The organism is Kocuria sp. CPCC 205260 (assembly GCF_040981045.1).
Taxonomy (GTDB): Bacteria; Actinomycetota; Actinomycetes; order Actinomycetales; family Micrococcaceae; genus Kocuria; species Kocuria palustris.
Window position 1 is genome coordinate 1 of the sequence record NZ_JAVKPT010000006.1, and the last position, 57,346, is coordinate 57,346.

47 protein-coding genes, 1 tRNA gene, 2 pseudogenes and 1 riboswitch (1 of these 51 cut by a window edge) are annotated in these 57,346 nt (G+C 70.7%); of the genes and pseudogenes, 18 read left to right on the top strand and 32 right to left on the bottom strand.

The window, feature by feature from the left end; translation table 11 throughout:
* Together RF645_RS09975 and RF645_RS09980 are read right to left on the bottom strand one after the other, a co-directional pair.
* Positions 1-652 (bottom strand): transposase (locus tag RF645_RS09975; RefSeq protein ID WP_368819022.1); only part of this gene is annotated, 652 nt, incomplete at its 3' end.
* Positions 653-735: 83 nt separating this feature from the next.
* Positions 736-990, bottom strand: a pseudogene (locus RF645_RS09980) (transposase); the annotation flags it as partial.
* A 56-nt stretch (positions 991-1,046) separates the two neighbouring features.
* Between RF645_RS09980 and RF645_RS09985 the strand changes: the two are divergent.
* Together RF645_RS09985 and RF645_RS09990 are read left to right on the top strand one after the other, a co-directional pair.
* Entirely contained in the window at positions 1,047-1,514 is a 468-nt protein-coding gene (locus tag RF645_RS09985; protein ID WP_040561087.1) for a hypothetical protein, read from the top strand.
* A complete protein-coding gene (locus RF645_RS09990; RefSeq protein WP_006214980.1) occupies positions 1,507-2,688 on the top strand; it encodes a tyrosine-type recombinase/integrase in 1,182 nt (393 codons plus the stop codon). Before RF645_RS09985 ends, RF645_RS09990 begins: the two co-directional genes overlap by 8 nt.
* Before the next feature lie 428 nt (positions 2,689-3,116).
* On the opposite strand, the gene RF645_RS09995 is transcribed toward RF645_RS09990, so the two are convergent.
* The 7 genes from RF645_RS09995 to dusB form a co-directional block, all read right to left on the bottom strand.
* Positions 3,117-3,189 (bottom strand) — tRNA-Asn (locus tag RF645_RS09995).
* A 78-nt stretch (positions 3,190-3,267) separates the two neighbouring features.
* Positions 3,268-5,223: a DNA primase gene (dnaG, locus tag RF645_RS10000; RefSeq protein ID WP_006214982.1), complete on the bottom strand. Its 1,956-nt coding sequence runs from the start codon at positions 5,221-5,223 to the stop codon at positions 3,268-3,270.
* Positions 5,224-5,257: 34 nt separating this feature from the next.
* Positions 5,258-6,601, bottom strand: coding sequence for an aromatic acid/H+ symport family MFS transporter (locus RF645_RS10005; protein WP_006214983.1), 1,344 nt, complete (start codon positions 6,599-6,601; stop codon positions 5,258-5,260).
* Between the two features lie 151 nt (positions 6,602-6,752).
* Complete coding sequence (locus RF645_RS10010; RefSeq protein ID WP_006214984.1) at positions 6,753-7,016, bottom strand: hypothetical protein; 264 nt, start codon at positions 7,014-7,016, stop codon at positions 6,753-6,755.
* Positions 7,017-7,165: 149 nt separating this feature from the next.
* Positions 7,166-8,509, bottom strand: coding sequence for a NupC/NupG family nucleoside CNT transporter (locus RF645_RS10015; protein ID WP_006214985.1), 1,344 nt, complete (start codon positions 8,507-8,509; stop codon positions 7,166-7,168).
* 197 nt (positions 8,510-8,706) lie between these two features.
* Positions 8,707-10,029: a deoxyguanosinetriphosphate triphosphohydrolase gene (locus RF645_RS10020; RefSeq protein ID WP_040561107.1), complete on the bottom strand. Its 1,323-nt coding sequence runs from the start codon at positions 10,027-10,029 to the stop codon at positions 8,707-8,709.
* Between the two features lie 88 nt (positions 10,030-10,117).
* Positions 10,118-11,383: a tRNA dihydrouridine synthase DusB gene (dusB, locus tag RF645_RS10025; protein WP_006214987.1), complete on the bottom strand. Its 1,266-nt coding sequence runs from the start codon at positions 11,381-11,383 to the stop codon at positions 10,118-10,120.
* Between the two features lie 181 nt (positions 11,384-11,564).
* Here dusB and RF645_RS10030 point away from each other — a divergent pair, with 181 nt between their 5' ends.
* Together RF645_RS10030 and RF645_RS10035 are read left to right on the top strand one after the other, a co-directional pair.
* The gene (locus tag RF645_RS10030; RefSeq protein ID WP_157796646.1) at positions 11,565-12,107 is read left to right on the top strand and encodes a TM2 domain-containing protein; all 543 of its coding nucleotides are present in this window, start codon (positions 11,565-11,567) and stop codon (positions 12,105-12,107) included.
* 7 nt (positions 12,108-12,114) lie between these two features.
* Entirely contained in the window at positions 12,115-12,624 is a 510-nt protein-coding gene (locus RF645_RS10035; RefSeq protein WP_040561091.1) for a TM2 domain-containing protein, read from the top strand.
* 115 nt (positions 12,625-12,739) lie between these two features.
* Here RF645_RS10035 and RF645_RS10040 read toward each other — a convergent pair whose 3' ends face one another.
* From RF645_RS10040 to RF645_RS10055, 4 genes and pseudogenes are all read right to left on the bottom strand, one after another.
* On the bottom strand, positions 12,740-13,720 hold the full coding sequence (locus RF645_RS10040; RefSeq protein WP_368819023.1) for an N-acetyltransferase: 981 nt from the start codon (positions 13,718-13,720) through the stop codon (positions 12,740-12,742).
* Between the two features lie 13 nt (positions 13,721-13,733).
* Positions 13,734-15,113 (bottom strand): glycine--tRNA ligase, encoded by a 1,380-nt coding sequence (locus tag RF645_RS10045; RefSeq protein WP_368819024.1) that lies wholly within the window; start codon positions 15,111-15,113, stop codon positions 13,734-13,736.
* 202 nt (positions 15,114-15,315) lie between these two features.
* A pseudogene (locus RF645_RS10050) lies at positions 15,316-15,684 on the bottom strand (hypothetical protein); the annotation flags it as partial.
* Between the two features lie 24 nt (positions 15,685-15,708).
* Entirely contained in the window at positions 15,709-16,770 is a 1,062-nt protein-coding gene (locus tag RF645_RS10055) for a DMT family transporter (RefSeq protein ID WP_368819025.1), read from the bottom strand.
* A gap of 75 nt (positions 16,771-16,845) precedes the next feature.
* On the opposite strand from RF645_RS10055, the gene RF645_RS10060 reads away from it, so the two are divergent.
* A complete protein-coding gene (locus tag RF645_RS10060; RefSeq protein WP_053447689.1) occupies positions 16,846-17,082 on the top strand; it encodes an RNA-binding S4 domain-containing protein in 237 nt (78 codons plus the stop codon).
* A 17-nt stretch (positions 17,083-17,099) separates the two neighbouring features.
* Here the strand turns inward: RF645_RS10060 and RF645_RS10065 are convergent, their stop codons facing one another.
* From RF645_RS10065 to RF645_RS10085, 5 genes are all read right to left on the bottom strand, one after another.
* On the bottom strand, positions 17,100-17,735 hold the full coding sequence (locus RF645_RS10065; RefSeq protein WP_061711423.1) for an alpha/beta hydrolase: 636 nt from the start codon (positions 17,733-17,735) through the stop codon (positions 17,100-17,102).
* Positions 17,736-17,897: 162 nt separating this feature from the next.
* The gene (locus RF645_RS10070; RefSeq protein WP_368819026.1) at positions 17,898-18,437 is read right to left on the bottom strand and encodes an endonuclease domain-containing protein; all 540 of its coding nucleotides are present in this window, start codon (positions 18,435-18,437) and stop codon (positions 17,898-17,900) included.
* A 757-nt stretch (positions 18,438-19,194) separates the two neighbouring features.
* A complete protein-coding gene (locus tag RF645_RS10075) occupies positions 19,195-20,367 on the bottom strand; it encodes a homoserine O-acetyltransferase (protein WP_368819074.1) in 1,173 nt (390 codons plus the stop codon).
* A gap of 10 nt (positions 20,368-20,377) precedes the next feature.
* Complete coding sequence (locus RF645_RS10080) at positions 20,378-21,739, bottom strand: bifunctional o-acetylhomoserine/o-acetylserine sulfhydrylase (RefSeq protein ID WP_368819027.1); 1,362 nt, start codon at positions 21,737-21,739, stop codon at positions 20,378-20,380.
* A gap of 67 nt (positions 21,740-21,806) precedes the next feature.
* Positions 21,807-21,923: riboswitch (SAM riboswitch) on the bottom strand.
* A gap of 68 nt (positions 21,924-21,991) precedes the next feature.
* On the bottom strand, positions 21,992-22,768 hold the full coding sequence (locus RF645_RS10085) for a CPBP family intramembrane glutamic endopeptidase (RefSeq protein ID WP_368819028.1): 777 nt from the start codon (positions 22,766-22,768) through the stop codon (positions 21,992-21,994).
* 72 nt (positions 22,769-22,840) lie between these two features.
* Between RF645_RS10085 and RF645_RS10090 the strand changes: the two genes are divergently transcribed.
* Positions 22,841-25,018, top strand: coding sequence for a S9 family peptidase (locus tag RF645_RS10090; RefSeq protein WP_368819029.1), 2,178 nt, complete (start codon positions 22,841-22,843; stop codon positions 25,016-25,018).
* Positions 25,019-25,037: 19 nt separating this feature from the next.
* Here RF645_RS10090 and RF645_RS10095 read toward each other — a convergent pair whose 3' ends face one another.
* The 4 genes from RF645_RS10095 to gatC all read right to left on the bottom strand — a co-directional run bounded on the left by RF645_RS10095 (position 25,038) and on the right by gatC (position 29,354).
* Complete coding sequence (locus tag RF645_RS10095; RefSeq protein WP_368819030.1) at positions 25,038-25,850, bottom strand: CPBP family glutamic-type intramembrane protease; 813 nt, start codon at positions 25,848-25,850, stop codon at positions 25,038-25,040.
* A 106-nt stretch (positions 25,851-25,956) separates the two neighbouring features.
* Positions 25,957-27,456 carry an Asp-tRNA(Asn)/Glu-tRNA(Gln) amidotransferase subunit GatB gene (gatB, locus tag RF645_RS10100; RefSeq protein WP_024290098.1) on the bottom strand — a complete coding sequence of 500 codons (1,500 nt, stop codon included), beginning with the start codon at positions 27,454-27,456 and terminating at the stop codon, positions 25,957-25,959.
* Positions 27,453-29,051, bottom strand: a complete 1,599-nt coding sequence (gene gatA / locus RF645_RS10105) for an Asp-tRNA(Asn)/Glu-tRNA(Gln) amidotransferase subunit GatA (RefSeq protein ID WP_368819031.1) — start codon at positions 29,049-29,051, stop codon at positions 27,453-27,455. The genes gatB and gatA overlap by 4 nt, the downstream gene beginning before the upstream one ends.
* A gap of 6 nt (positions 29,052-29,057) precedes the next feature.
* Complete coding sequence (gene gatC, locus RF645_RS10110) at positions 29,058-29,354, bottom strand: Asp-tRNA(Asn)/Glu-tRNA(Gln) amidotransferase subunit GatC (protein WP_006215007.1); 297 nt, start codon at positions 29,352-29,354, stop codon at positions 29,058-29,060.
* Positions 29,355-29,658: 304 nt separating this feature from the next.
* On the opposite strand from gatC, the gene RF645_RS10115 reads away from it, so the two are divergent.
* On the top strand, positions 29,659-30,432 hold the full coding sequence (locus RF645_RS10115) for a hypothetical protein (protein WP_368819032.1): 774 nt from the start codon (positions 29,659-29,661) through the stop codon (positions 30,430-30,432).
* A 502-nt stretch (positions 30,433-30,934) separates the two neighbouring features.
* Here the strand turns inward: RF645_RS10115 and RF645_RS10120 are convergent.
* The 5 genes from RF645_RS10120 to RF645_RS10140 all read right to left on the bottom strand — a co-directional run bounded on the left by RF645_RS10120 (position 30,935) and on the right by RF645_RS10140 (position 38,527).
* Positions 30,935-31,660, bottom strand: coding sequence for a transglycosylase family protein (locus RF645_RS10120; protein ID WP_368819033.1), 726 nt, complete (start codon positions 31,658-31,660; stop codon positions 30,935-30,937).
* 528 nt (positions 31,661-32,188) lie between these two features.
* Positions 32,189-34,393 (bottom strand): NAD-dependent DNA ligase LigA, encoded by a 2,205-nt coding sequence (ligA, locus tag RF645_RS10125; protein WP_368819075.1) that lies wholly within the window; start codon positions 34,391-34,393, stop codon positions 32,189-32,191.
* 175 nt (positions 34,394-34,568) lie between these two features.
* Entirely contained in the window at positions 34,569-35,621 is a 1,053-nt protein-coding gene (locus RF645_RS10130) for a MaoC family dehydratase (protein ID WP_368819034.1), read from the bottom strand.
* Positions 35,618-37,087, bottom strand: coding sequence for a 3-oxoacyl-ACP reductase (locus RF645_RS10135; RefSeq protein ID WP_368819035.1), 1,470 nt, complete (start codon positions 37,085-37,087; stop codon positions 35,618-35,620). The genes RF645_RS10130 and RF645_RS10135 overlap by 4 nt, the downstream gene beginning before the upstream one ends.
* 57 nt (positions 37,088-37,144) lie before the next feature.
* A complete protein-coding gene (locus RF645_RS10140; RefSeq protein WP_251714656.1) occupies positions 37,145-38,527 on the bottom strand; it encodes an acetyl-CoA C-acetyltransferase in 1,383 nt (460 codons plus the stop codon).
* 93 nt (positions 38,528-38,620) lie between these two features.
* Between RF645_RS10140 and RF645_RS10145 the strand changes: the two genes are divergently transcribed.
* Positions 38,621-39,343, top strand: a complete 723-nt coding sequence (locus RF645_RS10145; RefSeq protein ID WP_153005712.1) for a TetR/AcrR family transcriptional regulator — start codon at positions 38,621-38,623, stop codon at positions 39,341-39,343.
* 93 nt (positions 39,344-39,436) lie between these two features.
* Positions 39,437-41,602 carry an acyl-CoA dehydrogenase gene (locus RF645_RS10150; protein WP_368819036.1) on the top strand — a complete coding sequence of 722 codons (2,166 nt, stop codon included), beginning with the start codon at positions 39,437-39,439 and terminating at the stop codon, positions 41,600-41,602.
* Positions 41,603-42,272: 670 nt separating this feature from the next.
* Here the strand turns inward: RF645_RS10150 and RF645_RS10155 are convergent.
* The 4 genes from RF645_RS10155 to RF645_RS10170 form a co-directional block, all read right to left on the bottom strand.
* Positions 42,273-43,394 carry a PP2C family serine/threonine-protein phosphatase gene (locus tag RF645_RS10155; RefSeq protein ID WP_053447703.1) on the bottom strand — a complete coding sequence of 374 codons (1,122 nt, stop codon included), beginning with the start codon at positions 43,392-43,394 and terminating at the stop codon, positions 42,273-42,275.
* Entirely contained in the window at positions 43,391-44,803 is a 1,413-nt protein-coding gene (locus RF645_RS10160; protein ID WP_259871044.1) for an adenylate/guanylate cyclase domain-containing protein, read from the bottom strand. The genes RF645_RS10155 and RF645_RS10160 overlap by 4 nt, the downstream gene beginning before the upstream one ends.
* Positions 44,804-44,894: 91 nt before the next feature.
* The gene (locus tag RF645_RS10165) at positions 44,895-45,506 is read right to left on the bottom strand and encodes a hypothetical protein (RefSeq protein ID WP_006215018.1); all 612 of its coding nucleotides are present in this window, start codon (positions 45,504-45,506) and stop codon (positions 44,895-44,897) included.
* A complete protein-coding gene (locus RF645_RS10170) occupies positions 45,503-46,387 on the bottom strand; it encodes a biotin--[acetyl-CoA-carboxylase] ligase (protein WP_058871709.1) in 885 nt (294 codons plus the stop codon). Before RF645_RS10170 ends, RF645_RS10165 begins: the two co-directional genes overlap by 4 nt.
* Positions 46,388-46,645: 258 nt before the next feature.
* Here RF645_RS10170 and RF645_RS10175 point away from each other — a divergent pair, with 258 nt between their 5' ends.
* The 9 genes from RF645_RS10175 (at position 46,646) to RF645_RS10215 (ending at position 56,763) form a co-directional block, all read left to right on the top strand.
* Positions 46,646-46,930 (top strand): YciI family protein, encoded by a 285-nt coding sequence (locus RF645_RS10175; protein ID WP_058871710.1) that lies wholly within the window; start codon positions 46,646-46,648, stop codon positions 46,928-46,930.
* A 187-nt stretch (positions 46,931-47,117) separates the two neighbouring features.
* Positions 47,118-48,701 (top strand): acyl-CoA carboxylase subunit beta, encoded by a 1,584-nt coding sequence (locus tag RF645_RS10180; RefSeq protein WP_058871711.1) that lies wholly within the window; start codon positions 47,118-47,120, stop codon positions 48,699-48,701.
* The gene (locus tag RF645_RS10185) at positions 48,698-48,952 is read left to right on the top strand and encodes an acyl-CoA carboxylase subunit epsilon (protein WP_053447707.1); all 255 of its coding nucleotides are present in this window, start codon (positions 48,698-48,700) and stop codon (positions 48,950-48,952) included. The genes RF645_RS10180 and RF645_RS10185 overlap by 4 nt, the downstream gene beginning before the upstream one ends.
* A gap of 38 nt (positions 48,953-48,990) precedes the next feature.
* The gene (locus RF645_RS10190) at positions 48,991-50,748 is read left to right on the top strand and encodes a DUF885 domain-containing protein (protein ID WP_058871712.1); all 1,758 of its coding nucleotides are present in this window, start codon (positions 48,991-48,993) and stop codon (positions 50,746-50,748) included.
* A gap of 204 nt (positions 50,749-50,952) precedes the next feature.
* Positions 50,953-52,488, top strand: coding sequence for a dicarboxylate/amino acid:cation symporter (locus tag RF645_RS10195; protein WP_366240025.1), 1,536 nt, complete (start codon positions 50,953-50,955; stop codon positions 52,486-52,488).
* Between the two features lie 464 nt (positions 52,489-52,952).
* The gene (locus tag RF645_RS10200) at positions 52,953-54,476 is read left to right on the top strand and encodes an aldehyde dehydrogenase family protein (RefSeq protein ID WP_368819037.1); all 1,524 of its coding nucleotides are present in this window, start codon (positions 52,953-52,955) and stop codon (positions 54,474-54,476) included.
* A complete protein-coding gene (locus tag RF645_RS10205) occupies positions 54,476-54,895 on the top strand; it encodes a DUF779 domain-containing protein (RefSeq protein WP_053447711.1) in 420 nt (139 codons plus the stop codon). The genes RF645_RS10200 and RF645_RS10205 overlap by 1 nt, the downstream gene beginning before the upstream one ends.
* Positions 54,896-55,137: 242 nt before the next feature.
* Positions 55,138-56,172: an alcohol dehydrogenase AdhP gene (gene adhP, locus RF645_RS10210; protein ID WP_082676980.1), complete on the top strand. Its 1,035-nt coding sequence runs from the start codon at positions 55,138-55,140 to the stop codon at positions 56,170-56,172.
* 165 nt (positions 56,173-56,337) lie between these two features.
* The gene (locus tag RF645_RS10215) at positions 56,338-56,763 is read left to right on the top strand and encodes a ChaB family protein (RefSeq protein ID WP_024290076.1); all 426 of its coding nucleotides are present in this window, start codon (positions 56,338-56,340) and stop codon (positions 56,761-56,763) included.
* Between the two features lie 23 nt (positions 56,764-56,786).
* Here the strand turns inward: RF645_RS10215 and RF645_RS10220 are convergent, their stop codons facing one another.
* Positions 56,787-57,346 carry the 3' portion of a biotin/lipoate A/B protein ligase family protein gene (locus tag RF645_RS10220; RefSeq protein ID WP_368819038.1) on the bottom strand. It continues 511 nt past the right edge of the window, so 560 of the gene's 1,071 nt are visible here — the last part of the coding sequence; its start codon lies off the right edge, out of view; the stop codon is at positions 56,787-56,789.

Below are 57,346 nucleotides of genomic sequence, written 5' to 3' on the forward strand. Positions count from 1 at the left end.
GCATCACCATGCCGGGGATGCGGCCACGACCCTCGATGGCCCCGCGAGGCTTGCGAGCCGTCCTTCCGGACCGCAGGCACCGGGCCAGTTCACGGCGCAACTCGCCTCTGCCCTGCACGAACAGCGACTGGTAGATCGTCTCGTGGCTCACACGCATCTGCGGATCATCGGCATGATCCAACCGTAGGCGCACCGCGATCTCGTCGGGCGACCACAACTGCTCCAGCCGACTGGCGACCTCCTCGAGCAGTCGGCCGGGCCTAAGCTTGAACGGCTTCGGCCGACGAGTCTGCTGGCGGGCACGTTCATGTGCGCGCCAAGCCGAGTATTCGCAGCGGCCTCCGCCGCGCTTGACCTCACGGCTGATGGTGGACACCGTTCGCCCCAGCTGCCCGGCGATCGCGGTGAATGTGTCGCCACGATTGATCCCCAGAAGGATCTGCTCGCGCTCATCGATCGTCAGGCAGCCCTGGCGTGGTTTCCAGCCGAGCGGTTTGGCATCGAGGTGCCTGCCGCTCCGGGCCATGACCCCGACCATCGGCGCGCTGCAGCCGATCTCCTTGGCGATATCGACCAGCCGCCAGCCCCTCGCGTGCAACCTGAGCGCCAGCTGCTTCTGCTCCCGGCTGAGATGACCGTGCTTGCCCTGCATCCGGATCCTCCTGTGGTCAGTGACTGTCCCATCTCACAGGAGATGTTGCGCTGACCGCTTGAATCCGCCATCGCATTCGCTCGGCGCAGCTCACGGACTTCGGACTCCAGCTCGCGGAGTCGTTGCGCATCACTGGTGGTGGTTCCAGGGCGCTGGCCCTCATCGATCTGGGCTTGGCGGACCCAGCCGCGCAGGGTCTCGGGATTGATCCCGAGCTGCTCACCGACTCGGCGGAACACCGCACGACCGTTGCCTTCTTCTGCTTGGTCCATCGCCAGCCGGACCGCGCGTTCGCGAAGCTCGTCAGGGTACTTCCTCGGTGCTGCCATGCTCTGCATCCTTCCGTGGGATCAGAGCCTCCACCAGGCCCAGGGCGATACAGTCGGGGTGGCCTGTGTTCCACCAGACGACGCTTGCCCGCATCGAAGCTGGCAGCCGGCCGGTCAAGCTGGACGCGGCCATTGCGATCGCTGGGAGCCTCGATGTAGACCTCACCAGGCTGGTCAACGACCAGGACGCAATGATGGTCCAACGGCCCTACCAAGCCGCGATGCGGACCCGTGATAAACTGGTAGCCCTGGCCGCCACCTATATCCGACGCCAGATCTCGCTGACCGTGGTGCTGGAGGCATCGCCGGACGCGCTGCAGGGCATGGACGCCGCAGAAGCCTCCACCATCACCAGGGAGAGCCCCGGCGATGTGGCCATGGAAGGTGTCATCGACCTTGCAGCGGCCGCCGAGATGTACAGCTACGAGGAATACCGAGAGCTCGCCCTCCAGTCAGCACGAGGGATCCATCAGAGGCACAGCCGAAAGGGCACCACCGAGGCCCTGGGCGAGGAAGGCGAGACCGATGCCTAGGCCGCAGCTGCCCATCGGCACGTTGGGTGAGATCAGCACCACCGAGTTCGGGAAGCGCCGCGTGCGCGCCCGTGCCCGCTACCGGGATCTGACCGGCAAGACGCGGCAGCTCGAGGCCACGAGCGCGACCGCGGCGCGGCGCGCTCTCGAGCGCACCTTCTCGCAGCGTATGGCCGCAGCCGGCGACCTCATCACCCCGTCCATGCGGGTGGCCGCACTGGCCGAGGTGTGGGTGGCGGAGATCGCGCAGTCCTCGCGGCCGCCGCAGACGGTGGCGCAGTACCGGCGCACGGTGGAGACGGTGATCGTTCCGGGCGTCGGCGGGCTGACGCTGTGGGAGGCCAACACCGGACAGCTGGATCGCTTCTTGAAGGGCGTCGCGGCCGAGACACCCGGGCGGGCCAAGACGGCCAAGACGGTGCTGGCGCAGATGTTCGGGCTGGCCGCTCGCCATGATGCTGTGCGGGCCAACCCGGTGCCGGACACGCGGCTGCCGGGGCGCCAGCCCAAGGCGGTGCGGGCGCTGAGCGTGGAGGAGGTGCGGGCTCTGCGGCGCGGGCTGCGCGCCTACCTGGCACAGCCGGCCGCCCACGGGCCTGCCCGTGCGCAGGACCTCGCGGAGGTCGTGGACGTGGCCTTGGGGACGGGCGCCCGTGTGGGTGAGCTGCTGGCCCTGCGGTGGGCGGACGTAGACCTCGGGGCCTCCCCCGTGACGGTGACGATCAGCGGGACGGTGGTCCGCACGGAGGCCGGTCTGGTCCGACAGGGGCACGCCAAGACGGCGGCCGTGTTCCGCACGGTGTCCGTGCCGCGGTTCGCCGCTGATGTTCTGCTGCGTCGATCGGTGGAGGAGCTGCCGAACACCCGCGATCTGGTGTTCCCGTCGTCCACGGGGACGCTGCGGGAGGTGAACAACCTCGAGCGGCAGTGGCGTGACGCCAGGATCGGAGCACCTGCGCGGCTTCGACTGGGTCACCTGGCACACGTTCCGCAAGACGGTGGCCACGCTCGTGGATCGGTCCTCGGGCACGGAGGACGCGGCTGCGGTGCTGGGACACTCGGGCACGGCGGTGACCTCGAAGCACTACGTTCAGCGGGCGTCCGTGGCCCCGGATGTGTCGGCGGCGCTCGAAAGCCTCGGCGACTGATTCATCAACGGCCGGTGATTTTGTAGCCGCGCCCGTCAGGCATGGGTTCCACTCGTTGTGACGGGCTCTTCCAGTAGGCACCGAACCTCGCAAGGATCTCCTCGTCCGAGACCTGGCCGTCAGCGGGAGCCCAATCGTCAGGGACGGAGTGACCGTTGAAGGCCCCGCACCTGGCGCAGAAGAAAGATGCTTCCGCGGCCTTGGACGCGGGCTTGCGGATCGTGCCTCCGTTGACGGGGATGGTCCTCTCCCAGGTCTCCCTCTCCGAGTAGTCGAGGATGCGGAGGTCGTCGGCGGTCTGGCAGCTGCGGCATGTTGGCTCATCCATACAGTCAGCCTAGGACCAGACAGCCGAATCGAAAACGCGGGGTAAGCGTGGGATCCTGCTAGTTTCTGGTTCGAGATGAGAAGGGCCCCACCAGACATCGTGCCTGGTGGGGCCCTCTTTTCACTGCTCCCCCGACTGGACTCGAACCAGTAACCCTTCGATTAACAGTCGAATGCTCTGCCAATTGAGCTACGGGGGAAAGTGCACGTCGCCGTGCAACAGACAGACACCCTACCCCGTGCGGTGCGCCCGCGCAAAAACCCGTCACAGGCTCGGCTCAGGCCGGACGCAGCTGGCGACGGCGGGCCTCCAGATCGAGCAGGCTGCGGCTGATCTCGCGGAAGCGCTCCGGCTCCTGGACCGACGACGTCCGCTGCAGCTCGGCTCGCAGATCCGCCTGGCGCCGGTTGATCTGGCGGTCGAAGAGGTGGTTGATCACCCCGGTGGCGTAGCGCTCGAGCTGCTGCTCGGAGGACGCCGGCAGGGCCCGCATGGACAGTCCCGCCAGATAGCCGTGCAGCTCCTGCGGAAGGGCCGCGCGAAGGGCCTCGATCCAGCCTCGCCCCGGGGTGATCTGCTGATCCGCGCCGATACCGGCGAGCACCTGGACCACCCCGCGATGCACCGCGGTGTGCACGGGATGCGCGCACTCGGCCTCGGTGAACTGCTGCCACTCGGCCGGGCCCAGCAGGTGCGGGACCTGCACGACGACCTCCAGCGCCTCCTTCTCCGTGCGCAGCAGCGGATCGCGGGGATCCGGCCACTCGATGCGCGGAGGCTGTGCGGCGCCGTCGTCGGGCGGGCCGTCGGAGTCCTGAGGGCCGCGCGGACGCTGGTCCGAGCCATCGACCGGGCGGTCGAACGTGCGCTGCTGCCCGGGGCCGGCCCCGCCGCCGTCACCGCGGGCCTCCGTCCGCGCGGAGGTCTCCACGGCCTGGACGACGTCCGGGACCTCCAGCCCCAGCCACCCGGCCAGCTGGCGGGCGTAGGCCGGGCGCAGCGTGGTGTCGCGGATGCGGGCCACGATGGGGGCGGTCGCGCGCATGGCCTGGACGCGCCCCTCGAGGGATTCGAGGTCGTAGCGCTTCATGGCCGCGCGGATCGCGAACTCGAACAGCGGTCGCTTGGCACTGAGCAGCGAGCGCACAGCGGCGTCCCCGCGGGCCAGGCGCAGCTCGCACGGATCCATGCCGTTGGGCTCCACAGCCACGAAGGTCTGGGCCATGAAGCGCTGGTCCTCCTGGAAGGCACGCAGGGCGGCCTTCTGCCCGGCCTCGTCGCCGTCGAAGGTGAACACGACCTCGCCGCCGGAGCCGTCGTCCGAGAGGAAGCGGCGCACGACCTTGATGTGCTCGGCGCCGAATGCGGTGCCGCAGGTGGCCACGGCCGTGGGCACCCCGGCCAGGTGCATGGCCATCACATCCGTGTAGCCCTCGACCACGACCACCTGACGCTGCTTGGCGATCTGGCGCTTGGCCTTGTCGATCCCGTAGAGCACCGTCGACTTCTTGTAGAGCTGGGTCTCGGGGGTGTTGAGGTACTTGGGGCCCTGGTCGTCGTCGTAGAGCTTGCGGGCGCCGAAGCCGATGATCTCCCCGCCGATCCCCCGGATGGGGAAGATCAGCCGGCCGCGGAAGCGGTCGATCAGCCCGCTGCGCCCGGAGGAGAACATGCCGGTGCCCTCGAGCTCATCGTCCGTGTAGCCGCGCTTGCGCAGGTGATCCAGGAGCTTGGTCCAGCCCTGCGGGGCGTAGCCGACGCCGTAGTCGGCGGCGTCCTGCGGGGAGAAGCCGCGATCGCCCAGGTAGGTGTGCGCGGCGCGGGCCCCGGCGGTGCGCAGCTGTGCCTGGAAGTACTCGGCGGCGACCTTGTGGGCGTCCAGCAGCCGCTGACGGCGGCCCACCATGGCCTTGTCCGGGCCGCTGCCCTGCTCGTAGTGCAGCTCGTAGCCGATCCTGGCGGCCAGCCGCTCGACGGTCTCGGCGAATGTGGTGTGCTCCATGGCCTGGACGAAGGCGATGACATCGCCGGACTCGTCGCAGCCGAAGCAGTGGTACGTGCCGTACTGCGGGCGGACGTGGAACGACGGCGTGCGCTCGTCATGGAAGGGGCACAGCCCCTTGTAGGAGCCGATGCCGGCGGACTTGAGCGTGACGTAGCCCTCGACGATCTCGCGGATATCCGTCCGCGAGCGCACTTCGTCGATGTCCTCGCGCTTGATCAGTCCTGCCACCGCACCAGTCTACGACCCGCCGCCAAGCCCCCGATCAGTCGATCGGCTGCCTGTGGACGGGACTGTCCTGGGCCTCGGGGTCCAGGGTCCGGGTGGCCGACAGCGCCCCGCCGCCCAGCAGCGCGGCCAGTGCGAAGGCGAAGAAGCCCCACGGGTAGGCCAGCCCAGCGGAGAGCAGGGTGCCGCCCACCAGGGGCCCGGAGATCGCGCCCAGGCGCCCGGTGCCGGCCGACATGCCGAGTGCGGTGGCGCGGACCTGTGCCGGGTAGTTGGAGGCGGTGAACGCGTAGACCAGCACCTGCGCGGAGAACACGAAGCAGCCGGTGATGAAGACCATGACGTAGATCCCGCCCAGCGGCAGTCGGATCACCAGCGCTGCGAGCATCACGGCAGCGCCCAGGAACCAGACGATGCCCGCGACCCGCGGGGTGAACCGGTCGGCGGCCCGTCCTGCGATGAACAGCCCGACGATCGCGCCCACGTTGAGGATCAGCAGGAAGCCCAAGGCGTTGCCGAGGTCGTAGTCGGCGGCGCGCATGATCTGCGGCAGCCAGGTGTTCAGGCCGTAGACCAGCAGCAGGCCCATGAAGGAGGCGATCCACAGGATCACGGTGTTGCGACGGTACGGACCGGACAGCAGCAGGCCGGCCCCGACCTTCTCCTGCTGGGCATCCGATCCGGCCCGGGTGAGGGCCTCCTGGCGCTCCAGCCGCGCGGCGAAGTCGATCCCGTAGTGCTCGGCGACCGCCCGGGCCTCGTCGCGGCGGCCCTGGGAGAGCAGGAACTCCGGGGACTCCGGCAGGTAGCGCAGCATCAGCGGCACCAGGATCACGGCCGGAAGGGCGCCGGCGATGAACATGGCGTGCCAGGACAGCTGCGTCACGATCCAGATCGCCAGGGCGGCGGTGAGCACCGCCCCCACGTGGTAGCCGGTCATGACCGTGGTGGTCGCGTTGCCTGTGCGACGGGCGGAGGAGAACTCGGTGACCATGGAGATCGCGGTGGGCAGGCAGCCGCCCAGGCCCACGCCGGCCAGGAAGCGCAGGATCCCGAACACGGCGATCGAGTCGGTGAAGGCCATGGCCAGGGTCAGCAGGGAGAAGATCGTCACCGCGCCGATCAGCATCCGACGGCGGCCGAAGCGGTCCGTGGCCCACCCCATCCCCAGAGCGCCGACCATCATGCCGAACAGCCCGGCGGTCGCCACGGCCGTGCCGGAGGCGGGCGTGAGGCCGAAGCCCGGGTCCTCGATCATGGACGGCATGACCGCACCCAGCACGACGGCGTCGAACCCGTCGAGCAGCACGGCGATCCAGCACAGCGGCGCCACCCAGGCGCGGCCACGCAGGACCTGGTTCACGGGGGTCTCAGCGGGCACGGTCGTGTCTCCTTCGCGCAGGGCGATTCGGGGTTCGGACCCACGGGACGCGGGCCGGTTCACTGTAATCCGCGTCACTCGCCGCCCGAAGGCCGGTTCCGTTCAACGGGATGACGGCATGCCGACAGTCGCTGCCGCCGGAGGGCCGTCTTCAGCGCCGGATGATCGACTGCCGACGCAGCTCCTGGACGAAGACCACGGTGCCCACGCCGACGAGGATCAGCCCGACGACCAGCCCGAGCAAGCGCACCCACGCAGCCACCTCGATCAGGTGCGGCACCACGATCGACAGCGCGGCGATCAGCAGGACGATGGCGGAGACGATCATCCCGGGGGCGCGCGAGGCCTCCTGGAGCTCTGACGAGTCGATCCCGGCGGGGACGCGGCCGTTCGGGGACTGCTGTGCCGATGCCATGATCTGGCGCTCCTTGGAGGGTGGGTGCGGGCGGGGCCCGGTGCTGGGGGCTGGTCCGGTCTCGGGCCGGCGGCAGACAATGACGCGGCCCCTCGGCGCCCCATCCTACTGAGGTGTCCGACGGGCCGCGTCGCGTGCGCCTGAACCGCTCAGGCGAGCATGATGCCGGCGATGGCAGCGGACATCAGGTTGGCCAGCGTGGCCGCCAGGATGGCGCGGATGCCGAGCTCGGCGATCTCCGGACGGCGCTCCGGGGCCAGCCCGCCCAGGCCGCCGAGCAGGATGCCCAGCGAGCTGAGGTTGGCGAAGCCGGTGAGGGCGAACGTGGTGATGGCCGCTGTCTTGGGGCTGAAGCTCTCGATCTGCGGGCCGAAGTCGGCGAAGGCCACGAACTCGTTGACCACGACCTTCTGCCCCACGAAGCTGCCGGAGGCCACGGCCTCGTTCCACGGCACGCCGATCATGGTCATGATCGGGGCGAAGACCCAGCCCAGGATCTGCTCGAACGTCAGATCGGGAGCGCCGAACCAGCCGCCGATGGTCCCGATGATCAGGTTGACCAGGGCGATCAGCGCGATGAACGCCAGCAGCATGGCGCCCACGGTCAACGCCAGGCGCAGGCCGTCGCTGGCGCCGGCCGCGGCGGCGTCGATCACGTTGCGGTGCTTGAGGGCGTCTCCCGGATCCTCCACGACGACGGCCTCCTCAGGCCGCTCGCCATCGGCCCAGGGGGCATCGGCTGCGGCGTCGTCGGTCGCTGCGACGACGGGGACGTCGCTGTTCTCGGCGGCCAGCTTGGCGGCACCGGCCTTCTCCAGGCGGTCGGCCTCCTCGTCCGAGACGGTCTCCGGCTCGAGGATCTTGGCCATCAGCAGCGCGCCCGGCGCGGCCATGAAGGAGGCGGCGATCAGGTACTCGAGCGGGGCGCCCAGCAGGGAGTAGCCGACCAGCACGGAGCCGGCGACGGTCGTCAGCCCGCCCACCATGACGGCGAACAGACCGGAGCGGGTGAGCCCGGGGATATAGGGGCGGATGACCAGGGGCGCCTCGGTCTGCCCCACGAAGATGTTGGCCGCCGTGTTGACGGACTCGGCGCGGCGGGTGCCCAGCAGCCAGCCGATGCCGCGGCCCAGCCAGTTCACGACGAACTGCAAGATGCCCCAGTGGTAGAGCACCGCGGTCAGCGAGGCAAAGAAGATGATGACCGGCAGGACCTGCAGCGCGAAGACCACGCCGTCCTCCGGCACGAGTCCGCCGAAGACGAAGCTGATGCCGGCGTTGGCCGAGCCGATGACCTCCTGGACGCCGTTCGAGACGACCTCGAGGACCCGCTGACCGAACGGCCAGTAGAGCACGGCGATGCCGAACACGACCTGCAGGCCGAGCGCGGCCACGACGGTGCGGAGCTTGATGGCCCGCCGGTTCGAGGAGAGGAGGAAGGCGATGAGCAGGATCCCTGCCATGCCGCCGATGCCCCAGAGGATTCCGATCACGGTGTGCTGCCTGTTCCCGCGTCCTGCGCGTGTCGTCGGTGCCTGTCGGCGAAACGGTGGTGCGGGAACTCACCTGCAGAGTCCCGCTGTGCCTCCGCCGTCATGCGGACGCGGGGGCAGTCTAAGGGAGCTGAGCGCGGGCTGAGGAGAACCTGGCAGTTCGGCCCGTCGCGCTGGTCCGGACGCCCTCGAAGGAATCACCAGAGAGGGGTATCCCCCAGCCGCCGGTCGGTGCCCAGGATGCGGTGATGCAGCCGCACCGCCGAGGTGTCGGTCAGCGAGGCCACCTGGTCGATCACGATGCGCAGGCGCAGGGCCTCGGCACCGGGGCCTCCGCCGACGTCGTGCCAGTCGCCGCGGAACTCCGGGGCCAGGTAGCGGCCATCCGAGTCCATCATGGCCTCCACCAGCAGACGCAGGGTCTCGCGCTGGCGGTCGTAGACCACCTGCGAGTCGCGCTCGGTCATCACGTAGGTCACGGCGATGCCCTTGAGCACGGCGATCTCCACGTCGGTCTCGTGCGGGACCACCAGGGAGGCGTCGTAGCGGGTCAGCGGATCCGAGCCCGTGACTCGATGCGTGGCGGCCACGGCCGACGTGGCGAAGCGCCCGATCAGCTGGGAGGTCATGTCCTTGAGCCGAGCCAGGTCCTGGCGCGATCCCCGCATCTCGGAGGCCCATTCCGGGGCGTTCTCCAGGCGGGTCAGCGCCTCGTCCATCTCGGCGTCCTCCGCACCCGGGAGGTACCACTCGCGGGTCTTGTCGAACACGCGCTCGCGCTGGGCGGGGTCCTTCAGCCGGGACAGCCGCACGGCTCCTGCGGCGACGGCGTCCTCGACGTCGTGCACCGAGTAGGAGATGTCATCGGCCAGGTCCATGACCTGTGCCTCGAGGCACTTGGTGCGCGCCGGGGCACCCTCGCGCATCCATTCGAAGACCGGCAGGTCGTCCTCATAGACGCCGAACTTCCGCGAGCGCGTCCCGTCCGCCTGCTGAGGCGCCTCCGAGGCCCGCCACGGATACTTGCACGTGGCATCCAGCGCGGCGCGGGTGAGGTTCAGCCCGGCGGGGCTGCCGTCCCGGGCGATGACCTTGGGCTCCAAGCGCACGAGCAGCCGCAGGGTCTGCGCGTTGCCCTCGAAGCCGCCGATGTCCCCGGCGAGCGCGTTGAGCTCGGTCTCCCCGTTGTGCCCGAACGGCGGGTGGCCGAGGTCGTGGGACAAACAGGCGGCGTCGACGACGTCCGGGTTGCAGCCCATGAGCCGGCCGATCTCCCGGCCGATCTGGGCGACCTCGAGCGAATGCGTGAGGCGGTTGCGCGCGAAGTCATCGGCGCCCGGGTCGACCACCTGGGTCTTGGCGGCCAGTCGGCGCAGAGCCGAGGAGTGCAGCACGCGGGCGCGGTCGCGCTCGAAGTGCGAGCGGTACTTGTTGTGGTGGTCCTCGCGCACCCACCGCTCGATGTCGCGGGCGCTGTAGCCGGGCTCGGCCTCGCGAGTGCGGTCGACGGCAGCGAGCATCTCCGCCACGCCCTCGAGGGGAAGCTCCTGCTGGTTCTCGTGGCTCAGCTCATCCATCACCAGGCCATTGTGCCCGCTCGGGGGCACCTCAGCCGCCGGAGACGTCGAGCTCTGCGTCGACCAGACCCAGGCGCTGGTCGTCGTGGATCTGCCGGTCCTCGAGCCACCGGTCCGGCAGAGCGGCCTTCTTGGGGTTGCCGGCGCGACCGCGCGGCCCCTCCACATCAGCACCGGGGTACGGCTGATCCAGGTCCATGGAGGAGAGCAGCTCCTCAAGCTGATCCAGCGTCTCGACCAGGGACAGCTTCGCGCGCAGGTCGCCACCGACCGGGTAGCCCTTGAAGTACCAGGCCACGTGCTTGCGGATCTCCCGCAGGCCCTGCAGCTCGTCGCCGTCCTGCTCGGCCAGCAGCTGGGCGTGGCGGTAGATGGTGGCGGCCACGGCGCGCAGTCCGGGGCGGGCTCGCTCCCGACTGCCGTCGAACGCGGCCTGCAGATCGCCGAACAGCCAGGGCCGCCCCTGGCAGCCGCGGCCGATGACCACGCCGTCCACACCCGTCTCGTTCACCATGCGCACGGCGTCCTCGGCGGACCAGATGTCGCCGTTGCCCAGGATCGGCATGTCCGGGATCGCCTCGCGCAGTCGCGCGATCGACGACCAGTCGGCCTGGCCGGAGTAGTGCTGCTCCAGGGTGCGCCCGTGCAGGGTCATCCCGGCGATGCCGAGGTCGCGGGCCATCCGACCCGCCTCGAGGTAGGTGAGGTGGTCGTCGTCGATACCCTTGCGGGTCTTGATCGTGACGGGCAGCCCCTGGGCCTCGCGGACGGCGGCGGAGAGGATCGCCTCGAAGAGATCCGTCTTCCACGGCAGCGCCGATCCCCCGCCGCGCTTGGTGACCTTGGGCACGGGGCAGCCGAAGTTCAGGTCGATGTGATCGGCGATGTCCTCCTCGACCACCATCCGCACGGCCTTGCCCACGTTGACCGCGTCCACGCCGTAGATCTGCACCGAGCGCGGGGTCTCGTGCGGGTCGTGGTGGACGATCTGCAGGGACTTCTCCCGCCGCTCCACCAGGGCGCGGGCCGTGACCATCTCGGTCACGTACAGCCCGCCGCCGTGGGCGCGGCACAGCGCGCGGAAGGCCTTGTTCGTCACCCCGGCCATGGGTGCGAGCACCACGGGAACGTCGATCGTCAGCCCGCCCAGCCGCAGCGGCGGCAGGTCCAGGGTCACGGCCTCGTCGGCAAGCGTGGTCTCGATCGTCCCGGGGCCGAACGGCTGACGGTACGACGACGGCCCCGGCGCTTGCTGCGCGAGAGCGGTCTCCTGGCGGGGCTCGGCGGTGGTGGTCATCCGGGCATCTTCCCACAGGACCGTCGCCCTGTTCGGGCGATCTCCGGCACATTCCAGGGTCGCCGATGCCTGGTCCGGAATCCGGCGATGGAGTTCACATGCGCAAATCAGTCGCCTAGGATGGGAGCAGGCCCGGTGGTGCACCTCGATGCCGCTCCTCCCCGACCGACAGGAGATCGCCGTGACGCACATTCCGACCGGCTCGCAGCCGACCCCCGATGCGGCGCAGGGCCCCTGGGGTCACCAGCCTGCGCCCGGGACGCCCGGACAGGCAGCGGCTCCTCAGCCGGGACCGCGTCAGGGCTGGGGCACCCCCATGGATCCGGCGGCCACGCAGGCCGCCTGGCGCTACTCGGCGCGCTCCAAGAACAACACCGTGGCATGGCTGCTGTGGCTGGGCGGGCCGTTCCTGATCGGCCTGCCCATCCACGACTTCTACTTCGGCGCCGTGGGACGCGGTCTGCTGAAGCTGGGGCTGATCGTCTTCGCGTTCATCGCCCTGTTCGGCGGGATGATCGGCGGGGTCGCCGCTTCCGGCAGCAGCGAGAGCACCGCTGGCGTGCTGATCATTCTCGGGGTCGTGCTGTGCATCGGCTCGTTCGTCGCCATCCTGATCTGGTGGATCGTGGACGGCGTGACCATGACCTCGCGCCTGGAGCGCACCAACGACCGCATCCGCCGCGAGATCGCCGCCCAGCAGGGCGTCGATCCCTGGTCGTTCTGAGCCGGCCATGACCTACCCGCACCCCGCCGGCCCCTGGCCCGCACGCCCCGGCCCCTGGGCCCCTGCGCCCATGGATCCCGCGCACCGCCAGGCCGCGGTGCGCTATGAGGCCCGCGCCAAGAAGCCCATCGCGGCCTGGATCCTGTGGATCCTCGGCCCGTTCCTCCTCCACGTCCCCGTGCACGACTTCTACCTCGGCGCCGTCGGCCGCGGGCTGGTCAAGCTGATCCTGGCGGGCACCGCCTGGGCGGGGGCCATCACGGCCTACGCCATGCTCATGGTCACCTACGAAGAGGGCTTCGACACCGGCGAGCCCGGAAGCGTCGGGGACGCGGCCATCACCGGGCCGGGCCCCGTCTTCTGGGCCGCGCTGATCGTCATGGCTCTGACTGGGCTGGTGACCGTCATCTGGTGGATCGTCGACGGCGTGGGCATGAGCCGGCGGCTCGAGCGCCTGGACGCGCAGCTGCGCCAGGAGCTCTCCCGCGACCACGGGGTGGATCCCTGGGCGTTCTGAGCGGCGCGGCCGTCGCGCGCTTCCCACGCCACGACAGCGGCCGGTGCCTCCCCAGAGAAGAGGAGGCACCGGCCGCTGTCATCAGCCCAGAAGGTGCGGGCTCAGACGGTGAGGCTCACTCGGCCGGATCGGCGTAGGTCACGGACTCGTCCACGACCTTGGCCACCCCGTCCGCGACGAGCTGGGCGCACACGATCGCAAGCGGGCGCATGGCGTCTGTGACCTCCACGCGCACCGGGTAGCGGGCCACGAGCAGACCCAGCAGCTTGGCGACCGCGATCGCCGCGTCCTCGTCGGACAGCGACGGGTCCCAGCCGACCAGGACGTCGGTGGGCAGGTCGTCGAGCTCCTCGAGCCGCTCGGCGTCGGCCTGCGAGCGCTCCTGATCCAGCTCGAGCGAGCGGTAGCTGATCGCGAAGGCGCCGATGCTCCCGCTGCGCCCCGCCCCGCGGTCGATCCCGCGGCGCAGCACGATCGCACCGTAGGCCTGGGAGGTCTCGGAGAGGAACTGCTGGTTCACCTTCCCCAGCGACAGCTCGGCCGGGGCGTCCCAGGCGTTGACGGCGCGGTAGAACTCCCCCACCGCCTTGGTGAGCTCGACGGAGCCGGTGGCCAGGTCCTCGATCGCCTCGGTGGCCGAGTCGCCCTCGCCGATCGGCTGCGGCGGCAGGGCGCCGGGCGCGATGACGACATGGCGGTGCGTCATGACCGGCACCATGCCGGAGTGCTCGGCGAAGCCCGCCCCCGAGGTCTGGGGTGCGGCCTTGGTGCGCAGCGGCTTGTCCGGGAAGGCCTCGGCTGCGATCTGCCGCAGGCGGTCCGCGATCAGCCGGCCCGTGCCCTCGCCGCGGTTGGCCGTGGCGACCTCCGCGAAGGCCCACACCCGCTCCGGGTGCAGCGGGTGCAGCTGCACGGCTCCGCCGCCGATCACCACGTCGTCGTCGACGGCCACGACCGTGCGCGACCACGCGGGCTCGTCGGTGTCCGGACCCATCAGTGCCCGCAAGGCGACGACGGGGTCGGCCTCCGGGGCGGGCAGGACCTCGAGCAGGGCGAGGTCATCGCCCTGCTCCCAGGCGCGCAGTTCCACACTCATGCGATCCCCCCGCTCAGCAGCCCAGCTTGTCGGCCAGGTACGAGCTGACCTTGTCCAGGGAGACGCGCTCCTGGGTCATCTCGTCGCGCTCGCGGATGGTCACGGCCTGGTCCTCGAGGGTGTCGAAGTCCACCGTGACGCAGTACGGCGTGCCGATCTCGTCCTGGCGGCGGTAGCGGCGGCCGATGGCCCCGGCGTCGTCGTAGTCGATGTTCCAGCGGCGCCGCAGCTCGGCGGCCAGGTCTCCGGCCACGCCCTTGAGGTCGTCCTTCTTGGACAGCGGCAGGACCGCGGCCTTGACCGGGGCCAGGCGCGGGTCCAGGCCCAGCACGGTGCGCACATCCGTGCCGCCCTTGGTGTTGGGAGCCTCCTCCTCGCGGTAGGAGTCCACCAGGAACGCCATCATGGAGCGCGTGAGGCCGAAGGACGGCTCGATCACGTACGGGGTGTAGCGCTCGCCGGAGGCCTGGTCGAAGTACTGCATCTTGGTGCCCGAGGCCTCGGTGTGGTTGCTCAGGTCGAAGTCCGTGCGGTTGGCCACGCCCATCAGCTCGCCCCACTCCGAGCCCTGGAAGCCGAAGCGGTACTCCAGGTCGATCGTGGCGTCCGAGTAGTGGGCGCGCTCGCCGTCCGGCACATCGAAGCGGCGCAGGTTCTCGGGGTTCACGCCCAGATCGGTGAACCAGCGCTCGCAGTCATCCACCCAGGTGTCGAACGAGGGCTTGGCCTCCTCCGGGTGCACGAAGTACTCGATCTCCATCTGCTCGAACTCGCGGGTGCGGAAGATGAAGTTGCCCGGGGTGATCTCGTTGCGGAAGGCCTTGCCGATCTGGCCGATGCCGAACGGCGGACGCTGACGGGCAGCCGTCACCACGTTGAGGAAGTTCACGAAGATGCCCTGGGCGGTCTCCGGGCGCAGGTAGTGCTTGCCCTTCTCGTCGTCGACGGGGCCCAGGTAGGTCTTCATCAGGCCCGAGAACTGCTGCGGGTCCGTCCACTGGCCCTTGGCGCCGCAGTTGGGGCAGTTGATCTCGGCCATGGACTCGGGCGCGCGGCCCTTCTTGTCCTCGAAGGCCTCCTCCAGGTGGTCCTGGCGGTGGCGGGTGTGGCACGAGGTGCACTCGACCAGCGGGTCCGTGAACGTGGCGACGTGGCCCGAGGCCTCCCACACGGCCGAGGGCAGGATGATCGAGGAGTCCAGGCCCACCATGTCCTGGCGTCCGCGCACGAAGGTCTGCCACCACTCGCGCTTGATGTTCTCCTTGAGCTCCGCGCCCAGGGGGCCGTAGTCCCAGGCCGAGCGCGAGCCGCCGTAGATCTCACCCGCCTGGAACACGAAGCCGCGTCGCTTGCACAGCGAGATGACGTTGTCCAGCGTGGACTTGGGGGCCATGAGATGCACACTCCGGTATCTGCCGCGACCGCTGGCTGCGGCCTGGCGTGGGGTTTCCGTACGGGGTCCTCGGGTGCACGAAGGCACCGACCGCCAGGGTAGTCAACGACGACGACGGCCCGCGACTCCCGGTGCGCTCAGCGGTGCTCAGCTCTCCAGACGGCGAATGCGGTCATGTCTGCTCCCTGTACGGCGACCCTGATCAGCCGCTCCGACCGAGCAGCTCGACCAGCTGCGCCTCACTCAGCGGCGGATGCTCGGAGGTCGCCTCGGGAAGGGAGATCGCATCCAGCAGCAGATCCGCGTAGCGGTGCACGAGCTTCGGATCCACAGACCCGGCGCGCTCCTGCACCGCCCCGAGCATCGTGAAGAACATCGGCAGGTCGGCAGAGCTGAAGTCGGCGCGGATCTGGCCGTCGCTCTGAGCGCGCGCGATCAGCTGCTCGATCAGCGGGATGAACTGCGCGCGGACCCTGAGCAGACGCGCCTGGTGCTCCGAGCGCCCGTCGAGCAGCTGCCCGATGGCCACGGAGTCGCTGATCCAGCCCACCACGGTGCGCAGGAAGCGGAAGAGGCCCTCGCGGGCGTCGTCGTCTCAGGCGGCGCTCGCCCGCCGCTTCCAGGGCAGGGACACGACGACGAGGCCCACGAAGGTCAGCGCCGTCCCCAGCACCGTCAGCGGGGCGACCACCGCGCCGCTGGTCGGCACGAGAAGATCCAGCAGCAGCGCGCCGGTGAGCATCCCGGCGGTCAGGGACAGGCTCGTGCGCAGGATCCCGATGATCCGCGAGAGCACCGCTCCTGCCGCCACGAACAGCACGCCGCACACGCCGCCCAGGTAGAGCCACCATTCGGAGGGGAAGTGCCACGGCGGCAGGTCAGCGGTGAGCCGGTGGATCACCGTGGCGACGATCAGCGCCAGCACGCCCTCGGCGAAGTTCAGCACGGTCGGGGTGATCGGCGTCCCGGCCTCCGCCCCGATCCGCCCGTTGAAGGCCGTCTGCAGGGCGGAGCCGAGGCCGGCCAGCACGGGCAGGAGCAGCAGCGCCAGGATGAGGGCCGGGCTGCGGGCCTCGGCGCCGTCGTCGCCGAAGTGCGGCAGCTGCGCGATCAGCACGGAGATCACAATGATCCCCGTGCCCAGCAGCCGCCAGCCGGTCAGCGGCTTCATCCCGCCGGGGCCGATGCCCGCACGGTCCACCCCGAGCCCGCCGACCGACTGGCCGACGACCATGCCCAGGATGAACACCGAGACGCCCACCATCGGCGTGGTCACGGTCTGCACCACCACCAGGAACGCGCCGAAGACGCCGGAGAGAAGGAAGATCGCGGGCAGGCGTCGGGCCCGGAAGGCGCCCAGCGCCGTGATGAGGCCGCGCCGCCCGGCAGGGATCAGCACGGTGCCCAGCAGCACGATCGCGAAGCCCACGGAGAAGCCGGTGAGGCCTGCGGCCACGGAGTCCCCGGTGCGCGCGCCCAGCTCGCCGTTGACGCGCGACTGGACGGCCATGGCGCCGCCTGCGAGCACGGCTGCGATCTGGGCGATCAGCACCGTGACGGGACTGTGGGTCTGCGCCGGGGCCCTCACGACATCCTGGGGCGGCTGCGGGTTCTCGGGCTGGTCGGCATTCTCGGGGAGGGGTTCTGAGGTGGGCACCGGATCAGGCTACTCCCGGGGCCTTCCGGTCCTCCCCGAGCTGGGCTCATGGCCTCGGTGGGCCACAATGGAGCCATGACCACCACCGGAAGCACCCCCGAAGAGCTGCCCATCCGCGACGAGATGATCCGACTGGGCCAGGCCCTCAAGCTCGGCAGCCTGGTCGAGGACGGCGCCATGGCGCGCACCGCCGTCGAGGAGGGCATGGTCCAGGTCAACCACGACATCGAGACCCGCCGCGGCCGACAGCTGCACGACGGCGACGTCATCACTTACAACGGGACCTCGCTGGTCATCCGCGCCGAGGGCTGAACGGGCCCCGGCCTGGCTCAGCGTCCCAGGACCATGCGGGTCAGGTACTCATTGACGTGCCCGATCTCCTGCGGCGAGACGCTGTGGCCGATGCCCTGGTAGTGGACCTTCATGGTGTCCGCATGCTCCACGAGCCACTCGGCGGTCATGTCCACCAGCTGGTCGTTGACGATGGGGTCCTGCGGGTCGCGGCCCCAGAAGAGCTTGAAGGGCTTCTCCTTCAGCTCGTCGTCGCGGAAGATCTCCAGCGGCTCCGGCACCACGAAGCCCGACAGCCCGATGACCGCAGTGATCTCGCTCGGCATGGCCCGCACCAGCGACGTGGCGATCGACATGCCCTGGGAGAACCCCAGCAGCGTGGTCGACGGACGCCCCTCGGCCTGCTCCCGCAGCCACCCCACGAGCGGCTCGACCGCGGCGCGGATGGCCTCGGGTCCGAAGGCCTCCTCGTCGTAGAGCGGGAACCAGCTGTAGCCGGGAGGCTGGGCCAGCGGGGCGCGCACCGAGGCCACTACGAAATCCTGCGGCAGCTGCGGCACCAGGCCCATGAGGTCCTGCTCGTTCGAGCCGAAGCCGTGGAAGAGCACCAGCAGGGGCGCCTCCGGGGACTCGGCGGGGTCACGGTTCCACATCACGACGGGGTTTTCGCTCATGCCGACCATCATGGCATCCGCGCGCAGCACGCCCCGCTTCCGTCGCTCCTCTCGCTCCCGCGCGGAGGAACTGCCGCTGAGGGGACGCAACGAACGTCTTCCCGCGCCTGAATCGTGTCGCACGCGTCCCTTCACGAGATCTCGCACTCGGGCGGCGGCTCGTCAGGGCCCTGCGAGCTCCCACGCCCGGACCGCTTGCCGATGTGCCCGCACCAGGGCGACGATCCTCGGCTCGCATCCAGGATCCGTCGGATCCACGACGTCGAGATCCGTGTGCACCACACGCAGCTCCGTCCACCCGGCCGCTTCCGTAGCCCGCTGCCGCTCCACATCCCGAAGTCGCTGCCGCGGGTCCTCGTGGACCGCACCGTCGACCTGCACGGCCAGCCGGTGCCTGCGATCCGCGAGGTCAGGGTGGACCCGACGGCCACCCGGGGATCGGATCTCGACATCAGCCTCCCACCCGGTGAAGCGATGGTCCTCCAGCACGAGCCGCGTATAGGTCTCCAGCGGCGAGTCCACTCCGGCGACCGCGCGCAGCAGGGCCTGGCGCACCCTGCGGACGCCGCGATGGCTCTCGAACCGCTCGAGATCGGTGCTGAGGTCTCTCTGGCTGCGAAGCGCCGGCACGCCCCGGCTGATGCCCGTGCGGTGCTCGCAGATCACACCGTCGATGACGGCCACGAGCTGCTGGTGAGTCATGACGTGCCGACCGCGAGCGTCAGTCGATGCGGCCAGGTCCAGCAGTGTTCGGGCCGGGGACGTGAGGCGGACCGAGCCGTCGGTCCAGAGATCCTCGGCATGGAACTGACTCCGGTGCCCGACGACGCCGTGTCCTCGAGGCCTTGATCATGTCGAGGAGCACAGATGGATGCCGCCGACATGCCCGAGCCTGCCGGGGAGCCGGAAGTCGTGGAGGATGGCGGCCGTCGTGTGGCTGGCTGCCCAGCCTTCCTGCTGCAGAGCCGGGAGGATCCTCAGCAGACCGGATCTGGTGCGGGGGTCAGGGCGCGAATCGGCGCAGGACCACAGGCCCTTGCCCCAGGAGCAGTACTGCCTCCCCGACAGATGACGCTTGGCGACGCCTGCCGCTTCAGCCTCGGCGGTCGTGAAGACGCGGCCCTGCAGGCAGGCAGGTGGACTGTGACGTGGTCTCGGCATGGCAGACAGTGCAGCGGATCACGGCGCCGACCGATGCGAACGGATCCGCTCCCCGCCGTCGTCGCCCCGGTCCAGTGCCCGAAAGGGCGTCTGTGGAGGCATGAACGCCGTACTTCGGATCTGCGTTGCCCGGGATTCCGTGTGGACCGGGGATCTCGTGCGCGCAGTACGCCGAGGGGACGCACAGGGCGCACGGGATCGCCGACGGGACGCATCGGACGTCTAATCCGGCGTGAATCGTGACGAATGGGTCCCCTCGGCGGCGAGGAGGGTCGATGCGTCGCTTCGGTAGGGCCCCTCAGGAGAGGAAGGCGGCTCGGACCAGCTCGCCGATCTGCTCGTGCTCGATCAGGAAGCCGTCGTGCCCGGCGCCGGAGCGTATGGTGCGGTGGGGGACGTCGCCGGGCAGAAGCCGGGCGAGGTCCTCGGATTCCGAGGGCAGGTAGAGCCGATCCGAGTCGACCGAGGCCACGAGCCAGTCGCAGGTGGTGGCCGCGAGCGCCTGCCTGACGCCGCCGCGGCCGCGGCCGACGTCGTGGCCCATGAGGGCGTCGTTGAGCACCAGGTAGGAGTTGGCGTCGAAGCGGCCCACGAGCTTGGCGGCCTGATGATCCAGGTAGCTCTCGATCGCATACCGGCCCCGACGGCGCCCCGGCAGCGGCGCCCCCGGATCTTCGCCGGCCTGCGCCGCATTGCCGAAGCGCGCATTGAGGTCCGGTGCCGCGCGGTAGGTGGTGTGCGCGATCCGCCGTGCGATTCCGAGGCCCACGGAGGGGATGACGCCGTCGTAGTAGTCGCCGCCGCGGAAGTCGGGGTCGTTGCGGATCGCCAGGCGCTGCGCCTGGCCCCATGCGATCTGCTCGGCGCTCGAGGCGGCGGTCGAGGCGATCACCGCACAGGCGCGCACCTGCTCGGGGAACGTGGCGGCCCACTCGAGGGCCCGCGCACCGCCCATGGAACCGCCGACGACCAACCGCCAGGACGCGATGCCCAGCTGCTCGGCCAGGCGCTGCTCGGCGCGCACCGAGTCGCGGATCGTCACCGCGGGGAAGTCCGATCCCCACGGAAGACCGGCCCGCGGGCTGCCCTCCGGGATCAGGGTCGACGGACCCGTGGAGCCGTAGCAGCCCCCGAGCATGTTGATGGCGACCACGAAGAAGCGGTCGGTGTCGATCGCCCGCCCGGGCCCGATCAGTCCGTCCCACCAGCCCGGTGCCTCGGCGGAGACACGGTCAAAGGAGGTGGCGTCCTCGGCGACCCGTCCGCGCGTGACATGGGTGTCTCCAGTCAGCGCATGCGCGACGAGCACCGCGTTGGAGGCGCGGTCGTCGAGCTCGCCCCAGGTCTCGTAGGCCAGCTCGACATCGGGCAGCACGGCCCCGGATTCCAGCCCGAGGTCGCCGATGCGGGCGCGGCGCAGCAGCCCCTCGGTGCGGAAGGGCTGCTGCGAGCGCGCGGTCGTGCTCTGGATGGCGGTCACCTCAGACCGCTCCCCCTGCGCCGCGCGCCTTGACCGCGGCGAAGCCGAGCTCCAGGTCCGCGAGGATGTCGTCGATGTGCTCCAGTCCCACGGACAGGCGCACGAACCCCGGGGCGACGCCGGCGGCCAGCTGCTCCTCCGGGGAGAGCTGAGCGTGCGTGGTGGAGGCCGGGTGGATGACCAGCGAGCGGACGTCACCGATGTTCGCGACGTTCGAGTGCAGGCTCAGCGCGTCCACGAAGGCCTGGCCGGCCTCCGAGCCGCCGTCGAGCTCGAAGCCGAGGATCGAACCTGCGCCGCCGGGGACGTACTTCTGCGCACGCTCGTGCCACGGAGAGGACTCGAGCCCGGCGTAGGACACGGATTCGACGCCCTCGTGGGCCTCCAGCCAGGTGGCGACCGTCTGAGCGTTGGCGACGTGGCGCTCCATGCGCAGCGACAGCGTCTCGATGCCCTGCTCGATCAGGAAGGCGTTGAACGGGGAGATGGCAGCGCCCATGTCGCGCAGCAGCTGGGTGCGGATCTTGAACGCGAAGGACACGTTGGCCCCGAACGGCCCGTTCTCCCCGAAGACCTCGCCGAACACGAGGCCGTGATAGGACTCGTCCGGCTCCGTGAAGCCCGGGAAGCGATCCGGATAGCGGGTGTAGTCGAAGCGCCCGGAGTCCACGATGAACCCGCCGACCGAGGTTCCGTGCCCGCCGAGGAACTTGGTGGCGGAGTGGATCACCACGTCCGCGCCGTGCTCGAACGGCCGCAGCAGGTAGGGGGTCGCGATGGTGTTGTCGACCATCAGCGGGACCTCGGACTCGTGGGCGATCGCGGAGACCGTCTCCAGGTCCAGGACGTCGTTGCGGGGGTTCGGGATGGACTCCGCGTAGAAGGCCTTCGTATTGAGCTGGACGGCGTCGCGCCAGGCCTGGGGATCGTCCGGATCGGAGACGAACGTGGTCTCGATCCCGAGCCGGGACAGCGTGTGCTTGAACAGGTTGAACGACCCTCCGTACAGCGACGGGCTGGCCACGATGTGATCGCCGGCCCCGGCCACGTTGAGGATCGCGTAGGTGGTGGCGGCCTGCCCGGAGGAGACCATGACGGCCGCGGTCCCGCCCTCCAGGGAGGCGATGCGGTTCTCGACGACCTCGGTGGTGGGGTTGGTCAGTCGGGTGTAGATGGGCCCGACCTGGCTGAGCCCGAAGCGACCGGCTGCGGTCTCGGCGTCCGGGAAGACGTACGAGGTGGTCTGCTGGATCGGCAACGCACGGGCGCCGGTGACGGGATCGGGCTCCTGACCGGCGTGGATCTGACGGGTCTCGAAGCTCCAGCCCTGCGGGGCGGAGGGGGTGGGCTGCTGTGCGGACATGTCGGCGACTCCTTGTCTTCCGGGGCCGCGGACCGAGGTCCGACGCACCCGTCGGACCGGGTGCCGTGACCCGCGCTTGCCGTGTGCGCGTCTGCGCACCGGCCCGGTCCTCACCCAGGGCACCCCACCGCGGAAGGAGGGTTGCCGGCCAGCTAGCTGGGGCTTGTCGCTGGCTCTCGTGACCTGCCTTCCATTCTCGGACGAGCACGGCTCCGGCGCAAACCCGCGTGCGGCGTCCTGTGGCGGCCGCTGTCAGAACAGCAGGGGCCCGGCCAGGAAGCCCACGGCGTCCAGCAGGAAGTGCGCGATGATCAGCGGCATCACGCGTCCGGTGCGGCGGTAGAGCCACAGGAACACCAGTCCCATCACCACGTTGCCCAGCGCCGGACCGACGCCCTGGTACAGGTGGTAGCTGCCGCGCAGAAGGGCCGAGCCGATCAGCACGGCCGGCCACGTCCATCCCACGCGCAGCAGGCGATCGGCCAGGAACACGACGACGATGATCTCCTCCACGAGCGAGTGCCGCAGCGCCGAGGCCAGCAGGAGGATGACCTCCCACCAGGATGTCCCGCCCGCATTCGTGACGATCTCGGCGGTGATCCCGAGCTGGCGGCCCGCCTGGTACAGCGCCAGGGTGCCCAGGCCCATGACGGCGAAGAGCAGCGTCCCCAGGCCCAGATCCGCCAGCGGGGCTCGGCGGTCCAGGCCGATCCGGTGTAGCAGCCCGCGCAGCTGACCGGCCGAGCCCGCCAGCAGATAGAGCGCCAGCAGCGGCGGGACCAGAGCCAAGAGGATCCCGAGGCTGCGGCGCAGGACGTCGAACAGGGGGAAGCCGCTCTGCGCCGCGTTCATGGAGGCCGTCGACTCGGCGATCGAGCTGGTGGACAGCGTCTCGGCGAGGTCGAGGAGCGACCAGAGGGCGCTGGCCCCCAGCGAGACGCCCAGCACGAGCAGGATCTGCAGCCACAGATCGGCGCGCTGGGAGCCGAATGACGGCTGGGCTGGGGCCTGAGAGCGCTGTTCGGTCATGGGCTCCATTGTGGGCCAGGGGCACGACGGCAGCGGCCTGTGCTGTCGGCGCCGGTTCCTACGATGAGCGCCATGACCTCCCAGAACTCGGATCTTCCGCTCGCTCCCCCGTCGGCCGTGCGTCGCGACCACGTCCGCGAGTTCCACGGCGATGCCTTCCTGGACCCGTACGAGTGGCTGCGGGACAAGGAGTCCCCGGAGGTCATCGCGCATCTGGAGGCCGAGACCGCCTACGCCGAGTCCGCCACCGCCCAGCTGGCCCCGCTGCGCGAGCAGCTCTTCCAGGAGGTCCGGAACCGCGTGCAGGAGACGGACCTGTCGGTGCCGTGGCGGCGCGGCGACTGGTGGTACTTCACGCGCACCGTGGAGGGCGGGGAGCACTCGGTGCAGTGCCGCGTCCCGGCTGCTGAGGAGGGGTGGGAGCCGCCGCAGATCGTGGCAGGCCAGTCCCTGCCCGGCGAGCAGACCCTCCTGGACGGCAACGCCCGGGCGCAGCCGCACGAGTTCTGGTCGCTGGGCGCCTTCGACATCACCCACGACGGCACCCGGATGGCCTGGGCCGAGGACACCACCGGGGATGAGCGCTTCACGGTGCGCGTCCACGACTTCGCAGCCGACCGGACGCTCGACGACGAGATCCCCAAGACCTCCTACGGCGCCTTCCTCTCGCCCGCCGGAGACGCCGTCTTCTACACCGAGGTCGACGACACCTGGCGGCCCTGGCGCCTGCGCCGGCACGTGCTCGGGACCCCGCTCGAGCAGGACATCACCATCGCCCAGGAGGACGACCCCGGCCTGTGGCTGGGGGCCGAGCTCTCCTCGGACCGGCGCTGGCTCGTGCTCGAGGCCGGGTGCTCCGAGTACTCCGAGGTCTCGATCCTGCGCATCGAGGAGGCCGGCGAGCAGGCCCCACAGGTGGTCGTGCCGCGCGGGGCCGGCGTTCTCGCCTCGGCGGAGCCCGTGCGGATCGACGGCCGGGACGTCGTCCTGCTCCAGCACGATCGCCAGGCTCCGGATGGGCGCCTGAGCCTGATCGAGCTGTCGGACCTGCCCGGCGAGTCGGCGGAACTGCCCGGCGACGGATTCCCGCCCGGCATCTACATCGTGGCACCCAGGGAGGGGCTGCGCGTGCTGGGCTTCGCCGCCACACAGCATCACCTGGTTCTCGAGGTCCGTGAGGACATCCTGCCGGGGCTGCGCATCCTGCCGCTGAAGGGACTCGGCACGGAGAGCCAGGCCGAGCCCCATGTCCTCGAGGTGCCCGGCGAGCTCACGGCTGTCTCCCTCACCGCCGCTGAGCCGGACTCCCCCGTCCTGCGCTTCACCGCCGAGTCCTTCGTGATCCCGCGGCGCGTCTTCGACCTCATCCTGGATGCGCCGGGGACCGAGCTGCCCGATCCGGTCCTGCGCCGCGAGCAGCCGGTGCTGGGCGACTACTCGGCTGCCGACTACAGCGTGGAGCGCGACTGGGCCCAGGCCGAGGACGGCACGCGGATCCCGATCACCCTCATCCGCCGCCGGGACGCCGCGCAGCCGGCACCCGCGGTGGTCTACGCCTACGGCTCGTACGAGATCAGCATGGATCCGTCGTTCTCGTACTCGCGGATCTCGCTGCTGGACCGCGGTGCGGTCTGGGCCATCGCCCACGTGCGCGGCGGCGGCGAGCTCGGGCGGCAGTGGTACGAGTCCGGCAAAAAGGAGCACAAGCGGCGCACCTTCACAGACGTCGTCGCGGCGACCCGGCACCTGGGCGCGCGCTCGGACATCGACGCCGACCGGGTCGTGCTGATGGGCGGCTCGGCTGGCGGACTCCTGGTCGGCGCTGTGCTGAACCTGGCCCCCGAGCTGTACTGCGGTGCGGTGGCCGCGGTGCCGTTCGTGGACCCGCTGACCTCCATGCTCATGCCCGAACTGCCGCTGACCGCGCTCGAATGGGAGGAATGGGGCAATCCCCTCGACTCCGCGGAGGTCTACCGGACCATGAAGGCCTATTCCCCGTACGAGAACGTCTCCGCCAGGGACTACCCGCCGATCCTGGCCGTGACCTCGCTGCACGACACCCGCGTCCTCTACGTGGAGCCCGCCAAGTGGGTGGCGGCCCTGCGTTACGAGAACCCGGACAAGGGCGAGCAGATCCTCATGCGCATCGAGATGGCCGGCGGCCATGGCGGAGCCTCGGGGCGCTATCAGCAGTGGCGCGACAACGCGTGGGAGGACGCCTGGGCCCTGGAGCGCCTGGGGCTGGCCTGAGCCGAAGGAATCCGCCCGTTCACGCCGCCCGGCGTTCTGAGCCGGAGGGCCGCACCCGCTCGAGCACCAGGACCGCGGGGATCAGCAGGAGACCGGCAGCGGCAGCGGCGCTGGCGGCGGCCCATGCCCCGAGGGCCTGAGCAGGCCAGCCCTGCAGCACGGCGGCGCCCGTTCCTGCGAGTCCCGCCGCCCAGCCCAGGGGCATCCACAGCGACCTGGTGCGCACGGCAGCCCAGGCCAGCATCAGGCTCAGCACCGCCACCGCGCACGCCGAGGCCGCCAGCCAGGACCAGGTGCCTGCGCTGCGCGTGAGCATGACGGGCAGAAGCCCGAGCACCGCCAGCAGGACCGAGACCGTGATCGCAGTGCCTGACGACCACCGTGCGATCGCCAGCCGCAGCAGCGCACCGCGGAACACGATCTCCAGCGCCGCCGCAGCGACCGCAGCCAGCACAGCGGCCACCGCCGGTCCGCCGAGCCTCGAGACCGCCGCCTGGCCCAGCAGCTCGGGCTGGCCGCCCTGGAGCAGCGGCAGGACCGCCGCCCCGGCGCCACCGAGCGCAGCGCCGATCACGAGCGCGCTCGCCCCGCCCAGCGGCCCGGCTGCGGCGCTGCCCCGATCCCTGGGCGCGGGGAACCCCAGATCACGCACACCCGCCTCGGCCAGGAAGAACCAGATGAGCAGCACCGCGACCGGCAGGGCGAGCGGAACCCACTGCCAGGTGGCATCCCACCGCGCCAGGCGCATGGCCAGCACATAGGAGCCGACGATTGCGGCGATCACCGCCCACAGGGCCCGGTCGTCGCCGCGGTAGTTCCAGATGGTGGTCATGTGTGCTCCTTCAGGGTTCGTCGGGCCGCAAATGCCGATCCGGGCCGGAGTGCAGATCGCGCCCGGAAGCATGGCTCCCGGGCGCGATCGACCTTCACGAGACGGCTCAGGAGACCCCGAGCTTCTCCAGGATCAGCTCGCGGACGCGGCCGGCGTCCGCCTGGCCCTTGGTGGCCTTCATGACCGGGCCGATCAGAGCGCCCACGGCCTGGACCTTGCCGCCCTTGACCTTCTCGACGACGTCCGGCATCTGCGCCATGGCGTCGTCGATCGCGGAGATCAGCACGCCTTCGTCGGAGACCACGGCCAGGCCGCGGGCCTCCACGATCTGCGCCGGGGTGCCCTCGCCCTCGGCCACGTGGCCCAGGACCTGCTTGGCGATCTTGTCGTTGATGGTCTTCTCGCCGATCAGCGACTCGACCTCGGCCACGTGCTCCGGGGTGACGCCCAGATCCGCGATCTCCACGCCCGCGTTGTTGGCCAGGCGGGCGATCTCGCCCATCCACCACTTGCGGGCAGCGGCCTTGGAGGCGCCGGCCTCGATGGTGGCGGCGATCTCCTCGGTCACGCCTGCGTTGACGACGTCGCGGAACTCCTCGTCCGAGTAGCCCCACTCCTCCTTCAGGCGAGCGCGGCGCTGCGCCGGAGGCTCGGGCAGCGAGGCCCGCAGCTGCTCCACCCAGGCGGGATCCGGGCACACGGGCACCAGGTCCGGCTCGGGGAAGTAGCGGTAGTCATCGGCGTCCGACTTGGGACGGCCCGAGGTGGTCGAGCGCGTGTCCTCGTGCCAGTGACGGGTCTCCTGGACGATCTTCTCGCCGGCCTTGAGCACCGCGGCATGGCGCTGGATCTCGTAGCGCACGGCGCGCTCGACCGCGCGCAGGGAGTTCACGTTCTTGGTCTCCGAGCGCGTGCCGAACTCGGTGGTGCCCTTGGGCATCAGGGAGACGTTGGCATCGCAGCGCACGTTGCCGCGCTCCATGCGGGCATCCGAGATGTCGAGGTTCTTCACGATCTCGCGGATCGCCTTGACGTAGGCCTTGCCGAGCTCCGGAGCGCGGTCCCCGGCTCCGACGATCGGGCGGGTCACGATCTCGACCAGTGGCACGCCAGCGCGGTTGTAGTCGACCAGCGAGAACTCCGCGCCCTGGATGCGACCGGCACCGCCCTTGTGGGTCAGCTTGCCGGCGTCCTCCTCCATGTGGGCCCGCTCGATCTCGATGGTGAACGGCGTGCCGTCCTCCAGCTCGACGGTGAGCTGGCCGTCGAAGGCGATGGGCTCGTCGTACTGGGAGGTCTGGAAGTTCTTGGGCGTGTCCGGGTAGAAGTAGTTCTTCCGGGCGAAGTGCGAGACTGGGGCGATCTGGCAGCCCAGGGCGAGCCCGAGCTTGATCGCGTACTCCACGGCCTTGCCGTTGACCACGGGCAGCACGCCGGGCAGTCCCAGCGAGACGGGCGTGGTGTTGGTATTCGGCTCGTCGCCGAAGGTGTTCGGCGCCCAGTCGAACATCTTGGTCGCGGTGTTGAGCTCCACGTGGACCTCGAACCCGAGCACGGGGTCGAAGTCCTCCATGGCCTCCTCGAAGGACAGGATCTGATCGCTCACTTGGCGCCTCCCTCAGTGGTCTCCGACAGCTTGGCCACGGCTTCGACGACGTCCGGCAGGTCCTTCCAGATCGGGCCTCCGTTCGCCTCCTCCATCAGCCGCTCCAGACCGGCGGCCGCGCGGTAGAGGCGCGCGTCCTCACGAGCGGGGGCCATGAACTGGAAGCCGACCGGCATCCCGTCCTCGGGCGAGAGGCCCGCCGGGATCGAGATCGCCGGGACGCCCGCCAGGTTGGTGGGGATCGTGGCGATGTCGTTGAGGTACATCTGCATGGGATCGGCCTGCTCGTCGACCGAGCCCAGCGGGAACGCCGTGGTGGGAGCGGTGGGCGAGACGAGGACGTCGACCTGCTCGAACGCCGCGTCCAGATCGCGCTGCACGAGCGTGCGGACCTTCTGCGCCGAGCCGTAGTAGGCGTCGTAGTAGCCGGCCGACAGGGCGTAGGTGCCCAGGATCGTGCGGCGCTTGACCTCCGCGCCGAAGTTCTCCGCGCGCGTGGCGGACATGACGCGCTCGATGGTCACGTGCCCGTCCTTGGGCAGGGCGCGCTGGCCGAACCGGACACCGTCGTACTTGGCCAGGTTGGAGGAGACCTCCGAGGACATGATCAGGTAGTAGGCGCCCAGGGCGTACTTGAAGTTCGGCGTCTCGATCTCGACGACGCTCGCCCCTGCCTTCTCCAGTGCCTCGACGGCCTCGCGGAAGCGCTGCTCGACGCCGGGCTGGAAGCCCTCGCCGGTCAGCTCCTTGAGCACGCCGACGCGCAGGCCCTTCAGCCCGCCCTCGGCAGCACCTGCCCGTGCGGCCTCGACGAAGCCCTCGGCCGGATCGCTCAGCGAGGTCGAGTCCTTGGGGTCATGGCCGCCGACGACCTCGTGCAGCATGGCCGCATCCAGCACGGTGCGCGCGCACGGGCCGACCTGGTCCAGCGACGAGGCCATGGCGATCACGCCGTAGCGCGAGACCGAGCCGTAGGTGGGCTTCACGCCGACCGATCCGGTCACGGCAGCGGGCTGGCGGATGGAGCCGCCGGTGTCCGTCCCCAGAGCGAGCGGGGCCTGGAACGCCGTGACGGCCGCAGCCGAGCCGCCGCCCGAGCCGCCCGGGATGCGGGTGAGGTCCCAGGGGTTGCGGGTGGGGCCGAAGGCCGAGTGCTCCGTGGTGGAGCCCATGGCGAACTCGTCGAGGTTGGTCTTGCCGAGGATCGGCATGCGCGCCGCGCGCAGCTTCTCGGTGACGGTGCCGTCGTAGGGGCTCATCCAGCCCTCGAGCATGCGCGAGGCCGCCGTGGTGGGCTGGCCCTTGGTCACGATGAGGTCTTTGACCGCGATCGGCACGCCGGCCAGCGGCGGCAGCTGCTTGCCCTCGGCGCGATCCCGGTCCACGTCGGCGGCGACCTCGAGGGCCTCCTCCGCATTGAGGTGCAGGAAGGCGTTGAGACCGGCCTTGCCGTGGCTGCGCTCCTGCGCGGCAGCGCCGTCGGTGGCCGCGATGCGGTCCAGGTGCGCCTGCACGGCCTGCACCGAGGTGACCTCACCGGCCTGCAGCTTCTGCGCGAGCTCGGCCGCGGACAGTTCGATGATGTTCTCGCTCATATCGCCTCAGTCCTCATCCAGGATGGCCGGGACCTTGAACTGCCCGTCCTCCGCGTCCGGTGCGCCCGACAGGGCCTCTTCCGCGCTGAGCGTCTGCCCCACGACGTCCTCGCGCATCACATTGCGCAGGGGCAGGGGGTGGCTCGTGGCGGGGACGTCGTCCCCGGCGACCTCGCTGACGGAGGCGACCGACTGCACGATCTGGCCGAGCTCGCCGGCCAGCGACTGCAGCTCATCCTCCGACATCTCGATATGCGCGAGGTCTGCCAGATGGGCGACCTCATCGCGACTGATCGCGGACATGCACGCTCCTTGTTCTTCGGTGTTGCTGTCTTCGGTGTTCACCGTGCTCGTGATGCTCGATGAGGCCCGCGGAGCGATCCTGCCGGTGGCACGGACCGGCAGAGGCTCGACGACGGGGCCAGCGGGGCCCATCCTATCCGCCGACCCGGACAGCCCCGGCTCCGACCGGAGCGGCCGCGCCCGGCCCCGCCCACCGAGTAGCACCGTCGGGATGCCGACGACGCCTACCCTGGAGGCAGACGACAGGCGCCCCCATCGCCGGGGCACCGCACCACCTGCCCCTGAAGGGCGGAAGGAGGCCCGCATGGCCAAGAAGGACGGCAAGCCGAAGAAGGACCGCGGGGCAGCGCGCCGCGCCAAGGCAGCAGCCCGAGCGGGGACGCGCCCCTCCCCCGGAGCGCGCACGCCCTCGCAGGACGCGGCGAACGCCTGGCGCCAAGGCGTCTCCGAGGCGACCGCCGACACCGTCGATCAGATGGCCGCCCATGTGCAGACCGTGGCCCTGCAGCAGCTGGAGGACTTCGGCGCGTTCCCCGCCTTCCTCATCACCGCGCGCCGCGACGGGGAGTTCGAGCTGGACAGCATCGAGCCCGCCGAGGAGGGCGCCACCGTCGACAAGCTCGAGCCCGAGGATGCCGCCGAGCTCACCGAGCTGCACCACTCCGACGATCCCGAGGCCGCCCTGCGCGCCATGGCTCTCGAGAAGGCCCCGGAGCTGCTGGGCGCAGCACTCGCCCTGCCGGCCACACTCCCGGATCGCTCCGGGGCTCCTGCGCTGGTGATCGAGATCGAGCACCGCGACGGCGTCAGCCTCACTCTGGTCCAGGGCTACAGGATCGGCGGCCGCGGCGGCGCCAAGGCCACCGAGCTCGAGGACCCGACCGTGGAGCAGCGCGAGGCTTCCCTCCTGCGCCGCCCCCGGCCTTCCGAGGGGACGTCTCGCTCCGAGTCCTCCCGTGCCACCGCGCAGCCCGAGACTTCCGAGGACATCACTCGGACCGAGTCCTCCGAGAGCGCTTCGCAGACCGAGCCTGCTGAGGGCACCACCCTTTCGGCATCGGGCGACCCGAAAGACTGAGCCCCGCCAGCCTCCTCCGGCAGGTCGCCCGCATCGAGAGGCCCGCGCGCGTGATCTCCTCGATCGGTACGCCGACGGCTCCGTCGTCGAGCGGTCTCCGGGTGTGCTCCCGTCAGCCACCGTCGCGGTCACGACCATCGAGTTGTCTGAGCGTGGGCCGGTCCCCATCGACTGGCCCCGTGATGTGCGCTTGAGGCCCCAGAGCCGCACTGCGGCACCACTCGATCTGCGCGGGGCCCCATGAGCACAGCCCGAGACCACTCGATGTGCCACAGGCGCCCACATCACAATCTGGGGCCGATCGATGCGCTGAGCGGGGTGCGTGCCGACTCCAGCCAGTGGAAGAGGCGCACCACTCGGCGCTCGGCGAGCTCCCGGGGTCCCGAAGCTTCCTGAGGACATGCGAGAAGCCCCGCAGCGTGAACGCTGCGGGGTTTCTCGGTCCCTGCTGACGATCAGATGATCGTCAGATCTCCGTCGGTGCGGAGGCTGATCGAGTGGATCAGGCGGGGATGTTCAGGGTCTGGCCCACGAAGATCAGGTTCGGGTCAGCCACGGTGTCCGGGTTGGCGGCGAACAGGGTCTCCCAGTCGGTGCCGTGGGCAGCCGCGATGGAGCCCAGGGTGTCGCCCGAGGCGACGGTGTAGGCGCCGGCAACGGCGGGCTGCTCGGCGACCGGAGCGGCCGGAGCGGTGTACTCGACGACCGGGGCCTGCTCGGCGACCGGAGCCTCAGCGGCGGGGGCCTGGGCGGCGGGCGCCTCAGCGGCGGGAGCCTGCTCCACGGGGGCCTCCTCAGCGGCCGGAGCCGGAGCCGGGGTCTCGACGGACTGGGTGGAGACCTGGGTCTCAGCGGCGGGGGCCGGGGTGGAGGCAGCGGCACCTGAGTAGCCCGAATCTCCCGACAGGCCCAGCTTCTGGGAGCAGGAAGGCCAGGCGCCCCAGCCCTGCTCGGCCAACACGCGCTCAGCCACAGCCTTCTGCTCGCTTGCGGAAGCGTTCGCAGCGCTGCCGGAGCCGCCGAAGGCGGCCCAGGTGGACGGGGTGAACTGCAGGCCGCCGGAGAAGCCGTTGCCCGTGTTGGCGCTCCAGTCGCCGCTGGCCTCGCACTCGACGAGCTGGTCCCACTTGTCGGCGGCCTGCGCGGGGGCAGCCGCACCGAGGAGGGCCGCGCCGCCGAAGACAGCGGCGGTGCCGGCGACGATGGTGTTCTTGATGTTCTTCTTCACGACAGGCTCCATGACGGCGCCGTCTCCGCTCGTGCCGTCCCCGGCGTCATAGCGTCGCTGTCTTTCCGTTCCAATGGTCTGGGTCTGGGATGCAGCTGTCGACAGCGATGACGGCTGACTGCAACCTGGATTTCGTGTGGCACTCGACGAGCAGTCGAGGTGCTGGATCGATGCCCGCAGGCTCGCTCCGGAAGTTCGAAGATCACATTACCGTAACGATTCGGCTTGGCAACTCTTTTGAGCTGTGATCTGTGCCAATCTGAAGGATTTGCCCCTGAAGCTTCAGGATCCTTCATCGGGACGGCCCTGAGAGCCGTTCCCTCCCTCGACGATCCGCCCGGATCTCCGGCGCGCCTCGCGAGGTCACAGCACAATAACAGGAAGGTCACGGTCAGGTCACGGCCCACTGTTGAGCGGACAGCTCCAGCAGGACCCGCAGCCTCCTCGGAAGGCCTCGATCTCCTGCAACGGCGCTGGTCAGAGCAGACTCAGAACTCCCGGGAGATCCTGCTCACTTTCGTTGACCAATCAGTCGCCTTCATGGACTTCGGCCTCATCTGCGTCCCCGGAAGGCGTTTGGAAGGCCTCCGGGCCCTCCGCGAGCAGCCGCGTGAAGTCGGCCTCGTCCAGCACCGTGACCCCCAGCGACTCGGCCTTCTCCAGCTTGGATCCTGCCGAGGCGCCGGCCACCAGGAAGTCGGTCTTCTTGGACACGGACCCCGAGGCCTTGCCGCCGCGGGTGAGGATCGCCTCCTTAGCGGAGTCGCGGGAGTAGTCCTCGAGCGTGCCGGTCACCACGATGGTCAGGCCCTCGAGGACCTTGGGAACGGAGTCGTCGACCTCGTCCTCCATGCGCACGCCCGCAGCGGCCCAGGACTCGACGATCTCGCGGTGCCAGTCCACCTGGAACCAGTCGATGACCTCTCGTGCGATCACCGGGCCCACGCCGTCCGTGGCGGCCAGATCCTCCTCCGAGGCCTCGCGGATCCGGTCCATGGAGCCGAAGGCCGTGGCCAGCGAGCGCGCCGCCGTGGGGCCCACGTGCCGGATGGACAGCGCCACGAGCACGCGCCACAGCGGCTGGGAGGTGGCCTTGGCGAGCTCGTCGAAGAGCTTGACCGTGTTGGCGCTGGGCTTGGACGGGTGCTTGGCGCTGCCCTTGGTCCAGAAGTACGGCACGAGCTCGGTGTCTCCCGGCTTGGCCCCCGCGCCGCGCTTCTGCCGCTCGATCTTCACGTCCTTCAGCATCCCGGCGGAGAGATCGAAGAGCTGGGCCTCCGAGGTCAGCGGCGGATCGGCGGGCTCGGCGGGACGCGTCAGCGCTACGGCGGCCTCCTCCCCCAGCGCCTCGATGTCGAAGGCGCCGCGACTGGCCGCGTGGAAGACCCGCTCCTTGAGCTGATCCGGGCACGAGCGCGCGTTGGGGCAGCGGATGTCGACGTCACCCTCCTTCGCCGGGCGCAGCTCGGTGCCGCACGACGGGCAGTGGGTGGGCATCACGAACTCGCGCTCGGTGCCGTCGCGCAGGGCGACGACGGGCCCGACGATCTCCGGGATGACGTCTCCTGCCTTGCGCAGAACGACGGTGTCCCCGATCAGCACGCCCTTGGCCCGCACGACGTCCTGGTTGTGCAGCGTGGCCATCTCCACCATGGAGCCGGCGACGAGGGCCGGCTCCATCACGCCGTACGGGGTCACGCGCCCGGTGCGGCCCACGCCCACGCGGATGTCCAGCAGCTTGGTGTGGACCTCCTCGGGCGGATACTTGTAGGCCACCGACCACCGCGGCGTGCGGGAGGTGTGCCCGAGCTGGCGCTGCGTGGCGCGGTCGTCGACCTTGACCACGATGCCGTCGATGCCGTGGTCCAGGGAGTGGCGCTTGTCCCCGTACTCATCGATGTACTCCACGACCTGGTCGATGCTGCTCAGCACCCGGGAGTACGGGCTCACAGGCAGGCCCCATGTGGCCATCAGGTCGTAGGCCTCCGACTGGGCGCTGATCTCCAGCCCCTCGGCGGCCCCGATGCCGTGCACGTACATGGACAGCGGGCGCTTGGCCGTCTCCGCCGGATCCTTCTGGCGCAGGGAGCCGGCGGCCGCGTTGCGCGGGTTGGCGAACGGGGCCTTCCCCTCCTCCACGCGCTGCTCATTGACCTTCTGGAAGTCCTGGGTGGAGATGAAGATCTCGCCGCGGATCTCGATCTGCTGCGGGAGGTCCTCACCGCGCAGCTGCTGCGGGATGGTGGAGATGGTGGCGACGTTGTGGGTCACGTCCTCGCCGGTGGTGCCGTCGCCGCGGGTGGCCGCGCGGACCAGGCGGCCGTCCTGGTACAGCAGATTGATGGCCAGGCCGTCGATCTTGACCTCGGTGAGCCAGCGCAGCTCGGGTGCCCCGTGCAGGGCCTGGACCTGGGCCTGGGCGCGCTCGAGCCAGGCGCGCAGCTCATCGAGCGAGAATACGTCCTCGAGCGAGTACATGCGCTCGAGATGGCGGACAGGGGCGAAGGCGGCAGAGGGCTCGCCGCCGACCTCCTGCGTGGGCGAGTCGTTGGACTGCAGCTCCGGATGCAGGGACTCGAGCTCCTCGAGGCGCCGGTAGTCCTGGTCGTACTGGGCATCCGAGACGGTGGGGGCATCCTGCTGGTAGTACTCGACCCGCGCCTGGCGCACGCGCTCCACGAGCTCGGCGTACTCCTCCCGCAGGGCGTCCGCGGGGATCTCCCCTGCCGACATCTCGACGGGCTGGTCCTGCTCGGCTGCCTTCGCGGCCTGCGCCGCGGTCCTGTTCTGCTGGCTCACCCCGTCATTGTGGCGCACTGCTCCGACGACACAGCGTCGACGACGCCGGGGCGGGCAGGACCCGCAGATCCTGCCCGCCCCGGCGATCCGAGAGCGCTCCCGGGAGAGCTCAGTAGGCGACGTGCCGGCGCCGCGAGTGCTCGTCGAGCCTGCGCACGCTGAGCGCGGCGTGCGGACGGCCGCGACGGGCATCCCACACCACGACCTCGGCGGTGCGCAGCTCGGTGCCGCGTCCGTCGCGCTGAACCGACACGGACGGCGCTCCGGGCAGCAGCAGCGGGGCGCCGAACTCGACGTCCCACCGCAGCGGCGCGGGGGCATCGACCATGGCCAGGGCGCGGGAGGCCGTGTACATGCCGTGGGCGATCGCGCCCTTCATCCCGAGCGCCTTGGCCGAGGCCCCGCTGAGGTGGATGGGGTTGACGTCCCCGGAGACGGCCGCGTAGCGCCGACCGGTGTCGGCGCCGAGCTGCCAGCGGGCGGTGGGCAGCGGTGCCTCGAACTCCGGACGCGATCCCTGCTCGGCCTTCTCCTCCTCCGGCAGGCGCACGCCCCGGGCCAGGTACGTGGAGGTCCCCGTCCAGGCCAGCTCCTGGGTGTCCTCGGTGCGCAGCTCCGCCACGACGTCGAACTGCGCCCCGGAGCGATGCGGCCGCAGGTTCTGGGCGCGCACCGTGATGCCCACGTGCTCGCCCACCAGCAGCGGCAGCTCGTGCACGACCGAGTTGGACAGGTGCACCAGCCCGAGCAGCGGCAGCGGGAAGTCCTCGCGGGTCAGCAGCGCCATGGCTGCGGGGAACGACAGCGCGTGCAGATAACCGCTGAAGGCCTCCACGCCGCCGTCGGGCCGCGTGCGGATCGGGGCCCCGACCACCTCGCAGAAGCCGCGGTGTGCCTGGTCGTCGATGAGGACGTCGGCCACGAGCAGGTCCACCGCCGGCAGCTCGAGCCGAGTCCCGCCGGAGGAGGCGCTGCCCGAGCCCAGCCCAGGGATCGCGCCGGCCGCCTTGGCCCACAGGCCGCGGACCGTGCGGGTGCCCGCGCCGAGTGCCGATCCCCCGGCCGCCCGGGCGTAGAGCGGGCCGAGCGCGGGCAGCTCGGGCAGGAGGTCGACGTCGCGATCGGCGCCGTCGAGGTGCGTCTGCTGGTCGTGCATGCTCATGCTCCCACCAGGTTCTGCCCGCACACGCGCAGGGTCTGCCCGGAGATCCCGGCTGCCGCATCCGAGAGCAGGAACGCGATGGCCTCGGCGACGTCCACCGGCAGGCCCCCCTGCTGCAGGGAGTTCAGGCGGCGGGCGACCTGGCGCCGGGCCATGGGGATCTTGGCGGTCATCTCCGTCTCGATGAAGCCTGGAGCCACCGCATTGGCGGTGCCGCCGCCGGCGGCCAGCTCCGGGGCCAGCGCGGCGACCATCCCGACCACGCCGGCCTTGGAGACCGCGTAGTTGGTCTGCCCGCGATTGCCCGCGATGCCCGAGGTGGAGGCGAGCCCCACGACCCGCAGCCCCTGGGCCAGCGGGTCGGCCAGCAGCTGCTGGGTGATCCGCAGCGGAGCCTCGACGTTGACGGCCTGGACCGAGGCGAAGCGGCCCTCATCCATGTTGGCCAGCATCTTGTCTCGGGTGATCCCGGCGTTGTGCACGATGCCGTCGATCCGCCCGAACCGGGTCCGGCAGTGCTCCAGGATGCGCTGGCCGGCGTCATGGGCGGTCACGTCCAGCGGCAACGAGGCGGCCCCGATCGCATTGGCCAGCTTGGCCAGGGCGTCACCGGCGGCCGGGACATCGATCGGCACGACCTGGGCGCCCTGCGCGTGCAGCAGACGGGCGATCTGCTCGCCGATCCCGCGGGCGGCGCCGGTGACCACGATGACCCGGCCCTCGAGCGGCGTCTCCCCCAACGCGGCCTGAGCCAGCGAGGCGGGTCCGGCCTCCGAGGTGACGGGCAGGAACTGCCCCGAGACGAACGCGCTGCGTCCGGAGAGCAGGAAGTCGAGGCCGCCGAGCACGGAGGGGGCATCGACGGCGACGCCGTCCGCCACCACGATGCCGTTGGCGGTGGCCCCTCCGCGCATCTCCTGGGCCAGCGAGCGGACCAGGCCGACCGCGCCCTGCCGGGCCGCGTTGCGGCGCACGGACTCGGTCCCGGCCTCGACGGCCGAGGCCGACACGGCGACGGCCGAGCCCGCTGCCACGCCCTCCGCCGCGCGGGAGACCGCCACCACGCGGGCGCCGCGGTCGAGCCGGCGCAGCACGGAGCCCAGCGACAGCGACGGCGCCGTGAGATCCGAGGGCCCGTGCGCCTGGCTCAGCACCAGCAGCGCGGCCTGAATCCGCTCGGATCCCTCGGCGATGGCCTGGGCATCCCGGCGGACGTCGTGCCCGCGAGCGCTCAGCGCCTGGGCGAGGGCATCGGCATCAGCCGACGACGACTCGTCCGCGATCACCAGCACGGTGCGCGGCTTCTCCGGCCTCCCGGCTTCGTGGCGGGTCAGCGACACCGGGGCGGGCAGCCCCAGAGCGCCGGCCACGGAGCGGCCGGGGCCGGTGGCGACGACGTCCAGGTAGGCGTCCTGCGACGAGCGCAGGTCGGTCAGGGTTCGCGTCCAGCGCGGGGTCTTGGGCATGCGAGGGCCTTTCGAAGGAGTGCGTGCGAGGTCTCGGAGGTGTGTGCTGCCGGCGGGTCAGTCCTGCGGCTGGGCGCGCAGCAGGGCCACGACGCCCTGGCCGCCGGCGGCGCACACGGAGATCACACCGGTGGTGGGACGGCCCAGCTCGACGGCGCGGGCCTTGAGCTCCTTGGCCAGCGAGGCCACGATGCGGGTGCCGGTGGCGGCGAAGGGGTGTCCGGCCGCCAGCGAGGAGCCGTTGACGTTCAGGCGCGAGCGGTCCACGGGGCCGACCGGCTCGTCCAGGCACAGGCGCTCGCGGCAGAACTGCTCGTCCTCCCAGGCGGTCAGGGTGGCCACGACCGTGGAGGCGAAGGCCTCGTGGATCTCGACCAGGTCGATGTCCTGCAGGCGCAGCCCCTGGCGAGCCAGCAGGCGCGGCATGGCGTAGGCGGGGGCCATGAGCAGGCCCTCGTCACCGTCCACGAAGTCCACGGCCGCCGACTCGACGTCCACGATCTCGGCCAGGCGCGGCATCTTGTGCTCGCGCGCCCAGTCCTCGGAAGCCAGCAGGACCGCCGAAGCGCCGTCGGTCATGGGAGTCGAGTTGCCTGCCGTCATGGTGGCCTCGCCCAGGGACTTGCCGAAGACCGGGGAGAGCCCGGCGAGCTTCTCGGCGGTGGTGTCCGGACGCAGTGTGGTGTCCCTGCGGACGCCGCGGAACGGAGTCACGAGGTCGTCGAAGAAGCCGCGGTCCCAGGCAGCGGCGAGGTTCTGGTGGCTGGCGGCGGCCAGCTCGTCCTGGGCCTGGCGGGTCACGCCCCACTTCTTGCCGGTGATCGCCTGCGACTCGCCCATGGACAGTCCCGTGCGCGGCTCGGCCACGCCGGGGGCCACGGGGGCGAGATCGCCGGGGCGCAGCTTGGACAGGGCCTTGAGCTTGGCGCCGGTGGTCTTGGCGTAGTTCAGCTCGAGCAGCACGCGGCGCAGGCCCTCGCCCACGACGATGGGGGCGTCCGAGGCCGAGTCGGCACCTCCGGCGATCCCGACGTCGATCTGGCCGCAGCGGATCTTGTTGGCAATCAGCGAAGTGGTCTCCATGCCGGTGGCGCAGGCCATCTGGACGTCGATGCCCGGGGTGCGCGGATCCAGTGCGGAGCCCAGCACGGACTCGCGGACCATGTTGAAGGCCTTGGGCTGCTTGAGCACAGCACCTCCGGCGACGGCTCCCAGGCGCTGTCCGGCCAGCCCGGTGCGTGCGACCAGGCCGTCCAGCACGGCGGTGAACATGTCCTGGACCGAGGCCTGGGCGTAGGCGCCGCCGGACTTGGCGAACGGGATGCGGTCGCCGGCCACGACCCACGCCGTGCGCAGGCGGGGGGCGGTCTCCCCCGTCTCGGCGCCGCGGGCGAGATCTGCGGGGGTGGGAACGGACTCGGAGGCTGCGGAGGCGGTCATGGGGGATCTCCTGTGGATCGAGGATCGGTCGATCGCGCATCTTTCTGCGATCTGGGTCACTAGATACCGAGAGTACCTGATACTCTCGGTATCGTGAACCGCTCAGCAGTGCAGCACCGCAACCGCCTCGGGACCGCCGAGGACCCGCAGCAGGCCGATGGCCGCGCCCGCCGATGGAACCGCCACCGGGAGCAGCGCCGCCTCGAGCTGCTGCGGCTGTCCCGCCGCGCCGTCGCCGAGCTGGGCCCCGGCGCCTCCATGGCGGAGATCGCCGCGGCCTGCAGCACCTCCAAGTCGGTCTTCTACCGCTACTTCAAGGACAAGGAGGGCCTGCGCCGCGAGCTGGCCACCTACGTGGTCGAGCGCATGGCCCAGCGGATGCGCAGCGCGGCCGCGGAGGCCCCGTCGTTCCGCGCCTCGATCCGCACGATCGTGGAGCAGTACCTCTGGCAGCTAGAGAACGCCCCGGACGTCTACCGCTTCGTGACCCAGGGCACGGACGGCTCGAGCGAGGACCCCGTGGGCCGCTTCGCCGCCGCCGTCGCCGATCTGCTGGTGGAGGCCCACCGCCGCCACGCCCCCACCGAGCGATGGCTCGAACCGGCGATGGCCCGCTACTGGGCCGCCGGCGTGGTCGGGATGGCGCGCGGTGCCGGCGAGTCATGGAGCCTCTCCGAACACGATGACCGCAGCAGTGACGAGCGCCCTCAGCTCGACGAGTTCGTGGAGATCGTCACCGGCTGGGTCATCGCCGGAACCACCCCGCCCGGCTCCGAGGCCGCGGGCTCCCAGACCCAGGCGCGCGCCTCACCCTGAGCACTCGCACCCGAGCAGACCCGTCCCAGCACTCCCGACAGGCCGCACAACGGCCGAGCCGATCCACCGGCCGACCCACCGCAGGAGGACACCATGACCACCATCGCCGAGAAGAGCACCACCGCAGCCGCCGAGCAGACAGCCGGCCCTCACCTGGACCCTGCCGCAGAGAGCGCTGTCGTCCACCACGACGTCCTGCGCGACATCCTGGCCGGACGCTGGGCCGAGCAGCGCCGCCAGGCCCGCCGCCTGGCCGCGGACCCGCGCCTGCACATCGCCCCGGGCACCCACTGGTCCGAGCACCGGGAGAAGACCTTCGACAACCTGTCGATCCTGGCCGAGTCGGATGCCGTGCGCGCCGGGCTGCCTGCCTCCCTGGGCGGTTCAGGAGATCCCGCCTCCTACCTCTCGGGATTCGAGGAGTTCGTCCTCGCGGATCCGTCGCTGCAGATCAAGGCGGGCGTGCAGTGGGGCCTGTTCGGCTCCGCCGTCGTGAACCTGGGCACCGAGCAGCACCACCAGCGCTGGCTCAAGGACATCTGGTCCCTGAAGATCCCGGGCGCCTTCGCCATGACGGAGACCGGCCACGGCTCGGATGTGGCCTCGATCGCCACCACCGCCACCTTCGACGCCAGCACGCAGGAGTTCGAGATCCACACGCCCCACCGCGGGGCCTGGAAGGACTACCTGGGCAACGCCGCTCTGCACGGCCGCGCGGCCGTCGTGTTCGCCCAGCTGATCGTCGACGGCGTGAACCACGGGGTCCACGCCCTGTTCGTGCCGCTGCGCGATGACGAGGGCGAGTTCCTGCCCGGCGTCGGCGGCGAGGACGACGGCCACAAGGGCGGTCTCAACGGCGTCGACAACGGCCGCCTGCACTTCGACCACGTGCGCGTGCCGCGCGAGAACCTGCTCGACCGCTACGGCCATGTGTCCGAGGACGGCACCTACACCTCCCCCATCGAGTCCCCGGGCCGCCGCTTCTTCACGATGCTCGGCACGCTGGTCCAGGGCCGCGTCTCCCTCGACGGTGCGTCGATCATCGCCGCGCGCGCCGGGTTGGACATCGCCCTGACCTACGCCTCGCAGCGCCGTCAGTTCGCCCCGGTCAAGGGCGAGGAGGAGTCGGTGCTGCTGGACTACCACCAGCACCAGCGCCGCCTGTTCCCGCTGGTCGCCAAGGTCCTGGCCGCGGGCTTCGCCCACGACGAGCTGCTCGAGGCCTTCGACGGCGTCTTCTCCGGGCGCAACGACACCGACGAGTCCCGCCAGGACCTGGAGACCATGGCCGCCGCGCTCAAGGCGACCTCCACCCGTCTGGCCCTGGACTCCCTGCAGGAGTGCCGCGAGGCCTGCGGCGGCGCTGGCTTCCTGTCCGAGAACCGCCTCACCGGGCTGCGCGCCGACCTGGATGTCTACGCGACCTTCGAGGGCGACAACACCGTTCTCATGCAGCTGGTGGCCAAGCGCCTTCTCGGCGACTTCGCCAAGGGCATCTCGTCGCTGCCGGCCGCGGGCAAGGCGCGCTGGGCCGCCAGCCGCGCCGCCGAGACCACGCTCAGCCGCTCCGGGCTGCGCGGGCTCTCCCAGGTCCTGCGCGACACCGGCGACCCCCGCCGCTCGGTCAACTTCCTGCGCGATCCGGAGACGCAGCACGGCCTGCTCTCCGATCGCGTGCGCACCATGGTCGAGGAGGCCGCCGAGAGCATGCGCGGCGCGGACCGCTCCGACCCGCAGGCAGCCGCCGACGCCTTCGACCGCAACCAGAACCGCCTCATCGAGGCCGCCCGAGCCCACGGACACCTGCTGCAGTGGGAGGCCTTCACCCGGGCCCTGGATGAGATCGACGACGACGGCACCCGTCAGGTCATGATCTGGCTGCGCGACCTGTTCGGGCTGAGCATCATCGACGAGAACCTGGACTGGTACCTGGCCCACGGCCGGCTGTCGCTGATGCGCGGTCGCATGGTCGACGCCTACCTGCAGCGCCTGGTCGGGCGCCTGCGTCCGCACATCATGGATGTGGTGGCGGCCTTCGACTTCCCGCAGGAGCTGCTGCGCGCCAAGATCGCCTCGGGCGCCGAGGCCCAGCGCCAGCAGGAGGCTGCCGATCACCGCGCCGCCGAGGAGGCGGCCGGCGGGGCCGCCGCGGCCGAGGGCTCGTCCCGGGACTCCTCGGACGCCGAGCACCCCAGCTCTGATCAGACCGCGCCCGCGCAGGCCGATCCCACGCTGGACAAGCCGCTCGAGACCATGTGAGCGCACCGGCTGGGCTCGTGCCGCACGAGCTCAGCCTGACGAGGGGCGGGGCCCCGGGACATCGGTCCCGGGGCCCCGCCCCATGCCCGCAATCGCCCCCTGCTGCGCAGCCTCGGCCGCTGGGGCCGGGTGCCAGGTCGGGCGTCGAACCCGCCCTGTCATCCCCTCGGCGACATCCAGTGGCCGAATCCGGCCCGTTCCGCCATCGACCGGCCGAGGATTCTCCGCTTCCGCGCTGAGACGGTGACGAAACGGCCGCTGGATCGAGGTGGGGTGAGGGATCGGCCGCTCGATGCGCTCTGGCCTCCTCGACGCCGTCCTCGAGCGGCGCTGTGGTGTCGCATCCCCCATCCAGTGGCGCTGTGGTGTGCCCTGCTCCCTCGAGTGGCGTCGGGGTGTGCGTCTGGACGCGGCGGCGCACACCACGGCGCCACTCGATGGGGGCGGGGGCGGCGGTTTCAGAGGGCCAGGGCAGCACGGCGCCGTTCCTGGAGCTCGCAGAGCTGGAATCAGCGGTGAGGCAGCGGCCGGCCGGCGCAGGTTCCGCGACGCCGCGTCAGGTCGGGCATCGTCGACGCGAGGCCGAGCGCTCACCGCGCAGCGGTGCGTGCCGGTGCGGATCGGTGCGCAGGCCGGCGGTCCGGTGCCGCCGACCTGATGGAGGTCGGACCTAGGCGGCGCCGCCGTCGAGCTCGTGGCGCAGCTCGATCGGCACGAACGTGGTGGTGTCCTCGTCGGCCGGGCGCGAGCTCACGGCGTCGGCCACGATCACCGTGACGTTGTCGCGAGCCCCGGTGCGCAGCGTGGCGTTGACCAGGACGTCGGCGGCCTCCTTGGGGTGGGGCACCGAGTGCACCACGCGGGCGATGTGCGCCACGGAGACCTCGCCGGTGAGCCCGTCGGAGCACAGCACCAGGCGATCGCCCGCTCGCGCCGGCAGGACCCACACGTCCGGCTCCCAGACCTGGCCGGTGCCCAGCGCGCGCGTGATCACGTTGCGGCGCGGATGGACCATGGCCTGGGCCGGGGTGATCTGCCCGATCGAGACCAAGTACTGGACCTCCGAGTGATCCACCGTGATCTGCTGCAGCTCAGGCTGCGGGGCCTCCGGCGCGCCCGGCACGGGGGTGAGGCGCTCGGTGGAGGAGCCCTCCTCCAGGCCGACCTGCTGCGGCGGCGCCACGCGCTCGTCGGAGATCGGGATGACGTCCGTGACCTCCACTCCCGCCTCCTTGTAGGCGGAGAACTGATCCGTGGCCCGCTTGGCGACCGCAGCGTGATCTGGCGCGGGGGCCTCCCCCTGGGGGCGCAGCAGGCGGTAGGTGCGCGAGTCGCCGATGTTGAAGACCACCCAGAAGGGATCGCCTCCCATCTCGACCAGCCAGGCACCGGTGACGGTGGTCCCCGCACGCCCGCCGAGCTCGTCCTGGATGGAGCTGTCGGCCTGGTGGAGCACCGCACGCAGCTTGCGCACCAGCACGAGGGCCTCGGCCGGGATCTCCGGATCGAGCTTCATCTCGCGCTCGATCCGCTCGCGGAACCGCGCCACGTCCTCCGGCGGCTCGGGCTCGGCGGGCACCTCGACCTCGGCGGGCCTGCGGGAGCTGAACAGCGCGGAGCCGCCCAGGGTGCGCACGGCCATGGCCGAGGCGACCTCGCCGGCCTCGTGGCCACCCATGCCGTCGGCGACCGCGCACATGGTCCGGGTGACCACGAGCGAGTCCTCGTTGGTCTCCCGGTGACGACCGCGGTCGGTCGCGGCGCCTGCTCTGATGACGAGCGGAGCACTCATTCGTAGTCAACTTCCAGTTGGGGGCCGGTCCCAGCGGTGATCCGCACGGGGCGGACGTCGCCGAAGCCCCGCACCCTCTGCGGCGGCTGCGGGTCCAGGATGAATCTGTCGTCGTCCTCCAGGACGGAGGCCGTGGAGGCGTCGACGAGGACGCCCCCGGGCTCGGCCAGCGCGACGAGTCGCGAGGCCAGGTTCACGGTGGGCCCGTAGAGATCGCCCAGGCGCGGGAGGACCCGCCCCCAGACGAATCCGACCCTTGTCTTGGGCAGCTCGGGGTCCTCCAGGATGGCACGTCGCAGCGCCAGCGCGATCAGCGCGCCCTCCTCCGGGGACTCCGACATGTACATGACCTCGTCGCCGATGGTCTTGATGAGGCGGCCCCCGCCTGCGGAGATGATCTCTGCGCAGCGCTGCTCGAAGCGCTGCACGAGAGCCGCGAGAGTGCGCTCGTTCATCTTCCGGGACAGGGTCGTGAAGGAGACCATGTCCGCGAAGCCAATCCCGCGGGCCAGTGGCAGCGAGGCGGACTCGTCGCCCACCTCATCCGGCTGGGGCGCATCCATGGACCTCTCCTGGCGCATGGCCAGGCGCTGGACGGCGCCGTTGAGCTGGCGGCGCCAGGTGTAGAGCAGCAGGTACTCGAGGTCCTCCTGGATCCGCGGCAGCAGCTCGAGCAGCTCCTGCCGAGCCTCTGCATCCGAGTATCCGCGGTTCATCACGAGGTCCTCGACGATGGCCTCGACCTGCCACACGACCATGCGGTCGGTCATCTGCGCCATGGCCCGGATCAGCGACAGCGCCGCCTCCTCGGAGAGCCGATCCGATTCGACGATCCCCGAGATCCGGCGCAGAGCCTCGCTGTCGCGCTGCGTGAAGTAGATCTCGTCGGCACTCATGTTGGGGAAGCCCATGGCTCGCCAGATCTTGCGGGCGCTGAGGATGGACAGCCCTCCGGCGTGGGCGGCGCGCTTGCGGTCCATGGTGCGCTCACCGCCCAGCAGACCGTGCTCCAGGCCATGGAAGGCCTCGCGGGACTCCGGGGAGCCGTAGGCATCGGCCTGCACCGGGTTGTGCATGTTGAGGTTGATCGCCGCCGTCTGCGGGCCGACCTCGGGGTCCTCGAAGGTCTCGTCGAGCTCCCCGTCCACCCGATGCGCGGCAGGATCGCCCGAGGGACCGCTCGACCCCTCGGCCGGCGGCTGCCCGAGGCGACTCCCGGTGGCGGGGCCCACGACGGGCAGCTCGCGCGTGGTCGTCGGCCGCGATGAGCCGTCCTCGGAGCCGGTCCGGGCTGCGGACGGTTGCGCGGGCCGGGCGGCCGGATCGGCGGGTCGCTGCGAGGAGCCGGCCCCGCGCAGGCGCGAGAACCAGGACTGCGCGCCTGGTCGTGAAGGATCGCGATCCGTCATGCTGCGCTCCTTCCGCTTCTGCGCCCGGCCTCTGAGGCCGCGGCCGTGCACGTCGACGGGGTCGCGCGCCGGGCCGCTGTGCGCGGGCCGATCACCAGGCGGCGCCTGTGCTCGGCCCCGCCGGAGGATACCCGCCCGGGGCCTGGGGGCTCCACCCGTAGGCGGGTCCGGGGGTTCCGGGGCCCTGCTGACGACGGAAGCGGGCAGATTTCTCCTCGATCAGGCCGGCGAACTCCTGGACGCTCGGCGAGTGGCCCAGCCGCAGGATCCCCGCCTGCCCGAAGTCCGCACTCAGCGTGCCGATCCCGGCACCGCCCATGGGGCCGCGGGCGCGGCTGCCGTGCACGGACACGAGCCAGGCCAGCGGGATGCGCACTCCCCCGGACGGCGCCGACGGGCCCAGCAGCATCAGCCGCTGGTCCGTGAGCACGAAGCGGGTCCTGGCCCAGCGGATCACCGGGCGCAGCACGGCCAGCAGGATCACCAGGAGCAGCAGCAGAGTCACGACCCAGCCCAGGGCGGTGTGGACGGTCGTCCACGGCTGGTCCATGGGGCGCCAGCGGACCTCGAGCGCACGCTGGAGCAGCGAGTGCAGGAACACGGCGATCACGAGCACCGCCAGGGGGCGCCACAGTTTGCTGGCGTGGGCCCGCGTGGAGACCACCACCTGCTCGCCGGGGCCGAGCTCGAGCCGTGAGCTCATGCTCGGTCTCCTTCCTCGATCGGGCGCAGATGCACCACGTCGGCGGCTGAGACGGCGGTGCGTCCGCCGTCGTGGTCGATCAGCAGCGCGCCCCGCTCGTCCAGGCCCACGGCCACTCCCTCGAGCGCGGCCTGCCCGCCGGGCAGCTCGGCGCGCACGCGCCGCCCGAGCGTGGACAGCAGCTGCTCGACGGCTGCGCGCAGCTCTCCGGGCCCGGTCAGCGATTCGGGGGATTCGGCGAAGAGGCGGTAGAGGGCGGTGAAGCGCTCGGCGATCTCCACGAGCAGGTCGCCGCGCGAGGCCTCCGATCCCTCGCCGCGCACGCTGGCAGCGCCCTCCGGGGCGACGGCCACGTTGAGCCCGGCGCCCAGCACGAGGGCCGGGACGGAGCCGTCGTGGACCACGAGCGAAGCCAGCACGCCGCAGATCTTCCGGAAGCCGCCCCCGGTCTCCACGAGGACGTCGTTGGGCCACTTCAGGGAGGCCTCGATGCCCTGAGCGCGCAGGGTCTGGGCGATCGCCGCGGCCAGCAGCACGGTCAGCCAGGGGAAGCTCTGCGTCGGCAGCGGCACAGCCGTGGGACCGGAGCCGTGCGCGGGACGCAGCAGGAGGGAGAAGGTCAGGGCGTCGCCGGGTCCGGTGACCCACTTCCTGTCCAGGCGCCCGCGGCCCGCCGACTGGTGCTCGGCGGCCAGCAGGCTCAGATCGGGCAGCGGCTGTCCGCGACGGGCTGCACGCTGGGCCCGCTCCACCAGCTCGTCGTTGGTCGAGGGGATCTGCGGCAGGACCTCGAACGGCGAGCGCAGGACCTCCGCCAGCCGGTCGGTCTGGGCGTCGTCGAGCAGAGGGGCGGCCTGGGCCCGGGGGTCCGTGGGGGTCATCGTCGCTCCTGTCTCGGTCCTTGCCTCGTCCGCCGCTTCTTCCACCGCCGGGCGAGGCCCGTGCTGTCAGTGCCTCGGTCCACGAACCGCCCGGTGCCGACCACCCTTGGGCCGACATCCGCAGCGGGTTGCTCGTGGCGTCCGAGCGGCCCGCTATGTTCGTTCCATACACAGTAGTAGTCGGGCTCCCGGAGCGCCTGCAGGTGACTTCCGGGGAATCCACTGACTGCTCGCCGTCGACCATGACAGGAGAGCACCATGGCGATCATCGCCGTCACCTACGTATACGGCGGGGACGCGCAGGCCCTGACCGAGCACCGCCCGCGCCACCGCGACTTCCTGCGCGAGCTGCTCGCCGAGGGCTCCCTGGTGCTCGCCGGCCCCTACGACGACGACCTTCCCGCCGGTGCCCTGCTGCTCATGCGCGCCGAGACCCCGGAGGCCGCGCTCGAGCTGCTGGCGCCCGATCCCCTCCTGGAGGTCGGCGTGATCACCGAGCGCACCGCCCGGCCGTGGAAGATCTCGATCGGCCAGCTCGACTGATCCGACCCGGCCGACGGGAAGATCCCGCACGGCCCTGCCGGAGCCCCTGATGTTGTAGATCCCCCACAACGGGTCTGCTCGCAGGCCCTCCCTAGACTGGCCTGCATCCCACCGCCCGCATGCTCCCGCCGCACTGGCCCATCGGCCGGCACGGCGCCCGAGCGCCCCGTATGAGCTCTGAGGTGCCATGACCCACGACCTGTCCACGACGGCGGGCAAGATCGCCGACTTCCGCGAGCGCCGAGAGCGCTCGTACGCCCCGGCCGGAGAGGCCGCCCTCGAGCGACAGCGCTCCCGCGGCAAGGGCACTGCGCGCGAGCGCGTGGACCAGCTGCTGGATCCGGGCTCGTTCGTGGAGTTCGACGCCCTGCGGGAGCACCGGAGCACCGCGTTCGGCATGGAGTCCAAGAAGTTCGCCGGCGACGGCGTGGTGACCGGCTACGGCACCGTCGACGGCCGACAGGTGGTCGTCTACTCGCAGGACTTCACGGTGCTGGGCGGGTCCCTGTCGGAGGCCAACGGCGAGAAGATCGTCAAGGCGCAGAAGTTCGCGCTGAAGAACGGCTGCCCGCTGATCGGCATCAACGACGGCGGCGGCGCCCGCATCCAGGAGGGCGTGGCGTCGCTGGCCATGTTCGCCGACATCTTCAACATGAACGTGCGGGCCTCGGGGGTCATCCCCCAGATCTCGCTGATCATGGGTCCGTGCGCCGGCGGTGCGGCCTACTCCCCCGCCCTGACCGACTACATCATCATGGTCGACCAGACCTCCCACATGTTCATCACCGGCCCGGACGTCATCAAGACGGTCACCGGCGAGGAGGTGGACATGGAGACCCTGGGCGGGGCCCGCCAGCACAACGAGGTCACCGGCACCGCCACCTATCTGGCCGAGGACGAGTCCGACGCCCTGGACTTCCTCCGGGAGCTGCTCGAGTTCCTGCCCTCGAACAACCTCGCCGAGGCGCCGCTGCTCGAGCACGACCAGAGCCCCGATCCGACCGAGGACGACCTCGCACTCGACGAGCTGATCCCGGACTCCGCGAACCAGCCGTACGACATGCGCGACGTCATCGCCGCCGTCGTCGACGACGGGCACTTCCTGGAGATGCAGGAGCTCTACGCGCCGTCGGTGATGATCGGCTACGCCCGCGTGGAGGGCCACACGATCGGCATCGTTGCGAATCAGCCTATGCAGTTCGCCGGCACCCTGGACATCGCCGCCTCGGAGAAGGCCGCGCGGTTCGTGCGCCACTGCGATGCCTTCAACATCCCGATCCTCACGCTCGTGGACGTCCCCGGCTTCCTGCCCGGCACGGACCAGGAGTTCAACGGCATCATCCGCCGCGGGGCCAAGCTTCTCTACGCCTACGCCGAGGCCACGGTCCCGCTGATCACCGTGATCACGCGCAAGGCCTACGGCGGCGCGTACATCGTGATGGGCTCCAAGAAGCTCGGTGCGGACATCAACCTGGCCTGGCCCACGGCCCAGATCGGGGTCATGGGCGCTTCCGGAGCCGTGGAGATCCTCTACCGCCGCGACCTCAAGGCCGCCGCAGAGGCCGGCGAGGACGTCGAGGCCAAGCGCCAGGAGCTGATCACCCAGTACGAGGAGCACCTGCTCAACCCGTACCAGGCCACGCAGCTCGGCTACGTGGACGCGGTGATCGCCCCGTCCGAGACTCGCGAGAACATCGTGCGCGGCCTGCGCGGCCTGCGCGACAAGCGCGCCTCCACGCCCGCGAAGAAGCACGGGAACATCCCGCTGTGAGCGCCGAGCAGACGGACGCCCTGGGCACCGGGCAGGACGAGCAGCAGGCTCCCATGCTGAAGTTCGTGGGCGGGAACCCCACCCCGGAGGAGGTCGCGGCGGTCACCGCCGTGGTGCTCTCCGCCACCGCGGAGACGGAGACGGCCGCCGGCGGCACCGCTGGACGACGCGCCCAGAACCGCCGGGCCCGCCTCGGCCTGCGGCTGCGCCCCGGCCGCGGGGCCTGGCGGCGCACCCTGCCGTTCCGGTGACGTCGGGGCCGTTGCGCACCGCGGCCTAGACTCGGCCCATGGCTTCCGCATCCTCCGACTCCGCGTCCTCGCACCACGAGCAGGAGGCAGCGCAGCAGCCGCGTCGCCGCCCCACGCCGCTGGACGACGTGGCCGAGGAGTACTTCCGCTCCAAGCTGCGGCTGAATCCCGCGTGGGCCATCGAGCTGGGCGCCCCCGACCACGGCTGGGGCTACCGCGATGTGAGCCCCGAGGGCCTGTCGGCGGAGTTCGACGTCACCCGCGCGGCGGCCGCCGCACTGGCGCGCACCGAACCCGTCGACGACGTCGACCGCGTGACCGCCCACGCCTTGGACTCGCAGCTGAGCCTGGAGACCCGCCTGCACGAGGCCGGGCTGGACGGATCGCGCATCAACAACATCTCCTCCCCCGTGCAGAAGATCCGCGAGGCCTTCGACAACCTGCCCAAGTACACGGAGCAGGACTGGGAGGTCATCGAGCATCAGCTGCGCTGCGTGCCCGAGGCCGTGGACTCCGCGATCGTCGCAGCACGCCATCAGCAGGCCCACGGGCCGGTCACCGCCGCGGCACAGCTGGCCAACGCCGCTTCACTGGCCGACGGCTATGCCTCCGCGAACGGGTCCTTCATGAACCTGTCCCGCTCCTCCCGGGTGACCCAGCTGCCGCCCGAGCTTCGACGCAGCGTCTACTCGGGCGTCGATCGGGCCCGTCAGGCCTACGTGCGCTTCGCCGACGAGCTGCGCGAGCTGAGCCGCGAGGCGCCCGAGGAGATGGCGGTCGGACCCGAGGAGTACCGGCTGCGCCTGCGGCAGTTCACGGGACTGAGCCCCGATCTGGCCCAGACCTACGAGTGGGGCATCGACCTGCTGCAGCGCATCGTGGCCGAGATGAACGCGACCGCCGAGCGGACCCTCCCGGACCACGCCGGCGACGACCGGATCCAGGCGGCCATGGACGCCCTGGACGAGGATCCCCACCGCCAGCTGCACGGCCGCCACCAGCTGCTGACCTGGATGCAGGGCGTGAGCACCCACGCCATGGACGCCCTGTCCGGAAGCCACTTCGAGATCAGCGACGAGATGCGCCGTCTCGAGTGCCGGATCGCACCCACCTCCGACGGCGGCATCTACTACACGCCGCCCTCGGCCGACTTCCGCCGTCCCGGGCGGATGTGGTGGTCGGTGCCGGAGGGCAAGGAGGTGTTCCGCACCTGGGGCGAGCGCACGACCGTCTACCACGAAGGCGTCCCCGGGCATCATCTGCAGTTCTCGCACGTGGTCGCCCACGCGCAGGAGCTCAACCTGTGGCGCCGGCTCGGACTGTGGGTCTCCGGGCACGGCGAGGGCTGGGCGCTGTACGCGGAGCGCCTGATGTCCGAGCTGGGGTTCTTCGAGGACGACGGCGACCGCATGGGCATGCTCAATGCGCAGCGGATGCGCGCGGCCCGCGTCGTCTTCGACATCGGCTTCCACTGCGGGTTCAGGATCCCGGGGCGCCTCGGCGACATCCTGGGCGGAGCCGAGCCGGGCCGGGCCTGGACGCCGGAAGACGGCTGGGCGTTCCTGCGCCGCAACATCGTGATGGACCCGGACAGCCTGCGCTTCGAGTGGATGCGCTACATGGGCTGGCCGGGTCAGGCGCCGTCGTACTCGCTGGGGATGGAGGCCTGGGAGCGCTCGCGCCACCATGCGGCCGCCCAGGCCGGTGCGGACTTCGATCTCGCCCGCTTCCACTCCCGCGCCCTGGGCATCGGCTCCGTGGGTCTGGACACCCTGGACTACGCGCTGAGCCTGTAGGCCGCACCCCGTCGCGCCGACGTGCCTCCGTGCACGGATAGCGCGACGTCGCGCACGCAGGCACGGCAGATGAGGCGCGAGGTCAACGCACCGCGCGGAGCTGGTGTTCCCCTGGGAGTCGGTGGGGAACATCACCGGGATTTTGCGTAACAGACTGTCATATTCCCTCGCGCGACTTGCATCGAGCGTCCTAGCCTTTCATGCATGTCCACCTCGTCCTCCGCGGCAGAGTCCCGCACCGCCAGCGCGCCCGAGCACGACGGATCCCGTCGTCGTCTCCCCGCCCTCCTGTCCAACTTCTCCTTCCAGGTCATCGCGGCCCTGGTCCTGGGTCTGATCCTGGGCCTGATCGCCCGAGCCATCGGCGGCGATCCCGAGACCTCGCCGAACGCCCTGATGTCGGTGCTCGACATCATCGGCAGCACCTACGTCACGATCCTCAAGGCGGCCGTGGTGCCGCTGGTGGTCACGGCCGTGATCGCCTCGATCGCCAACCTGGATCAGGTCACCAACGCCGCCCGCCTGGCGTGGAAGACCCTGCTGTGGTTCTGCATCACCGCGCTGATCTCCGTGGTGATCGGCATGGTCCTGGGCGTCGTCGTCCAGCCCGGGTCGAACCAGTCGATCGAGGCTCCCACCGAGCCCTACTCCGGCACCGAGGGGTCCTGGCTGGGCTTCCTGCAGTCGATCGTGCCGGTGAACTTCCTGGGCCTGGGCGTGGACGCCGAGCTCACCGACTCCGGAGCGATCGACGCCGCCGCCAGCTTCAACATCCTGCAGATCCTGGTGATCTCCATGGTCGTGGGCATCGCCGCGCTGAAGGTCGGCGAGCCGGCCAAGCCCTTCCTGGACGTCATCCGCTCGCTGCTGGCGATCGTGCAGAAGGTGCTGTGGTGGATCATCCGCCTGGCTCCGATCGGCACGCTGGGCCTGATCGGACGCGCCGTCTTCGAGTACGGCTGGACCTCCATGGGCTCGCTGGCCGTGTTCGTCGTGACCCTCTACGTGGGCCTGGCCCTCGTGCTGTTCGGCGTCTACCCGCTGCTCATGCGCCTGAACGGGCTGAGCATCCGGCAGTGGCTCTCCGGCGCCTGGCCCGCCATCCAGATGGGCTTCGTCTCGCGCTCATCGCTGGGCACCATGCCGCTCACGCAGCGCGTGAGCGAGCGCAACCTGGGAGTGCCCTCCAGCTACGCGTCGTTCGCGATCCCGCTGGGCGCCACCACCAAGATGGACGGCTGCGCGGCGGTCTACCCCGCACTGGCGGCGATCTTCGTGGCGCAGTTCTACGACGTCCCCCTGGAGCCCATCCACTTCGTGCTGATCGCGCTGGTCTCCGTGCTGGGCTCGGCGGCCACCGCCGGGACCACGGGCGCGACGGTCATGCTGACCCTGACGCTGTCCACCCTGGGCCTTCCGCTGGCCGGCGTGGGTCTGCTGCTGGCGATCGAGCCGATCATCGACATGGGCCGCACCGCCACGAACGTGGCAGGTCAGACGGTCGTGGCCGCGATCGTCGCCAAGCGCGAGGGCATCCTGGACCGCGGGCTCTACGACGCCCCCCGCAGCGGCGGCGACCCGTTCGTCGAGGAGACGACCTCCTCGCAGCAGGCCGTCGCAGCCTCGGACCAGCCCGGCGACGCCGAGGCCCGCGTCCCCGACGAGGACGCCTCCGCACACCGGGCCACCGCCCCCGATTCGGCCGCGGCACACGGCTCCGGTCGGGCCTCGCGGGCCTGACTCCCCCTTCCGGGACTCGCCAGGGCTCACCGCTTCCGGGAACCCCCGGCCGGACGACGACGGCGGGCATCTCCTTCTGCAGGAGATGCCCGCCGTCGTCGCATGTCCACGGTCGTCGAGATCCCGCTTCCGTGCACGCGTGGCGCCGAGATCTCGCTTCCATGCGCTGAATCGCGGAATCTGCGCACAGAAGCGGGATCTCGGAGAGGTCGGTGCATTTCAGCGCGATGTCGGCGCAGGGAGCTGGACAGGTCAGTCCGCCGAGCGCCGTGCACCGCAGATCTGACGCCGGCTCCGCCTCGTGACCAGGCCCGCTCCCGTCACAGCCAGGCAACTGACTCCGAACCTGCGTCATGCCATGGCGACCCGCCGGCTCGGGATCTACAGTGTGTAAATGTGCTGCAGATCACATCGGCGATGCCTCGTCGTCGCGCAGCCCACCGCGAGAGTCGAAGGAGCCTCCCATGACGGTCTACGCCCACCCCGGACAGCCCGACGCCAAGGTCGAGTTCAAGTCCCGCTACGAGCACTTCATCGGCGGGAAGTGGACCCCGCCGGTCAAGGGCCAGTACTTCGAGGACATCACCCCGGTGACCGGCAAGGCCTTCGCGGAGGTCGGCCGCGGCACCGCTGAGGACATCGAGGCCGCGCTCGACGCCGCCTGGGCCGCCGCCCCGTCCTGGAACGCCTCCACCCCGACCCAGCGCGCTCTGATGCTCAACCGCATCGCGGACCGCATGGAGGAGAACCTCGAGAAGATCGCCGTGGCGGAGACCTGGGACAACGGCAAGCCGGTGCGCGAGTGCCTCAACGCCGACATCCCGCTGGCCATCGACCACTTCCGCTACTTCGCCGGCGCGATCCGCGCGCAGGAGGGCTCGCTGTCCCAGCTCGACGAGGACACGGTCGCCTACCACTTCCATGAGCCGCTGGGCGTCGTGGGCCAGATCATCCCCTGGAACTTCCCCATCCTCATGGGCGTGTGGAAGCTGGCTCCGGCCCTGGCCGCTGGCAACTGCGTGGTCCTCAAGCCCGCCGAGCAGACCCCGGTCTCGCTGCTGGTCGTGATGGAGCTGATCCAGGACCTCGTGCCGGACGGCGTCATCAACATCGTCAACGGCTTCGGCGTGGAGTGCGGCAAGCCGCTGGCGTCGAACCCGCGCATCCGCAAGATCGCGTTCACCGGCGAGACCACCACCGGCCGGCTGATCATGCAGTACGCCTCCGAGAACATCATCCCGGTGACGCTGGAGCTCGGCGGCAAGTCGCCGAACATCTTCTTCGAGGACATCGCCCAGGAGAAGGACGGCTTCTACGACAAGGCGCTGGAGGGCTTCGCGTTCTTCGGGCTCAACCAGGGCGAGGTCTGCACCTGCCCGTCGCGCGCGCTCGTGCAGAAGTCCATCTACGACGAGTTCGTGGCCGCCGGCGTGGAGCGCGTCGAGAAGATGGTGCAGGGCGATCCGCTGGACACCGACACCATGGTGGGAGCGCAGGCCTCGACCGATCAGCTCGAGAAGATCGTCTCCTACCTGGACATCGGCAAGAAGGAGGGTGCGGAGGTGCTCACCGGCGGAGAGCGCCTGGAGCTGCCCGGCGATCTGGCCGACGGCTACTACGTCAAGCCCACGATCTTCGCCGGCACCAATGACATGCGGATCTTCCAGGAGGAGATCTTCGGGCCGGTGCTGTCGCTGACGTCGTTCCAGGACTACGACGACGCCATCTCGATCGCCAACGACACCCTCTACGGGCTGGGCGCCGGCGTCTGGGCCCGCAGCGCCAATACCTGCTATCGCGCCGGTCGCGCCATCCAGGCCGGTCGCGTGTGGGTGAACCAGTACCACAACTACCCGGCGCACTCGGCCTTCGGCGGGTACAAGTCCTCGGGCATCGGGCGGGAGAACCACCTGATGATGCTGGATCACTATCAGCAGACCAAGAACATGCTGGTCTCGTACTCCGAGAAGGCGCAGGGCTTCTTCTGATGGGCGCGCAGGACGAGACGGACGTCGCCCTGCAGGCACGACCCGGACCGGAGGACGACGTCGCGCGCGTGGGCTACACCCAGGCCGCAGTCGAGCTGCTGCGGGAGCTGTGGGGCGTCCACGGGCCGCTGATGCTCCATCAGTCCGGCGGGTGCTGCGACGGCTCCGCGCCCATGTGCTTCCCGGTCGGCGAGTTCCGCACGGGAGACGCGGACGTCCTGCTGGGCACCGCAACGCTCGACGACGCCTCCGGGGAGGAGCTCGGCGAGCTGGAGCTGTGGATCTCGCGCGAGCAGTTCGGAGCGTGGAAGCACACTCGGCTGCTCATCGACGCGGTGCCCGGGCGCGGCTCCGGGTTCTCGCTCGAGGCGCCGCTGGGTCGGCGCTTCCTCACGCGAAGCGACCTCTGCGCGGTCTGAGGGCTGCGCAGCCCCAGGGCGGCGTCGGATCGACGCTTCCGCGCACCTGATGAACCGATCCGGTGCACGGAAGCGTCGACCCGACGGTCGCCCTCCCCCGTCACCGACACCAAGACCGATACCGAGAAGACGACCGCGGGCATCGAGACCTGCGAAAGGCGCGAAGGCGCCGTCGTCGCACATGAGAGGGCTCCGAGACCGACGAGCGGCCTGGGGCCAGCACCGAGAGGATCTGAAGGATCATGACGGATTCCACCACCGAGAAGATGTCCGCTGCGGTCGTGACCGCCTTCGGCGAGGACCTCGAGATCGAGGACCTGCCCCTGCCCGAGCCGGGGCGCGACCAGGCCCTCGTACGGCTGATCGCCTCCGGCGTCTGCCACACGGACCTGCACGCCGCGCACGGCGACTGGCCCGTCAAGCCCGAGCCGCCCTTCGTCCCGGGCCACGAGGGCGTGGGCGAGGTCGTCGCCGTCGGCGAGGGCGTCACCCGCGTGTCCGTCGGCGACCTCGTGGGCAATGCCTGGCTGTGGAGCGCGTGCGGGGAATGCGAGCACTGCCAGGAGGGCTGGGAGACGCTGTGCGAGAACCAGGTCAACGGCGGCTACAGCATGAACGGCTCCTTCGGGCAGTACATGCTCGTGGACGCCCGCTACTGCCCGCTGATCCCGGAGGGAGCCGATCCCTTCGAGATCGCCCCGGTGCTGTGCGCCGGTGTCACGGTCTACAAGGGGCTCAAGGTGACGGGGGTGCGCCCCGGCCAGTGGGTCGTGATCTCCGGAGTCGGCGGCCTGGGCCATATCGCCGTGCAGTACGCGGTGGCCATGGGCATGCGCGTGATCGCGGTCGACGTCGCCGATGACAAGCTCGCCCTCGCCGAGCGCCACGGCGCCGAGATCACCATCAACGCCATGGGCCCGGACCCCGCCGAGGCCATCCAGGAGGCCGTCGGCGGAGCTCACGGAGTCCTGGTGACGGCGGTGCACCCGGATGCCTTCGGCCAGGCCATCGGCATGGTCCGCCGCGGCGGGACCATCGTGTTCAACGGCCTGCCGCCAGGCGACTTCCCGGCCCCGATCTTCGACATCGTGCTCAAGGGGCTGACCATCCGCGGCTCGATCGTCGGCACCCGCAGGGACATGGAGGAGGCCCTGGAGTTCTACTCCCGCGGTCTGATCCACCCGACGTTCAGCAAGCGCCCGCTGAACGAGATCAACGAGGTCCTGGACGAGATGGACCACGGGAAGATCGAGGGCCGCGTGGTGCTCGAGTACTGAGTCGGCATCCGTTCACCGCAGACTCCCCGACGATGCCTCCGCGCCTCGATCCTCCCCGGGCCGGCACGGGGACGTCGTCGTGCCTGGGCGACGTCGCCCGGTACCGTCGTGCTGTCGCGTCCGAGTTCCTATGCTTGCTGATGAACGACCCTCAAGGAGGCAGCCATGAGCCCGACCAGCAATGCCGACAAGCCCGCCGAGCGCGAGGAGATCCCCTCCACGCTCGAGCGCTCCGATCAGAAGGCGCAGGACACCTACGCCGCAGCCCTCGAGAACGCGCGCGAGGAATACGGCTCCGGAGCCCGCGCGCACCAGACCGCTTGGGCGGCGGTGAAGCGCACCCACGAGAAGGTCGGCGGCCACTGGGAGCCCAAGGACGAGAACGGCCCGTCGGACGAGCGCTCCGAGAACGGCGGGCGCACCGGTGGTGAGTCCGCAGGCGGCGTGGATGCCAACGCCACGAAGGACCACCTCTACGAGGTCGCCCAGCGCCTGGAGATCGAGGGCCGCTCGGAGATGACCAAGGACGAGCTCGTCGAGGCCATCCAGAAGGCGAACGACCGCAAGACCGCCCAGGCCCGCGAAGACTGAATCCCGGTCGCCGGGTCAGGGCATCACGGGACCCGCAGCGTCCACTCGTCGGTGCCGAACTTCTCGTCCACGAGCTCCTTCGCACGGGCGAGCTCCTGGTCGGTGTAGTCGCCCTCGTGCGAGCGGTAGTGCGACAGGAAGTAGGAGCGGAAGGACTCGATGATGTCCGCCCGCGCCATGCCGGTCTGGCTGCGCATGGGGTCCACGCGCTTCTTGGCGGACTTGATCCCCTTGTCGGAGAGCTTCTCGCGTCCGATGCGCAGGACCTGCAGCATCTTGTCGGCGTCGATGTCGTAGCTCATGGTCACGTGGTGCAGCAGGGTGCCGTCAGCGAACCGGCGCTGGGCCGCCCCGCCGATCTTGCCCTGCGGGGTGGCGATGTCGTTGAGCGGGACGTAGTGCGCCTCCACGCCGATCTCCTGCAGCGCCCCGAGCACCCACTCGTCCAGGAAGGCGTAGGCACGCTCGTTGCTCATGCCCTCGACCAGGCTGGCGGGCACGATCAGCGAGTAGGTGACGCAGTTGCCGGGCTCCATGAACATGGCGCCGCCTCCGGTGATGCGCCGAGTGACGCCCACCTCCA

Bases quoted from the DNA above. Each gene is read 5' to 3' on its own strand.
- RF645_RS10200 (WP_368819037.1), top strand. From the start codon at position 52,953: ATGACGGTCTACGCCCACCCCGGACAGCCCGACGCCAAGGTCGAGTTC.
- RF645_RS10165 (WP_006215018.1), bottom strand. From the start codon at position 45,506: ATGAGCTCACGGCTCGAGCTCGGCCCCGGCGAGCAGGTGGTGGTCTCC.
- RF645_RS10190 (WP_058871712.1), top strand. From the start codon at position 48,991: ATGGCTTCCGCATCCTCCGACTCCGCGTCCTCGCACCACGAGCAGGAG.
- RF645_RS10045 (WP_368819024.1), bottom strand. From the start codon at position 15,113: ATGGCCCCCAAGTCCACGCTGGACAACGTCATCTCGCTGTGCAAGCGA.
- RF645_RS10215 (WP_024290076.1), top strand. From the start codon at position 56,338: ATGAGCCCGACCAGCAATGCCGACAAGCCCGCCGAGCGCGAGGAGATC.
- gatA (WP_368819031.1), bottom strand. From the start codon at position 29,051: ATGAGCGAGAACATCATCGAACTGTCCGCGGCCGAGCTCGCGCAGAAG.
- RF645_RS10180 (WP_058871711.1), top strand. From the start codon at position 47,118: ATGACCCACGACCTGTCCACGACGGCGGGCAAGATCGCCGACTTCCGC.
- dusB (WP_006214987.1), bottom strand. From the start codon at position 11,383: ATGACCACCACCGCCGAGCCCCGCCAGGAGACCGCTCTCGCGCAGCAA.
- RF645_RS10010 (WP_006214984.1), bottom strand. From the start codon at position 7,016: ATGGCATCGGCACAGCAGTCCCCGAACGGCCGCGTCCCCGCCGGGATC.
- RF645_RS10140 (WP_251714656.1), bottom strand. From the start codon at position 38,527: ATGACCGCCTCCGCAGCCTCCGAGTCCGTTCCCACCCCCGCAGATCTC.
- RF645_RS10205 (WP_053447711.1), top strand. From the start codon at position 54,476: ATGGGCGCGCAGGACGAGACGGACGTCGCCCTGCAGGCACGACCCGGA.
- RF645_RS10150 (WP_368819036.1), top strand. From the start codon at position 39,437: ATGACCACCATCGCCGAGAAGAGCACCACCGCAGCCGCCGAGCAGACA.
- RF645_RS10095 (WP_368819030.1), bottom strand. From the start codon at position 25,850: ATGACCACCATCTGGAACTACCGCGGCGACGACCGGGCCCTGTGGGCG.
- RF645_RS10035 (WP_040561091.1), top strand. From the start codon at position 12,115: ATGACCTACCCGCACCCCGCCGGCCCCTGGCCCGCACGCCCCGGCCCC.
- RF645_RS10155 (WP_053447703.1), bottom strand. From the start codon at position 43,394: ATGAGTGCTCCGCTCGTCATCAGAGCAGGCGCCGCGACCGACCGCGGT.
- ligA (WP_368819075.1), bottom strand. From the start codon at position 34,393: ATGTCGGCAGGGGAGATCCCCGCGGACGCCCTGCGGGAGGAGTACGCC.
- RF645_RS10085 (WP_368819028.1), bottom strand. From the start codon at position 22,768: ATGACCGAACAGCGCTCTCAGGCCCCAGCCCAGCCGTCATTCGGCTCC.
- adhP (WP_082676980.1), top strand. From the start codon at position 55,138: ATGACGGATTCCACCACCGAGAAGATGTCCGCTGCGGTCGTGACCGCC.
- RF645_RS10070 (WP_368819026.1), bottom strand. From the start codon at position 18,437: ATGACTCACCAGCAGCTCGTGGCCGTCATCGACGGTGTGATCTGCGAG.
- RF645_RS10020 (WP_040561107.1), bottom strand. From the start codon at position 10,029: ATGCTCGCTGCCGTCGACCGCACTCGCGAGGCCGAGCCCGGCTACAGC.
- RF645_RS10130 (WP_368819034.1), bottom strand. From the start codon at position 35,621: ATGAGCATGCACGACCAGCAGACGCACCTCGACGGCGCCGATCGCGAC.
- RF645_RS10160 (WP_259871044.1), bottom strand. From the start codon at position 44,803: ATGACGGATCGCGATCCTTCACGACCAGGCGCGCAGTCCTGGTTCTCG.
- RF645_RS10135 (WP_368819035.1), bottom strand. From the start codon at position 37,087: ATGCCCAAGACCCCGCGCTGGACGCGAACCCTGACCGACCTGCGCTCG.
- RF645_RS10115 (WP_368819032.1), top strand. From the start codon at position 29,659: ATGGCCAAGAAGGACGGCAAGCCGAAGAAGGACCGCGGGGCAGCGCGC.
- RF645_RS10065 (WP_061711423.1), bottom strand. From the start codon at position 17,735: ATGAGCGAAAACCCCGTCGTGATGTGGAACCGTGACCCCGCCGAGTCC.
- RF645_RS10175 (WP_058871710.1), top strand. From the start codon at position 46,646: ATGGCGATCATCGCCGTCACCTACGTATACGGCGGGGACGCGCAGGCC.
- RF645_RS10040 (WP_368819023.1), bottom strand. From the start codon at position 13,720: ATGAGTGTGGAACTGCGCGCCTGGGAGCAGGGCGATGACCTCGCCCTG.
- gatC (WP_006215007.1), bottom strand. From the start codon at position 29,354: ATGTCCGCGATCAGTCGCGATGAGGTCGCCCATCTGGCAGACCTCGCG.
- RF645_RS10060 (WP_053447689.1), top strand. From the start codon at position 16,846: ATGACCACCACCGGAAGCACCCCCGAAGAGCTGCCCATCCGCGACGAG.
- RF645_RS10090 (WP_368819029.1), top strand. From the start codon at position 22,841: ATGACCTCCCAGAACTCGGATCTTCCGCTCGCTCCCCCGTCGGCCGTG.
- RF645_RS10080 (WP_368819027.1), bottom strand. From the start codon at position 21,739: ATGTCCGCACAGCAGCCCACCCCCTCCGCCCCGCAGGGCTGGAGCTTC.
- RF645_RS10195 (WP_366240025.1), top strand. From the start codon at position 50,953: ATGTCCACCTCGTCCTCCGCGGCAGAGTCCCGCACCGCCAGCGCGCCC.
- RF645_RS09990 (WP_006214980.1), top strand. From the start codon at position 1,507: ATGCCTAGGCCGCAGCTGCCCATCGGCACGTTGGGTGAGATCAGCACC.
- RF645_RS10170 (WP_058871709.1), bottom strand. From the start codon at position 46,387: ATGACCCCCACGGACCCCCGGGCCCAGGCCGCCCCTCTGCTCGACGAC.